Source organism: Vibrio splendidus, assembly GCF_001557875.1.
In the GTDB taxonomy this organism is placed as follows: domain Bacteria; phylum Pseudomonadota; class Gammaproteobacteria; order Enterobacterales; family Vibrionaceae; genus Vibrio; species Vibrio splendidus_F.
Genome location: NZ_LNRF01000002.1, coordinates 57,672 through 115,342 on the forward strand (window position 1 = coordinate 57,672; position 57,671 = coordinate 115,342).

The 57,671-nt window shown below is 44.2% G+C and carries 43 protein-coding genes (2 of these 43 cut by a window edge); 15 read left to right on the top strand and 28 right to left on the bottom strand.

The genetic code is table 11. From position 1 onward, the window contains the following. Positions 1 to 2,915, bottom strand: the 5' portion of a protein-coding gene (locus ATB74_RS07950) for a response regulator (protein ID WP_061017840.1). The gene continues 781 nt to the left of window position 1, outside the view; only the first 2,915 of its 3,696 coding nucleotides appear in the window; the start codon lies at positions 2,913 to 2,915; its stop codon lies off the left edge, out of view. Positions 2,916 to 2,947: 32 nt separating this feature from the next. Next, complete coding sequence (locus tag ATB74_RS07955; RefSeq protein ID WP_061017843.1) at positions 2,948 to 3,991, bottom strand: response regulator; 1,044 nt, start codon at positions 3,989 to 3,991, stop codon at positions 2,948 to 2,950. A gap of 321 nt (positions 3,992 to 4,312) precedes the next feature. Between ATB74_RS07955 and ATB74_RS07960 the strand changes: the two genes are divergently transcribed. Further along, on the top strand, positions 4,313 to 5,542 hold the full coding sequence (locus ATB74_RS07960) for a hypothetical protein (RefSeq protein WP_060982132.1): 1,230 nt from the start codon (positions 4,313 to 4,315) through the stop codon (positions 5,540 to 5,542). 138 nt (positions 5,543 to 5,680) lie between these two features. Here ATB74_RS07960 and ATB74_RS07965 read toward each other — a convergent pair whose 3' ends face one another. From ATB74_RS07965 to ATB74_RS08065, 21 genes are all read right to left on the bottom strand, one after another. Beyond that, complete coding sequence (locus ATB74_RS07965; protein WP_060982131.1) at positions 5,681 to 6,316, bottom strand: protein kinase domain-containing protein; 636 nt, start codon at positions 6,314 to 6,316, stop codon at positions 5,681 to 5,683. Positions 6,317 to 6,398: 82 nt separating this feature from the next. Then, the gene (tssM, locus tag ATB74_RS07970) at positions 6,399 to 9,791 is read right to left on the bottom strand and encodes a type VI secretion system membrane subunit TssM (protein ID WP_061017845.1); all 3,393 of its coding nucleotides are present in this window, start codon (positions 9,789 to 9,791) and stop codon (positions 6,399 to 6,401) included. A gap of 2 nt (positions 9,792 to 9,793) precedes the next feature. Continuing rightward, on the bottom strand, positions 9,794 to 10,990 hold the full coding sequence (icmH, locus tag ATB74_RS07975; protein ID WP_061018246.1) for a type IVB secretion system protein IcmH/DotU: 1,197 nt from the start codon (positions 10,988 to 10,990) through the stop codon (positions 9,794 to 9,796). A 5-nt stretch (positions 10,991 to 10,995) separates the two neighbouring features. After that, on the bottom strand, positions 10,996 to 12,327 hold the full coding sequence (gene tssK / locus ATB74_RS07980) for a type VI secretion system baseplate subunit TssK (protein WP_061017847.1): 1,332 nt from the start codon (positions 12,325 to 12,327) through the stop codon (positions 10,996 to 10,998). 41 nt (positions 12,328 to 12,368) lie between these two features. After that, positions 12,369 to 12,857: a type VI secretion system lipoprotein TssJ gene (gene tssJ / locus ATB74_RS07985; protein ID WP_059020392.1), complete on the bottom strand. Its 489-nt coding sequence runs from the start codon at positions 12,855 to 12,857 to the stop codon at positions 12,369 to 12,371. Further along, complete coding sequence (locus ATB74_RS07990; RefSeq protein ID WP_060982128.1) at positions 12,854 to 13,804, bottom strand: FHA domain-containing protein; 951 nt, start codon at positions 13,802 to 13,804, stop codon at positions 12,854 to 12,856. Before ATB74_RS07990 ends, tssJ begins: the two co-directional genes overlap by 4 nt. A 3-nt stretch (positions 13,805 to 13,807) precedes the next feature. Then, on the bottom strand, positions 13,808 to 14,536 hold the full coding sequence (locus tag ATB74_RS07995) for a transporter substrate-binding domain-containing protein (protein WP_060982127.1): 729 nt from the start codon (positions 14,534 to 14,536) through the stop codon (positions 13,808 to 13,810). Continuing rightward, the gene (locus tag ATB74_RS08000; RefSeq protein ID WP_061017849.1) at positions 14,523 to 15,521 is read right to left on the bottom strand and encodes an ABC transporter substrate-binding protein; all 999 of its coding nucleotides are present in this window, start codon (positions 15,519 to 15,521) and stop codon (positions 14,523 to 14,525) included. Before ATB74_RS08000 ends, ATB74_RS07995 begins: the two co-directional genes overlap by 14 nt. Beyond that, positions 15,518 to 18,085 (bottom strand): MFS transporter, encoded by a 2,568-nt coding sequence (locus tag ATB74_RS08005; protein ID WP_061017851.1) that lies wholly within the window; start codon positions 18,083 to 18,085, stop codon positions 15,518 to 15,520. Before ATB74_RS08005 ends, ATB74_RS08000 begins: the two co-directional genes overlap by 4 nt. A gap of 10 nt (positions 18,086 to 18,095) precedes the next feature. Continuing rightward, complete coding sequence (gene tssH, locus ATB74_RS08010) at positions 18,096 to 20,708, bottom strand: type VI secretion system ATPase TssH (RefSeq protein ID WP_060982124.1); 2,613 nt, start codon at positions 20,706 to 20,708, stop codon at positions 18,096 to 18,098. A 46-nt stretch (positions 20,709 to 20,754) separates the two neighbouring features. Further along, positions 20,755 to 21,687, bottom strand: a complete 933-nt coding sequence (locus ATB74_RS08015) for a type VI secretion system baseplate subunit TssG (protein WP_060982123.1) — start codon at positions 21,685 to 21,687, stop codon at positions 20,755 to 20,757. Positions 21,688 to 21,751: 64 nt separating this feature from the next. After that, positions 21,752 to 23,503 (bottom strand): type VI secretion system baseplate subunit TssF, encoded by a 1,752-nt coding sequence (gene tssF, locus ATB74_RS08020; RefSeq protein WP_060982122.1) that lies wholly within the window; start codon positions 23,501 to 23,503, stop codon positions 21,752 to 21,754. Continuing rightward, on the bottom strand, positions 23,496 to 23,918 hold the full coding sequence (tssE, locus tag ATB74_RS08025; protein ID WP_048606902.1) for a type VI secretion system baseplate subunit TssE: 423 nt from the start codon (positions 23,916 to 23,918) through the stop codon (positions 23,496 to 23,498). Before tssE ends, tssF begins: the two co-directional genes overlap by 8 nt. Beyond that, positions 23,918 to 25,312: a type VI secretion system contractile sheath domain-containing protein gene (locus tag ATB74_RS08030; protein WP_060982120.1), complete on the bottom strand. Its 1,395-nt coding sequence runs from the start codon at positions 25,310 to 25,312 to the stop codon at positions 23,918 to 23,920. Before ATB74_RS08030 ends, tssE begins: the two co-directional genes overlap by 1 nt. A 38-nt stretch (positions 25,313 to 25,350) precedes the next feature. Further along, the gene (gene tssC, locus ATB74_RS08035; RefSeq protein WP_060982119.1) at positions 25,351 to 26,829 is read right to left on the bottom strand and encodes a type VI secretion system contractile sheath large subunit; all 1,479 of its coding nucleotides are present in this window, start codon (positions 26,827 to 26,829) and stop codon (positions 25,351 to 25,353) included. Continuing rightward, on the bottom strand, positions 26,829 to 27,332 hold the full coding sequence (gene tssB / locus ATB74_RS08040) for a type VI secretion system contractile sheath small subunit (RefSeq protein ID WP_009846607.1): 504 nt from the start codon (positions 27,330 to 27,332) through the stop codon (positions 26,829 to 26,831). The genes tssC and tssB overlap by 1 nt, the downstream gene beginning before the upstream one ends. A 19-nt stretch (positions 27,333 to 27,351) precedes the next feature. After that, the gene (locus ATB74_RS08045) at positions 27,352 to 27,873 is read right to left on the bottom strand and encodes a type VI secretion system tube protein Hcp (RefSeq protein ID WP_017110736.1); all 522 of its coding nucleotides are present in this window, start codon (positions 27,871 to 27,873) and stop codon (positions 27,352 to 27,354) included. A 32-nt stretch (positions 27,874 to 27,905) separates the two neighbouring features. Beyond that, positions 27,906 to 29,372 (bottom strand): ImpA family type VI secretion system protein, encoded by a 1,467-nt coding sequence (locus tag ATB74_RS08050; RefSeq protein ID WP_061017852.1) that lies wholly within the window; start codon positions 29,370 to 29,372, stop codon positions 27,906 to 27,908. A 219-nt stretch (positions 29,373 to 29,591) separates the two neighbouring features. Next, positions 29,592 to 29,891, bottom strand: coding sequence for a PAAR domain-containing protein (locus tag ATB74_RS08055; protein WP_017110734.1), 300 nt, complete (start codon positions 29,889 to 29,891; stop codon positions 29,592 to 29,594). A gap of 9 nt (positions 29,892 to 29,900) precedes the next feature. Then, positions 29,901 to 30,461 (bottom strand): DUF6931 family protein, encoded by a 561-nt coding sequence (locus ATB74_RS08060; RefSeq protein WP_060982117.1) that lies wholly within the window; start codon positions 30,459 to 30,461, stop codon positions 29,901 to 29,903. A gap of 60 nt (positions 30,462 to 30,521) precedes the next feature. Then, positions 30,522 to 32,504 (bottom strand): type VI secretion system Vgr family protein, encoded by a 1,983-nt coding sequence (locus tag ATB74_RS08065; protein ID WP_061017854.1) that lies wholly within the window; start codon positions 32,502 to 32,504, stop codon positions 30,522 to 30,524. Positions 32,505 to 32,877: 373 nt separating this feature from the next. Between ATB74_RS08065 and ATB74_RS08070 the strand changes: the two genes are divergently transcribed. The 11 genes from ATB74_RS08070 (at position 32,878) to ATB74_RS08120 (ending at position 48,865) form a co-directional block, all read left to right on the top strand. Then, positions 32,878 to 36,051: an HD domain-containing phosphohydrolase gene (locus tag ATB74_RS08070; RefSeq protein WP_061017856.1), complete on the top strand. Its 3,174-nt coding sequence runs from the start codon at positions 32,878 to 32,880 to the stop codon at positions 36,049 to 36,051. Between the two features lie 392 nt (positions 36,052 to 36,443). Continuing rightward, a complete protein-coding gene (locus ATB74_RS08075; protein WP_061018248.1) occupies positions 36,444 to 37,163 on the top strand; it encodes a GntR family transcriptional regulator in 720 nt (239 codons plus the stop codon). 100 nt (positions 37,164 to 37,263) lie between these two features. Continuing rightward, complete coding sequence (gene prpB / locus ATB74_RS08080) at positions 37,264 to 38,160, top strand: methylisocitrate lyase (protein WP_061017857.1); 897 nt, start codon at positions 37,264 to 37,266, stop codon at positions 38,158 to 38,160. A gap of 146 nt (positions 38,161 to 38,306) precedes the next feature. Next, positions 38,307 to 39,521: a bifunctional 2-methylcitrate synthase/citrate synthase gene (gene prpC, locus ATB74_RS08085; RefSeq protein WP_061017859.1), complete on the top strand. Its 1,215-nt coding sequence runs from the start codon at positions 38,307 to 38,309 to the stop codon at positions 39,519 to 39,521. A gap of 101 nt (positions 39,522 to 39,622) precedes the next feature. Next, on the top strand, positions 39,623 to 42,259 hold the full coding sequence (gene acnD, locus ATB74_RS08090; RefSeq protein WP_061017861.1) for a Fe/S-dependent 2-methylisocitrate dehydratase AcnD: 2,637 nt from the start codon (positions 39,623 to 39,625) through the stop codon (positions 42,257 to 42,259). Positions 42,260 to 42,268: 9 nt separating this feature from the next. Next, positions 42,269 to 43,441, top strand: coding sequence for a 2-methylaconitate cis-trans isomerase PrpF (prpF, locus tag ATB74_RS08095; RefSeq protein ID WP_061017862.1), 1,173 nt, complete (start codon positions 42,269 to 42,271; stop codon positions 43,439 to 43,441). 118 nt (positions 43,442 to 43,559) lie between these two features. Next, positions 43,560 to 45,464 (top strand): propionyl-CoA synthetase, encoded by a 1,905-nt coding sequence (locus ATB74_RS08100; protein ID WP_061017863.1) that lies wholly within the window; start codon positions 43,560 to 43,562, stop codon positions 45,462 to 45,464. A 147-nt stretch (positions 45,465 to 45,611) separates the two neighbouring features. After that, complete coding sequence (locus tag ATB74_RS08105) at positions 45,612 to 46,058, top strand: hypothetical protein (protein WP_061017865.1); 447 nt, start codon at positions 45,612 to 45,614, stop codon at positions 46,056 to 46,058. A gap of 237 nt (positions 46,059 to 46,295) precedes the next feature. Continuing rightward, on the top strand, positions 46,296 to 46,697 hold the full coding sequence (locus ATB74_RS08110) for a hypothetical protein (RefSeq protein ID WP_061017866.1): 402 nt from the start codon (positions 46,296 to 46,298) through the stop codon (positions 46,695 to 46,697). Positions 46,698 to 46,900: 203 nt separating this feature from the next. Continuing rightward, positions 46,901 to 47,380, top strand: a complete 480-nt coding sequence (locus ATB74_RS08115) for a GNAT family N-acetyltransferase (RefSeq protein WP_009846623.1) — start codon at positions 46,901 to 46,903, stop codon at positions 47,378 to 47,380. 72 nt (positions 47,381 to 47,452) lie between these two features. Further along, positions 47,453 to 48,865: a bifunctional NUDIX hydrolase/phosphatase PAP2 family protein gene (locus ATB74_RS08120; RefSeq protein ID WP_061017868.1), complete on the top strand. Its 1,413-nt coding sequence runs from the start codon at positions 47,453 to 47,455 to the stop codon at positions 48,863 to 48,865. A gap of 100 nt (positions 48,866 to 48,965) precedes the next feature. Here the strand turns inward: ATB74_RS08120 and ATB74_RS08125 are convergent, their stop codons facing one another. Next, positions 48,966 to 49,775 carry a Cof-type HAD-IIB family hydrolase gene (locus tag ATB74_RS08125; protein ID WP_061017870.1) on the bottom strand — a complete coding sequence of 270 codons (810 nt, stop codon included), beginning with the start codon at positions 49,773 to 49,775 and terminating at the stop codon, positions 48,966 to 48,968. A 185-nt stretch (positions 49,776 to 49,960) separates the two neighbouring features. Here ATB74_RS08125 and queE point away from each other — a divergent pair, with 185 nt between their 5' ends. Together queE and queC are read left to right on the top strand one after the other, a co-directional pair. Further along, the gene (queE, locus tag ATB74_RS08130; RefSeq protein WP_347876246.1) at positions 49,961 to 50,629 is read left to right on the top strand and encodes a 7-carboxy-7-deazaguanine synthase QueE; all 669 of its coding nucleotides are present in this window, start codon (positions 49,961 to 49,963) and stop codon (positions 50,627 to 50,629) included. 58 nt (positions 50,630 to 50,687) lie between these two features. Continuing rightward, positions 50,688 to 51,383, top strand: coding sequence for a 7-cyano-7-deazaguanine synthase QueC (queC, locus tag ATB74_RS08135; RefSeq protein ID WP_017063822.1), 696 nt, complete (start codon positions 50,688 to 50,690; stop codon positions 51,381 to 51,383). On the opposite strand, the gene ATB74_RS08140 is transcribed toward queC, so the two are convergent. The 4 genes from ATB74_RS08140 to ATB74_RS08155 all read right to left on the bottom strand — a co-directional run bounded on the left by ATB74_RS08140 (position 51,343) and on the right by ATB74_RS08155 (position 55,944). Further along, the gene (locus tag ATB74_RS08140) at positions 51,343 to 53,370 is read right to left on the bottom strand and encodes a tetratricopeptide repeat-containing diguanylate cyclase (RefSeq protein ID WP_061017874.1); all 2,028 of its coding nucleotides are present in this window, start codon (positions 53,368 to 53,370) and stop codon (positions 51,343 to 51,345) included. The genes queC and ATB74_RS08140 overlap by 41 nt on opposite strands. A 162-nt stretch (positions 53,371 to 53,532) precedes the next feature. After that, complete coding sequence (locus ATB74_RS08145) at positions 53,533 to 53,883, bottom strand: DUF2750 domain-containing protein (protein ID WP_017062305.1); 351 nt, start codon at positions 53,881 to 53,883, stop codon at positions 53,533 to 53,535. A 136-nt stretch (positions 53,884 to 54,019) separates the two neighbouring features. Beyond that, positions 54,020 to 54,637 carry an OmpA family protein gene (locus ATB74_RS08150; protein ID WP_060982103.1) on the bottom strand — a complete coding sequence of 206 codons (618 nt, stop codon included), beginning with the start codon at positions 54,635 to 54,637 and terminating at the stop codon, positions 54,020 to 54,022. Further along, positions 54,637 to 55,944 carry a TolC family outer membrane protein gene (locus ATB74_RS08155; RefSeq protein ID WP_060982102.1) on the bottom strand — a complete coding sequence of 436 codons (1,308 nt, stop codon included), beginning with the start codon at positions 55,942 to 55,944 and terminating at the stop codon, positions 54,637 to 54,639. Before ATB74_RS08155 ends, ATB74_RS08150 begins: the two co-directional genes overlap by 1 nt. Positions 55,945 to 56,347: 403 nt before the next feature. Here ATB74_RS08155 and ATB74_RS08160 point away from each other — a divergent pair, with 403 nt between their 5' ends. Next, positions 56,348 to 57,671 carry the 5' end (the start) of an Ig-like domain-containing protein gene (locus tag ATB74_RS08160; RefSeq protein ID WP_061017876.1) on the top strand. The gene runs 3,986 nt beyond the window's last position, so only the first 1,324 of its 5,310 coding nucleotides appear in the window; its start codon is at positions 56,348 to 56,350; its stop codon lies off the right edge, out of view.

A 57,671-nucleotide genomic window follows, 5' to 3' on the forward strand; every position in this document is an offset into this window, starting at 1 on the left:
TTTTCCTTGTCTCGCTCCATGACATTAGCTGTCATCGCGATGATAGGTATATCTTGATCGTTGATCTGCTGACGAATGTACTCTGTTGCTTCATAACCGTCCATTACTGGCATTTGGCAATCCATCAAAATACCATCGAACGGTTGTCCGTCTGCAATGGCTTGTTGGTAAAGCTCGATCGCTAGTTTGCCATTTTCAGCTACCGAAACCTGAATTTGTTGTCCTTCTAATAGCTCAGTCGCGAGTTCTTGGTTGATCTCATTGTCTTCAACTAAGAGTAATTTGGCTCCTGCTAGTTGCTGGACGTTGGCTAACTGAGTTTGTTGTTCAAGTTCACTGCGTGAGACACGGTCTGAATCGAGCCCATAGAGTGAGACAATTGAGTCATAAAGGTGAGATGAGGTGATTGGTTTGTCAAGAATACTCGGTATGTTAAAGCCTCTTTTTTCAATCGCTTCAGCAAGCTCTTCTCGGTCGTAAGCGGTTAACATCATGATCTTAGGCGTTGTGTTTAGATGCTGCCCATTGTTGAGCTCTGCGAGTAAGTCTACGCCGTCTCTCTTAGGCATCTTCCAGTCGGAGATAACCAAATCAAATGGTTTGTTCTGAGCGTCAGCGTTATGTAACTCAACAAGAGCGTCATCGACTGATGAACTTAGTGTTGGTGTTAGCTTCAACGACTCTAGAATATCACCCATGATCAAGCGTGCGCTGGAGTTGTCATCGACGACCAACACTTTCAAGTCGTTAATTGATGCAGGCACCACCACGCGATGCTGCTGGATAGAATGACTAACGCGAGTGGCAATCGTAAATGAAAAGGTCGAGCCTTTACCAAGCTCTGTTGAGACATGAATATCACCGCCCATCAGTTGGCTTAGTTCTTTACTGATGGCGAGGCCTAAGCCTGTCCCACCGTATTTTCGTGTGGTTGAGCTATCGGCTTGAGTGAACTTGTTGAATAATTTGGCGGCTTGCTCTTGCGTCATACCAATACCACTGTCTGAGACGGCAAAGTTCAACTTTATGTCATCGCCTTGTCTTTCAGCAACTGAGATAGAGATCTTTACTTCGCCTTTCTCTGTGAATTTGACAGCATTGTTACTTAGGTTAATCAGTATTTGCCCAATTCTTAACGGATCCCCAATCAGGTTAGTCGGCACGTCTCTATCGACTTGAATGAGCAGCTCTAGGTCGCGTTCTGAGGCTCGTAAGCCAACCAAGTTAGTAATATTGTCGAGTACATTTTCAAGTTGGAAGTCCACTTTCTCAATGTCGAGTTTTCCAGCTTCAATTTTCGAGAAATCGAGAATGTCATTGATTAGGCCGAGTAGGGTATCGGAAGAGAGCTTAACTTTGTGAATGTAGTTACGCTGCGCCTTGGTTAAATCGGTTTTTAATGCTAGATAACTCATGCCGATGATGGCATTCATTGGTGTACGAATTTCGTGGCTCATGTTGGCGAGGAAGTCAGATTTGGCTTGGTTGGCGGCATCGGCTTCATCTCTTGCTGCGGCTAGACTGTGTGCGAAAGTTTCTAAAGCAGAATGCGCTTTGTTAGCGAGCAAGCCCATCAACAAAATAATCACAAAGAAAATCACACCACCGATAGCTAAATGGAGCGTTACGCTAGAAGAGTCTTTTACATTGACGCTTTCTGAAAGGTGACGTTGGGATACGAAGTCTCGAAATTCTAAGAAACTCTCGTCCATCGCCGTGAGTAGTTGGTGACCTCGCATCTGTGAACTGACTAACTCCATAAATTGCGACTCATAAACGCTGATATGCTCGTCAAAGGCAGTAATTCTTACGTTTGGTGCATACAAAGTAATAAGTCGTTGCGCGTTGCTAGATTTGGATTGCATCTCATTAATCACATGTGACACTTTGTCGGCGATGAGCTTCTGCTCCTTTGAATTTGCGAGCAGAAAATCTCGGTTGAATCGATTTGAACGGCTTAGTAGCGTGCGAATCGCCAATAGGTCTTGCCCTATGAGCAATTGGGAAGAGAGTTCTGCTTGAGATTGAGAAACGAGATGACTCAGTTCCGCGACTTGGCTCTGCTTGGCTTGATAGAGTAACCCAACCGAACGCGAAAATTCAGAACCACTTAGGGTGACTTGATTGATAAGGGATGCTCTTAACTTTTTCGAAGACGCTGGTATTCCTTGTAGCTGAACTAAGTTGGTGTAATAGCGATTTTTTGCCTTATCTACAATCTCTAAAAGTTGTTGTCCTTTGTCATCCAAAATCTGCTCTTGCAACTCCGAAATGAGCTGTGAAGCCTTTTGCATCTCAAGTTTGACCAACGAGTGAGTCTTTAGGTCGCCGTCGAGTAAATACTCTTTTTCAAGGTTTTGTATGTTAACGGCGAGAGTGGCAAGTTGACTGGTTTTTAGTGCGACGTTGGTCAGTTCTTCGTTGTTTAGTCGTAGACCGCGAATTTTCTGATTGTTTTGATTGATCGCTTGATTGTGTAGATCCCTCATCTCTCGCAATAACTCTGTCGCGGCATTGGAGCGCTCGTCCATAAGCGTTCGAGTTGATTGGTTCAACTTAACAATGTCGACATATTGCTTGAATTGAACCAAATATTCCGTGAGTAAATTTATAGGAAGGGACGCTGCATATTGGTCGGCATAATCATTAGTTAGACCCACGGTTTGTTCTGCTTCTTGATCAAAGCTAGAGATGACTTGTTCGTTGTAGTCGTTACTGAAAGATAACTCATAAACGCGGAGCTTATCGAGTGAAGTCAATAAGCGAGTACTGGAAGCGTATTGTTCGACGCCGATGAAGCGATCGTTGAGATTGATCCAAGCGCCTACCGCGACAGAAAACACAACGATGGCTGCGATCAGAAAAGAGGTTAAGATTAATTTTGAATCAGTAGCAAATCTTGAAACAGTATTCATAAAGTGCCTGTATTGATAAAGTACCAGCGAACTTAGTGTTCTTGTTCATCAGTAAAAGAGTCTTTGATAGTGAGCATTTCATCGAGCTTATTAATGAAAATAGGAACCAAGTTAGGATCAAAGTGATGGCCAGCTTGTTCTTGTATTAATTCAATTGCTTTTTCAATTGACCAAGCTTTCTTGTATGGGCGCTCGCTGGTGAGGGCATCGAATACATCTGCTATTGCAACAATACGTGCACTTAGAGGGATGTCTTCGCCTGATAGCTTATGAGGGTAGCCGCTGCCATCCCATTTCTCATGGTGATAAAGAGCGATCTCTTGGGCGAGTTTTAGCAATTTGGAGTCGTTGTCTCCGATAATATCCCCGCCAATCGTTACGTGTGTTTGCATGATTGCCCATTCATCTGCATCAAGCTTGCCAGGTTTACCTAATATGCAGTCAGGAATACCGATTTTGCCGATATCGTGCATCGGAGCTGCTTGGAATAACAACTCCACCCACTCTTCACTGACGTCTAACTGCTGAGCCAGAATCTTTGAGTAGTAACTCATTCTTACAACGTGCATTCCGGTTTCATTATCCTTGTATTCAGCGGCGCGGCCGAGCTTGCGGATTATCTCCAATCGACTCATGGCGAGAGCTTCCGTTCGCTGTCTTACCTTGCGAGACAGTGCCAAGTTTTGGTCATAGAGAGAGATATGCGTGATAACGCGAGCCTTCACAATAGGGGGGCTGACTGGTTTAGTGATGTAATCAACAGCGCCGAGTTCAAAGCCTTTCTGTTCGTCGACCACATCCGTCTTAGCTGTCACAAAGATAACGGGGATGTCAGAAGTGACAGGGTTGCTTTTAAGTCGACGACATACTTCATAACCATCCATCATTGGCATCATGATATCGAGAAGAATGAGATGAGGCTTTGGGTGAGTAGAAGCAATTTTTAGTGCTTTTTCTCCGGATGTCGCAGCCTTAATTTTAAAGTCGTCGTTCAGGATTCCTGAGAGGGTATGAATGTTGTCCGGGATGTCATCAACAACCAGAATGATCGGTTTATCTGTCGTAATTTGATTCATTTTTCGTCCCTAAAAAATTTAATCAGATTGCTATTTTTTATATTGATAAAGCGTAGTGGAATTTGGCGGAAATGCATGATTTCAAGAGGGTTAATTGTTGGTTTTGGAATCTAAAAGGAAATAATGGTGAACCTTTCTATGAATAGATATTTTATATGTTAACCTTTATTTAACAAAGAATAACTGCATGGATTGTGTAGTAGTGCGATCAAGGTTGAATAGTTCAGGTTTCAGTTAGCTAAGACCGAATGATTCTGAGGTACTTAGTCGTTCAAGTAACTTTTCAAATCTATCGTGGACTTGTTACAGGGAGAACGTACGATGCCGAATACAGGGCTGACCCTCATTCAGAAAGACATGCTATCGCTGTTTGCTAATGCTGATTTGGTGGGTGTGACTAAAGTAGATAAAGTTAAGATTGCAGTTGCCGCTGCAACAGAAGTAGACAGTTTAACCGGTACCATAACGGAGGGAGTGACAGGGAGTGGAACTAGCCTCGCTGGGATGATTGAAAATATTACCGAGCAGATCAAAGAGAAATTCTTAGATTATGCAAAGAGCATCACCAGTATCGCTATGGATGATATCAAAGCTCAAATACTGAGTATGATTCCTAGCTTGGTTAAGAAGATCTTTGCAGATTTAGCACCTGCTATTGATGATATCAAAGAGGCGGCCAGCCGAATTTACTCCGCTTTAGGTAAAGCGGTAAACAATCATAAAACTCGTCACTTGAGCTCGATGACAACCACTCGCGTGGGCGCTGATGTGATAGACAAAATCCGTGGCGAGATCCGCGCTGTTGCTATCCAAGATTCAATGATTGCACTCGCGCATGGTGGTGTGATCGCGATTAACCTAGCGAGCTCAGGTATTGGCGCAACGGTGACCAGTATTGTTAAAGCCGTACTTTCTATCTTCAATTTTTTCCGCGGCTTATACGACAAGTGGGTAATGGAACGTAAGTTTCGCAAGTTTAAGCAAGAGTGTGTGATGCTTAATCAAAAGCGAGACGTTATTGGCGCGAACTTCTTCCGTGACTGGTTCAAAATGAAGATGGAAGAGATCCCAGTGATTGCTTCCTACATGGTTTGCATGCCGTGTTACAGTTCGCCATATAACTTCTTATCTATCACAGACATTACGCCACCACCTCCGAATATGAAGACTCGTTTAACGCGAAGAATTAAGCGAAAGTTTGGTTGTAAAGTGAACACAGATCCTTCTGTTATCAAGTTGTCTTTCCAGAAGTCGACATTGAGTGCTTATGCTACGCTACAAGAAGAAGCTAAGGCGTTTATTGCTAATAGTGAAATCGCGCTAGAAAGTAATAAGCCCGGAGTGAAGCAGGTGTTGAACGCAGCGCGCGGTGAGCCTAACTTTATACCGGGAACGGATGAAAAAGCGTTCACCAAGGCAGTAAGAAAGCAGCAGGTTAAGAATTTCTTCAATGGCACAACTATCAAAGAGAGTGTAAAAGAGAGCCTTGCACCTAAAGCACTCGCAGCGACTGTTGCTGGTGGGTTGGAATCACTTTTAGTTCCCGAATAACTCTTAGTGTCCGAATACCTCTTAGTGCCCCAAAAACTTAGCCACTAAGGCTGAAAGTAAGGCTTAACGTGTTTAAAAAGAATGCAAAAAGCGGATGATTGGTCATCCGCTTTTTTCTTGTCTGCAGATATGGTCGGTTTATCTATGCTGTTTCAGTAGAACCTGATATCGACTTGGTAGTGACGCATTATCTAATAGTTCTTCTAATATGACGGCAAGTGCGAACCAATCATCAACCTTGCTTGTAACGGATTGATGCCTTGAGTATCGAGGCGTGTAGCTGTCAAAGCGAAGTACAGAGCGTTCAGTTCCTATTTTAGTGACAGAGCCAAAGTCTATGAGTTGAGCTTGCCCTTGTTCACTGATGACTACATTGGACGGCTTGAGATCACCATGAACGAATCCAAGTCTATGGACTTTGCTTATAGTGGTTTCTAGCGAGTTAATGAATTGAAAAGATGAATGATCAGTCATCTTTGAGTCGTTTAGTACCTCTAGTAGTGTTTGACCGCTGATGTGGCAAAGTACGAGAAAGTCCTGTTGGTAGTTAGAGAAGTAGTCGAGATATTTGGGCGTGATGCAGTGCACATCGGTTCTGGAATAAAGAAACTCCGCCTCTTGTTTTAGAAAGTGACGATGCTTTAGCTCTTGAGCGTATTTAATGGTCACCAGTCCCCAATTTGAGTGCTGGGCTCTGAACACTCGTGAACTTAAACGAATGAGGTCAGTGTAACCATGATCTTGGAGTACTTGCTGAAGTTGTTCATCGTTCAAATTCCTCTCATTAGAAGAGGCAAGGTCTTCGGAGAGTTGAGCTCGCCTCGATAGAGAGGCCGAGCTATTAGACGGATCGCTATTAAATTCCACTTGGCAGAGAGAACCCTGAGAAGAACCCTGGGACAAATGGGTTTGATTGCCCTTGGGTTTTGATGGTGAGCTTCACCTTGCTGTCGCCATAAACAAACTCAACTTGGGTGTCTTGTGCAGAGGTAAAGTTCACGTTTGGTTCGAATAAGCGGAACCAGCTCCATGTACCTTTCACTGTATCTTGACCTATGGTTGAGTCTTGAGCATTGAGTTGAACACCGAGTTTTTCGATAAATTTCGCGTCACCTTGCCACGACTGTTGGCTCCACAATGTTGGGCCGTGTCGGTAAGTAAAGATAGGCTTATCTGAAATGATGGAAAACTCCGTGATGTTCGGTGTCATATCGACGGCTTTTAATTGGAAATTGATCAACACATTGGACGGATCGGCCAAGAACAGGGCACTTTTGATATCGGCCGCTTTATCCATCATTGTCCAAACGTCAGGTGTGATCGACAAGCCCGTACCTGGAAGCAGTCCCGGTAAATAAGGCGCTTCGTCGCTGTCCTTTACGAATCCATTCAGGCGAGTTTGAGAGAACTTGTCGACTATGCCATTCGTAACGAAGAAGGCTTTGACATCCGCCACACTGACATCCGATTTGGACTTTCGATTGAACGGATAGAATGAAGCCAAACGCTGTTGATAAGGCAGATAAATTTCGTTCGACCACGCTGTGTTTAAGTAGTCGTGAGCCAGTGACATTACCGTTTCATTACTTTGGTGTACCACCTTGTTAACCAGCTCTTCAGCGACCGCTAAATGGCTGTCGGATAGGCTCGATAGGGACGCAATAGGGTTACCGGCTTGCAACGTGACAGACAGCGTATCAAAGGCAACTTTTTGTGGCTCTTTGGTTTCGTAAAATTTGTCTCCCCACTTTTTAGCATTGATAAACGCAGTAAGCAGGTTATCGATTGGCTTCTTACCTTGGTCGTTAGGCGATACCTGCTTTTTGTAAGCTTGGAAGCTGAGTGATATCTGACGAGCGGATTCTTTTTTATCAGGATCTTGAATCGGCATACTCGCAGGATCTTGTTTCTTGTCACCCTCTGCAGGGATTTCAAGCTCAACATAGGTGTATTTAGCGATCGTCGAGTACAAGCTGACTAATGGGTTATTGCTCGCTTCTGACAGGCTCGTTAATGCACTTTTTAGTTGCGTAGGATTAGCCACTTCTTTGACTTCGACATTACGAACTAAATCACGCCAATAGGCGATGTAATCATTCTGGTAAGTTTGCTTTAACTCACGACTGATTCGATGCAATTCCAGTGCGCTAGGGTAAGCTCCAGCGACGCCTTCATAAGACTGCAAAGCGGATTTCAGAGTCGGGGAATTCACCGATAAATCGAGTTCGTTAAAACCTGTCGGTGTATAGATATACGGAACCAAGTAGCCAGCGTAACTCGGTGAAAACTGAAGCACCGAGCCGAAGTTGTCACCTAACTCACCGCGAATATCGACGCGCTTAGCATAGGCTGTAGAGCTTTGGATGTGTTCGTATAGCAGGGTTTCAATGCCCGTTTGCGTGATGACTTTCTTCGCTAGACTTTCTAAATCATGATTCGATTTTACAGGCGTCAGGTTACGAGCAAAGATGTCATTGAGCAGCACGTCAAGCTGAGCAATGTTGACGCTATCTGCTTCACCTTGGTCTTGGAGCGTACGAATGTAGTAGTTCTTGAGTTCTTGGACGTTGGTTCTGTCTTTGCTAAACAACAGACGATAGTTGTTTAATAGAGAAAGCGTCTGAGATTGATCCTCAAGGTTTACGTACACAAACAGGTCTTTCTCTAGCGTATTCTCCATGGAAGGAATCAGGACTTGTTGTAGCTCGGTGAAATAGGCTTCTTCGACTTCTTCCTTGATGCTCGGATTTGGCATAAACGGCAGGCTGTACCAAGGCTCTGGTTGCTTGTAGAGGTTATAGATACGCTGCAGTGAGAATAGGTTGGGGATATTGTCCGCCATGTTTTCGATGTCATAAGGCGATGCCGAGATGGCTTCTTTATAACGTTCCAACATCACATCTGCTCTGGTCTCACGTTGGTTCTGGAAGTCAAAGTCGAACTTAATCACCAGCAATACCGCGGCAAGTAAACCAATCCAAGAGAGTGTGAACAGCACTTGATTGACGAGTAAGGTGTTCTCTTTGCGTTTGTTTACGCCGACCAGTTCGTGCTCAGATAGGATCACGTGAGTCATCAGGTATTGGGCAAACAACGTCTGGTTTACCGGGATTTGCTCGTTTTGTTGATAATGCTCGTGACCTACTGAGTAAGAGACAGCGCTCGCCAATAAATCTGACTGCGCTGAACTTTGTCCATCATGAGTGAAGTAAAAGCCCCGGAATTGCAGAGCATCACTAAGCTGTTCTCCTCGGTATAACCGGTTGAGGAATAACCAAAGATTCTGTTTTAATAAGCCAAACTGGAAAGGGGCACTGGCTATCGAGTTGCGATAATCTTGATTGAGTTGCCCGGCAAGCGCATTGCTCATATTCGCAATCAGTTCGCTGATTAAGTGATCATACTCATCGTTAAACCAGTCTGCATCGATCCCACCGTGTTTAGAGTAAGGAGCGGTAGCACCAAACACTTCGTCTCTTTTGGATTCATCAAACGCTGAGAAGAACTGACAAAAGTCGCTGATGCTACCCATATTCGAGATCACATTATAAATCGGTAAGCTGACCCCAAATGCTTGATTAAAAGTCTTAATGGTCGATTTAAGCTCGTCAGCTTGCTGTGTGATTTGCTCATTGTTTTCTAATAACGAGGAAACATCGGTGGTAAGCAATAAGCCATTGGCGGCTTGTCTTGGTCGCCACGCAGTTAACGACTGACATAGCGTTTTCAGATACTCAGGGTGTTGGTCTTCACCCATACTGATAGAAACCAAAATCGAGTGCTCGCTGACCCAAAATAGGATTGGGAATTCAATGTCATTGCCGAAGTCATCGAGCTTATACGCTTCATAGCCCATTTGGGTGATGATGCTTTTGTCTTTATTCGGATTCTGACTTAGTAATAGATAGATTGGCTGGTCGTAACGGCTGGTTAAGCGAGTTTTACGTTTTTGCCCACTGATCATTCGCTTGAAATGACTGGCTAGCTGCTTTTGTCGCTTCTGAATCAATTCTTTATCTAATGACTCTTCTTGTGATTTTGCGCTGCGCTTGATGAGCACCCAGTAACAAATGAAGCCGATAAGCGTGGACATAATGGCGATAGTGGTCAGCGCCCACACTAAATAAGCGTTGAGAGGTGTTAGCAGAATGACGCTAGAAGCGACGGTAAAAAAGGCGACAGTGGCTAGGGCAGAAATGCCTACTGTTTTTTTTACATTGCCTGACTTGTTTGATTTGGCATCCGGCATAATCAGTTAGACTCTTCCTTGTTTAACTCGTGTGCAGAAGTGCGAACGATAATGGCGTTTATTTGATCGTTTTCGACATACCACGCCTTGGTGCTTCTCGCTTCTTCTGAGGTGCTTGTTCTTAGTATCACTCGGTAGTACTTCTTGTAAGGAGAGATAATCGGCTCATAAGCCGAAGGTGATAGGTTCTTGATGAAAGCTTCGGCGTTTTTCTTACTTGAGAAGGTGGCGAGTTGAACCAACCAATTTGCTGTACTTGGCGTAAAGTCGTTGGTTTGTGATGCTTCTATTGCGTCCGCTTTACTGGCGTGACGAGGTGGGTTTACCAAGTCTTTATCATCGCTGATGAATACGATGTCTTTGATTTCGCCCGATAAGACGTAACGTTCGCTAAAGCTTGGCAAGAATGTGAAATCACGCGCTCTTTGCTCGTGGGTCTTGGTGTACCAAAACTCAGTTAAGCCAATGCTGGTGGTGATTAAACAGAAGAAAAACAGGCTAGTGATGAAGTAACGTTTACGCCTAGTCGGTTTCCTTACCTCTGGAAGTTTTACTTTAGTACGACAATGTACACCGCTAGCTGAGCGATATTGGCTGATGGTTTGTTCTAGCTGATGAACAAACGTTTTTAACTGTTCAGCGCCACCTTCACGATATTGGCCTTTGAATCCAATATTGATAAATAGGTAGATGATCTCTAAAAGGTCTATCAGCTTGTGGGGTTGTCTGGCGGCTTTTTCTGCAACAGAGAAGAACAGTTCGCCACCATTACGCATACCAAATAGTTCACTCAGTAGGGTTTTATTTTCCCAGCCTCGTTTCTCTCCCCATTCTGTGTAGATGATGAACTCATCAATCACCACGGCATACAAAAAGCAGAGCTTGTCGATAACCGCTATAGGGTAGGTAAGCTCAGTCGCTTGAGCCTTTATGTCGTTGATGCCTTGAATAAACTGTTCTCGGAAAATGGTTAAATCTTCTGGCTCAGACAGTGTGGATATTTTGAGTGTTTTAGTCAGCAAATCACTACTGATGTTGATCAGTAGATTCTCTGCCTTATCAAAGTGACGCAGAAACTCTTCTTGGGTGCTGGAGGAGTGTACAGCCACCAATTTAGAAAAAGCCTGGTCAGACTCTGTATTCGCAGAGCCTTTTGATGCTTTATCGATGACCAGTGTTTCTTCGTCTAAATAATCCATAGCCATTATCTCAACGCGTATAGAACGACTTCGAGAGCAGGAATGCGAGCATCAACGTGCAACGCAATCGCATCACGTGTATCTAGCATATCTAACCAATTTCTGTCTTTTGTATCGACTTCGAAATAAGCGACACCTTGCATCGGCTTAAGCTCACTTGGCGCGATAGGAAGCGGTGTTAATGAGATACCAGACAGCGAGCTTCGAACCAGCTCTACAATCTTGTTGTTACTGCTGAGCTTAGCGGAAATAGGGAACAGCTCATTAAGCTCTATGCTGCTGATGTCGGATTTAACACTCAGAACGAAACGACGGTTATAAACGCTACTTGGATCTTTAATTAACGTGCGCAGCAAACGGCGTTTCTCAAACAGTGAAGTATCCCATTTGAATTCGATTACTGAATCTTGTTGAACCAGCGTGAGTAGGTTTCGTAGGCTCGAAAACAGTGGGTTAAAGTTGTCATAGAGTTTGTCATATTTTAGAGGCTGACACTCACCTGGAATCGCTGGTGTTAACGCCATGATTTGAGCTTCAAATTGTTTTAGTTTTGAATACAGCTCATGGGTAGGGTATTTGGTGTTGCTGATGGTCAACTCAAACCATGGTAGCCAGGTGTTGAGAGTTTGCAGCCACAGAAAATCTTGCATCATAGATTGAGGGCTTTTTTGACCTTGGCCAGCTTCAATGCGTTTTAAAAGGTTTTGAGCTCGGTTGCTTACCAGCGCGTGAATCTCTTTGACTCGCTCGCTGAGTAGGGTCGAAGCGCCGTAATGCAAGCAAGCAGGGATGAAAGCTCTATCAAGCATGACTTCGTCTGAGTCGCTGATTTCTAAAATCTTAGCCACTGGAATTAGGGTAAAGCCAGAGGTGTCTTCTCCTGCGAATTTGAGCCCGATATTCAGCTGAGCTACGTCGACTTCGACACTGGCGTTTTCGGAGGTAGAAGTATCGAATACATTGATTGAACGTGTGATGTAACGACTCTGTTCTTGGCCATCTTCGCTGTAGTCATTATTGCCTTGCAAAGAGATTGGCAGGGCAAGATAGACGATGGTTTCAATGGTGCCTTGTGGAATATCGACAACAATCTCTTGCTTGAGGTTGAATTGGGTTCCATCGGGGAACACACCTGAACAGCTCGGTATAGACAGCTTACCGATCTTTAAGAGATCGTGGTTAAGCACTAGCTCGGTGATGCCAAAGAAAGGGGCAAAACCAGCCAGTGTTTCAATGTTCTGACGAATGTAGTTTTGCACATAGCGATCTTGCTGCTGAAAGTGCTGAGGGGCAATAAACATCCCTTCTTGCCACACTACTTTTTTGAAAGCGTCCACGTAAAATCCTTTTCTATTATTTTTATATATTGGCTTTTTTATTAAAAGATTTGCCACCAGCTGGAGTCAGGCTGTATCACGGCTAACTCTGCTTTCTTCCCTGTAATCGTTAACTCTAAAGTTTGCTCTGGATCCGAAGGCATCATCAAAACGGTCTTGGTTGTGCCATTCTGGTAATCCGCGAATTCGACCAGAGCTGCAATGTATTGCGTGTTTTTGTTGATATCTAACGTCAGCTTTTGCTCTGAGTTAGGTAATACAATCGGTAATACCTGTTTTGAAACTAAGTTAGCTGCCAGTAACTGCAAGTCATTGTTGTATAAGTCAATAAATGGCAGCTGTTTGAACAGCTGTTGATCCGTGAGTTGGTAAAGCCTAACCACAACTGGGTTCGCTTGGTCGTCATTGTATTGGTTGACGGTCGCATCCGCTTTTACGGTCAACGAATACTGTGTGACAACGGGAGCTGGGTCCGATGAAGAACATGCTGTGATCAGTAAACAAAGCGATAAGAGTATGAGGCGTTTCATTCTCTTTCCTCACTTTGCTTTTGCATGTTCTCCATAAACAACGCTTTGAATTGGCGTCTGAAATCCCCGTTGTCTTGACGGTGTTGAAAATGCTTTCGGTAAATCTTCCAATACTTTTTATCTTTGTTGGTAAAAATGCCGCTACTGACATACTCACTAAATTGGCTCTCAAGCTGCTCTGGTGCGAACTCATTTAAGAACTGATCAACGGTTTGTTCTAGGGCGTCGAACAGCGCTTTTTGTTGAAGCTGAGGATTCTGTAAGTATTGTTGGTTCTTTTCGGTCAGCGTGATGAGCTTGTCGATTGACTCTTCAATGCGAGTATTGTTCTCAACATTGACTGGCAGATATTCTAACTCTGCAGAAGAGAGAGTGTTGTTATCGGCGTGAGAGATTTCGTCTACTTCAATGTTCGGTATGACTTTGTCATCGTCCAAATCTTCAAATGGATCAGATGAGAAGGGGTCGTCACTCAGAACATTCTTAGAAGAGAAATTCGAGGTATTCTGAACGGTAGCAACTTCTGGTGAGTCATCTAAAAAGTCGGTATCGCTGTCATCAAGCTTTAAGTTAAAAGGTTCTATAAAAGTTTCATCCTGTGTGGTGTTATTGGTCGCGTTGACTTTTGGGTCACTCAATAAGCTAACCAGCAGTGTATAGCCACCAAGTTTGATGATGTCGCCGTCGGTAATGACGTACTCTTTCTCTTTTGCCAGAGACTTGTCGTTTAGCGATACGCCGTTGTTACTGATGTCTTTAATCACGTAACCACGCTCTGTCGGGTAGAGCTGACAGTGAGTTCTAGAGACCCATTTTGATTGATCTGGCAGCGCAATATCACATGACGGAGAACGACCTAAGCTTCCGCCACTTTCGGGCAGATACGTAACTCTAGAGGAAACAACCTCTTCAGCAGGTACAGAAATCATGTGGACACTGATGGACAATGGCTACTCCTTGCACTTGGATATGGCTGAATTAAAACTGTCTAAGAAACCCGAATAGGTTTTAAGGAATCGATTCGAAAAATAGACCCCCATATCCTTGGTATCTAAATTCGTCGAATTGAAGTAATCGAGTGGTAAAGAGGCTTTATTTAATTCTCTTTTAAAGACCAACTCATCTTCTAAAACAACATCAATTTCCCTTTGTTTTAAAAGTCTTAGTAATACTTTAGCATCTCGTGGCTGCTTAACGACGTTAAATCCATTACGTTTTAGCCAAAACCATTTGTTTGAGCCAAATTTGGCAGAAAAGTTAAGGTTTAACTTTGACAATTCATCAACCTTCGGCTCCACTCCTGGACCAAAATACCAATTCAAAGTCTGTTTCGCGATAGGCGCAGAGAGCGTAGCGTATTCATCACGTTCAGAGGTTTTTGTGGCGACGAAAAATCCGTGTTGGCTACCGCTATGCACGCGCAGTTGTGCGTCCGACCAAGTTGTCATAGTGAGTTGGTAAGGCTGTCCCATCATACCTAAGGCACATTTAACCTTGTCCAAAGCAATTCCTTGCATTGTCGCGTTTTCGTAGCTTTGGTAAGGCGGCCAATCTTGTGTGGTCAGCATTAGGCGAGATGGCCCAATTTTGACTTGAGCAGAAGCACTCACCGACCAAAACGTCGAGGTGAGTAGGGTGATTAACGATAATCTGATGGTAGAGGCTCTAGTTAACGTCATTAGAGTGTCCTATCACTTCAGAAATCTTCAAAATAGACACTGGCGGGTAATAGTCGAGCTTGTGTGCAGCCTCGATATTAACAATATATGAATATTGGCTTAGTGATTCTATTGGAATGTCTGAAGCTTTTTGAGTTCCTTTCAATATGTTTTTCGCTTTGTATCCAGCGAATTGACCAACATTGTAGTAACGGCTGACAATGCCAAACAGGGCCTTATGTTTTCTTATCGGGCTCTCGGTGGCCGAGAATGTGGGGATACCTTTCGAATGTAGCCCTGATACGACTTCCCCTCCTTGGGTGATGATGTATGAATCAGGTGGTAAATAAGCCATATCGACACCATCACGTTTCATATTGTTTATCGTGAGGTTAATTAAGTCGCTGTTTGACTTACTTTTATCAATGTTTAATGGGTACAACATAACACGCTTGTTATAAATTTCCGATAACTCCATCATTTTATTTGCGGTGATAATCGAATTATTTTCGTCAGCGTTATATATAACCCCAAGGCTAGAAATGTTATTGAGCTTTTCTATCGCTTTAAATTGTATTTCATGGGGTACGATATGCGATACACCAGTAAAGTTTCTGTCTGTTGAAGATAAATCAGCGATTAACTTAGAACCCACAGGGTCGGTAACAATACTGAATACAACAGGCGTCGAGTTATTCAGTATAAATTCGCTAGGATCTGTGTAAGTCCCTAATAAATTCAAGGTGATAGTGGTACCGAATGAATAAATGAGGTCGGCATCTTTATATTCTAGATCTCTAATATGTTGTTTGAGTTGTGCTTTATCTCTATTTGCATCAAGAATCGTAAATCTTACATCGACGTGTTGGGATAAATAATCCATGAAGCCTTGTTCGGCATCCGTTACTCCTCGCCATAATAAAAGAATGACGTGTTTTTCATCGTTTTTGGCGAACGAAAGTGGAGTCATTAAAATAAAGCTAAGAACGAACACTATAAATTTCATGATTGAACCCCTAGCTTCTGTTTATCTGACTTCAGAAATATTGAGAAAAACACAATTAAGCTAAAGGAACTCGCGAGTAGCGACGCGCCAAATATAAGAATGGTTTGGTCGTAACCAAAGATGCTCAAACACACCCCAGCTAACATTGGTCCTGCGATATTACCGATACGCTCAGTAAGTCTGAAAATACCGATGATTTTTCCCTTCTCGATTCCTTGACCAGAAAGCAGATCGATAACCAAAGGTATTTGTGGAGAAACACAGATACCGTGTGCAATACCAATGATAATAACGATCAGAAGTAACCCCAATGTCCCTTGGAAGAAATAAAAGTTGAGTAGGGCGAGTGCAGACAGCAGCCCACCAATGAAGATAAAGGCCATTTTGTTTTTAAGCTTGTCGACCAAAATGGCACTCAATGGTGAAATGAGAATAATCGCGAGGCCGTAAGCCATAATCACACGTCCAGAAACAGAGCTGCTTTCGCCAAGGAATTGCAGGTAAACAGGGCAGATGTAGTAAAGGAAACCTGTGAGGACGATCTTCGCTGGGATAGCACTGAAGATTGTTATTAACGCGAAGTACTTGTTGCTCAACAGTAGTTTGAAGTCTTGTAACTTAACGGGCTTACTTGAATTACTGGTGTTCGATTTCTCGAAAAATACATAAACGAGTAACACGCTAAGTGTTGCCAATAACCCTGCAAGCATAAACGTTTCGGAATAGCCCAGCTTCTCCGCGAGAATCCCACCAATCGCGGCGCCACATAAAGAGCCAGAAAAGAAGGCTGACAAGAAAGTCGCCATGCCTTTGGTGCGGTTAGTGTCGTTTGTGGTATCGGACACATAGCCTTGTGCTGAAATGAATACGATACCGTAGCCAACAGCGGTAAAAGCGCGAGCAACGAGTAACAGTTCTAGAGATTGAATGAAAGCAGTCGCGATTAAGCCGACACAGGTGATGAGACCACCTGTCATTAGCGAATGTCTTCTGCCTACTTTGTCTGACCAATAGCCCGCGAATGGCAGTGAGATCGCCCAACACAGCATGAATAGAGAAATAGGTAAACTGGTCACAAGGTTTTCAGGTATCCAGCCTGTGGTATTTTCTAATGAAGAGACAAACGTTGGAAAAAATGCCAGCGAAGAGGCTTCAGAGAACACCAATAAAAACAGCGGCAAGCGAATGAATCGAAAGTCTTGTTTGTCGATATCTTGCGATGGTTGACTTGGCTTGAGCTTAGTGACCGCTTGGTTAGTGAGGTTCAGCAGTTTGCCAATTTCATCGCGAGTAGAGATCTTTGCCAAGTGATTCACAATGTCTCGATTCACCAGCATGAACACTTTCTTTACTTGGTTCCATGGTGAAATAATCATGAAGTTACACATGAATAGAATGATTTCTGCAACAACTAGGCAAGAGGCAACCAACACGGTAATCATATCCATCACGCTCTCTTTGAGCAGGTTGATGATCAGGTTGTTATCGGTAGTGACGTTCAATTGAATCGTGTGGCTATTGTTGAGTGAGAATGTCGATTTTCGGATAGACGGGTGCTCAACTTGTTCTACAGGGTAACGATAGGAAGTGCCAGATTGTCCTTGAAAGTTAATTGATAGAATTTCGCTATGATGATCAACGAAGAACGCAAATTCGTCTTCTAGGCCATGTAGCTTATCGGCAGGAACACCTTTATCGAGTAGCTCTTTAATCATTTGATTTAAAGAGTCGCCAATCAAGTTGGACTTCTGTTCGAGTTTAACCTCGTAAATCTGTGAAAATTTGTCTAAAGATTGATATGAAACTCCTAGGTTAGCAATGATCGTCAGCAGGATCGCAAGAGAGATAATAAACACTGGAAAGTGTTTGTTTTTCAACTTCTCAAACTTAGACAATGATCTTGGCGATTGCAGTGCCTTGTGAGCTTGAGTAATCGTTGGCAGCAATTCATCCGAATCAGTAGCGGATTCAAATATTGCAGTAGCGCCTTTTACTCGGCCAACAATGCCCTCCAATAGGTACTTCAAGGCGACAAAGGCAAATAGGCAAGAGAGTAGTATCCAAATTGCCGAATAGAGGAACTGGATCTTGAGCAAGAAGGTTTTTTGTTGATCTAACAGAGTTGTGGAGTAGTAGAGCTTTACTTGTCCTTCTACTAATCCAAAAGCGTTGGTGATATCGAGCGATAGCTGACGGTCATTTTCATGGTTTTGTTCTCCGGTACCAAATAGTTGTTCACCCGAAGTCGAGACGACAACCAAGGCGGTAATACCATCGACGATTTTTAAACGGCGGTCCAACATGCCTTGTATGTTTGATATTGCTGATAGAGGCAAGCCTAAACTGATGGCTTGGTTGATATCGTTATGTGTTTCTTCCAATACAATTTCATAGATAGAGTCGGAGGTGACAGTGAGCCTGTTCTCGAAATTGAAATAGTTTAATGTTGCATTTAAGGTGATGGAAAACAGCAAAACCGCCATGATGGCTAACATCAATTTAACCCTAAGTGACAGGTTAATTAATGAAGGTTTGGTCAATATTTGGCTGGCTTTGCTGCTCATTGGTTAAGACCTATTTAATCGACAAATCGAAGTCGGCACTGTTGTTCGTCGCGCTAACAGCAACTTGAGTAATCGGTTCGCTACGGCTTAGGCGCCCGATACACTCTTCTGCCAATCTTGGCATTAGAGAACGGTTAATGATTTGCTCGACTGCACGGCCACCTGTCGTTGGATCGGTATTACGGTCGACTACGAATTGAATGAAATCTGCGTCCCAAGTAAAGGAAGCTTGATACTGTTCAGCCAGCTTTTTCTTGATTCGATTTAGCGAGATCTCAGTGATTTTCGCTAACTCTTCATCGTTAAGCGGGTAGTAAGGGACAATGGTGGTTCGTCCTAAGAAAGCAGGTTTGAAGTATTGCTGTAAGTCCGGACGAATCGATTCAAGTAGCTCGTCGTTGTCGATACGTTCTGTTGTCTTCGCGCATACATCACAGATAGCTTGGTCAGCTGCGTTCGACGTCATGATAATGATGGTGTTTTTGAAATCGACAGTTCGCCCTTCACTGTCTTTGATATGGCCTTTATCGAAGATTTGGTAGAATAAGTCATGCACGCCAGGGTGTGCTTTTTCCATTTCGTCTAACAGCAGCACTGAGTATGGGTTGCGTCGGATGGCTTCTGTTAACACACCACCTTCACCAAAGCCGACGTAGCCGGCTGGTGAGCCGAGTAGCATTGAAATTTTATGCTCCTCTTTAAACTCGGTCATGTTGATCACGGTGAGGTCGTTGCTACCTCCGTACAGTTGTTCCGCAAGTGCCATGGCGGTTTCGGTTTTACCCACGCCACTAGGACCACACATTAGGAATACACCAATCGGTTTACGGTTATCGGTTAACCCCGCGCGTGATATGCGAATCGCTTTTGCGAGCTCGTTCTTCGCAACATCCTGACCAATAACTCGGGTATTAAGTTCATCTTCTAGAGTAAGTAGTTTAGCGATTTCATCACTCATCATGTTGCCAACTGGGATACCTGTCCAATTGGCAATCACTTGTGCGATGGTGTTGTCGTCAACCATGGCGTAAACAAGTGGTTCTTCACCTTGCAACTCTGCTAGCTCGGTACGCAGGGTATCGAGCTGTTTTTGCTTGCTCGAGTCAATAGCATCTTGTTCCTGTTCTTCGGTGATATCTTGCTGAACAGCTTTTATTTGATCTACTAGCTCGATCTCTTTTTCCCAACGCGTGTAATAAGCAGCCAATGCTTGTTGGTTTTCTTCGATTGATTGTGTGAGCTCTTTTATCAATTCAGCGCTATTTGAGAACAATGCATCTTCTTTTTCTAACGCCGACTTTTCGTTTTCTTGGTAACGAATGGTTTGCTCTAGCGTTTCCAATACTTCTGGTTTCGCGCCTTGTGTCAGTGCGATTCGCGCACTCGCAGTATCAAGCAGGCTAATGGCTTTGTCTGGCAGTTGGCGACTTGGCAGGTAACGAATCGACAAGTTGACCGCCGCTTCAATCGCGGATTCAGCAATAAAAGCGCCATGGTGAGCTTGCAATGAAGCGGCTACACCACGAAGCATTTGCATCGCATCTTCTGCGTTAGGCTCTTCAATGGTCACGACTTGGAATCGACGTGTCAGGGCGGGGTCTTTTTCGAAGTACTTTTTGTATTCCGCCCATGTTGTCGCAGCGATGGTTTTGAATTCACCACGTGCTAATGCTGGTTTGAGAAGGTTAGCAGCATCGTTTTGTCCGGCAGCGCCGCCTGCACCAATAAGGGTATGAGCTTCATCGATAAATACGATGATGGGTACTTCAGAGCTTTTGACTTCGTTGATGACGTCTTTTAAGCGGTTTTCAAACTCACCTTTAACGCTCGCGCCTGCTTGAAGCAAGCCGAGGTCTAAAGAGTGAATTTGCACGCCTTGCAGAGCACTTGGGACTTCGTCGGCTGCGATTCTTAACGCCAAACCTTCAACAACAGCGGTTTTACCTACGCCGGGTTCACCGACCATAATTGGGTTGTTTTGGCGTTTACGACACAAGATATCAATCGCTTTTCTTACTTCGGCATTACGGCCAGAAATAGGATCGATATTGCCGTCAATCGCTTGTTGAGTCAGATTAACCGTGTACTTGCTCAGTGCGTCGTTACCTGCTGGGGTGGTATCGACAGAGCCACCGGCTGAAGGCGTTGCAGAATTACGTGCAATAGGGGTTTTCTTGATCAAGCCTTGCAGAGATTCGAGTGAAACACTGCTTAATGTTTCAAGTTGCAGGGTATTTACACCCAATACATTTTGCTGCATCAGCGCTTGAATAAGATGCAAGCTGACGATTTCGCCATGACCATAGTTTACAGATGCAATCATCCAAGCATCTTTGATTAATTCAGTTAAGCCATGGCTTAGTGTCGGTTGACCTTCGTTGCCTTTTGGAAGCATAGATATTTTTTTGGAAAGCTCATTCACTAAGGCGTCTAATGACAGCTTTTGAGATTCGCACAACGCCATTAGCTTGGGATCTTTTTGGGAAATAAGCTGAAGGATCCAGTGTTCTGTTTCTATCGCTCCAACACCTTGGTTCATCGCCGCGCCAGCAGACGCTTCCAGCGCTTGCTTGAGTTCGGGAGAAAGTTTTCCTACTAAGTTAGTGAGAGTTACTTGTGTCATAGTCAATTCCTTGTATCTCTATAATCTATACATTCCGTATTACGAACTACAAAAGCAAAATCTTTACGGTTTCATTCGGGTTACGTTCAGGCGCTAGGTAGTCAATCTCACCCAAACGAGCAGCCATCGATACCTTGCTTGATAAACGGGGTCTGGTTAAATATGAACGCTTAACGTTCAGGTAAATGGCAACGGGCGTGCTGTCTTTTAAGTAATGCTGCGTCAAAGACAATACGGCTTTAGCAAATTGGTCATCTTGTTGGATCTCGAGGAACTCATTTCTGTTCTTTGGAGTAACAAAAATACTCAAGTTGTTGAAATGAGCTAGGCAAGTTTTGCCGACCAAAAAACCTTGCCCTAAGCGACTATTAAAATCACGATCTGTACCGATTCGAGTCAATGAATCTGAAGGTAGAAGGCGTCGTTCAAAGGCTTTACATTCAACCTCAATCGAGTATGGGAAATAGTCATTAAGGATCTTCCTCAACGTGGTCAGACTGCGGCTTTGCTGGCTCAAAAGAAGCGAGTATTGCAGATACTCTTTGTGCTCTTTTCCAAGCGCTGCAAAGTGGCTTAACAAGGCAGTCTTTTTTGGGTTTTGCTCGCTTTCTACCAGTAACCAACGCCGTGCATTGGTTCGATAGGTAATCTCATAGTGTCTTTGATTGAACACGTCCAGAAAATCTTGCAGAGAATGATCTTCATTGTGTATTGCCGCTAACAACTCTTCGTAAATGTAATTCGGTATCACACCTTTAACGCCAGAGAGCGCTTGTTTCGCTAGTCTGAGTTTGGCTTTATTTCCCTTTAACGAGAAATATTGAATCTCCTGAGGGTTACCCGTCGGCATCGCCTCTGACTTCAATTGAATCTGTAACGGCGTGGTACTTTGGGACTGAAGTTGTTCTAATAATCTCATCGCCTGAGAGAAGTCGTACTTTTCAGGCTGAGCGGCTAGGTCTTTGATGAAAGGCTTCATATATCCCCCTTACAGCCTAAGCGCTGGTTATTTTCAGTTCGCAGGGTTGCCGATATTCGCTGAGTTATAAGCACAACTGACTACCGTGAATCTTAGGATATTTTTTAACGACACCATCTCGTCCGTAGATTCGGATCTTGAGTTGGATATATCGATCAAAGCTACAAAACTGTTGGAAGAAGCGATTCAACACATCGGCAAATGCCAAGTAGGGCGAGGTTGCATCGAGTGTGAGTTCAATCTCGGTTCCTGGAGAAAATACATTTTTGCCCAGAACGCGAATCGCAGACACTTGAGAGTTAAATGTGATCGAATGAATCATTTGAATTTCAGCGCTCGATACTTGCTCTCGACTGCACAAACTCAACATATGCTTGAGGTCAGCAACCGGATTACTAGACTGCACCAGTGATGAAAAGTTGGTGTTTAGTAAGCTAATGAACTCCCAATGGATATTTTGGTCGACTTCCTTTGTTATGGGTGCCGAAGGTGGATAAATAGGTGAAAAATCGCCGGGCAAATCAATACTCTCTAGGCATTCCAGAGTACCGCTTACGCCACACGCTTGCTTGCCATTTGTACACAACAAGTGAGTACCAAGTAGCTTACTAAATTCAGCTTCTGGCGCTTCAGATAGCGAGATTGCGATGCTCATTTCACCAAAGTGATTGTGTTTACTTTGCCAGTAGTCATATTGCTGATTGTGGGTGTATTTCTCTTTAAAAAGAGGAACTAACGGTATTTCACCGTTAGGCGTGATTTCGTAGACCTTCTGAATTTCGATGATTTCAATATTGTTGTCGCTGTGCGCGTCGGCATTGATGGGAACTGAAAGGGTTCGATGGTCGTAAGAAATAGGTTCACCAGTTTGCTCAAATAGATTAACCGCAGGCATAACGTTTAGCTTGATAACATCTTTATTGAACAAGCGGATGAATTCAGACGGCAGTGAAGACATAAATAAGTTGATCACGATTTCCGACTCATCAAACTGGCTCGCGTATTTCGCGAAGTTCTTGAGCCTAAAGAACTGACGCTTCTCTTTGAAAAAGAAGAATTCGTTGATCAGTTGGTAGCCAGTGAACTGATTGCCGTGCTCGGGTAGGAATTTAAATTCTAGGTCGCTGATTCGATTCTTTAGCTGGTGGCTATCAAGGGTGACGTGTTGAGCGCATTCACTATCAGAGATTGAAATCGACAAGGTGTTGTTGAGTAGCAATTCTACGAGAGAGTCTGCGTTGTTCTCAAAGCCTTTGACGAAGAAGTCGAGGTCATTCAGCTCTAAGTGGCTGAAATGTACTTCGGGGTCGCCAGTGTTCAGTGAGATCTGAACGACCGCTGAGCTTTGATTAGCCGATTTGGGTCTATTGAAGCTAAACGGGGCGCTTAGCGCTTTGATATTGCCTAAGCTAAATGGTGCTATTTTGAGTTCATCAACCGTTCTAAATAGACATTCGTTTTTGGTGTTTGTGCTTGAGAAAAGCGAACCCTTTGGCAAAGTACTCGATTCAATCGGGCCTTCTTCTGCGAGTAATTCAAGATAAGCAACGCTAGGAACGGTTTGTATATAAGACGGGTAGAGCACTCCTAATATACCTTCGATGACCTCAGGCAACTGCTCTGATAGTTTTTTTTCTACCTTAGCATTCAATAGTGCGACGCCATCTAATAGACGAGCCATGCTAGGGTCTTCAATCTTACCTTGATGAATATTGAGCTTCTCAGCGTGCGTCGGGTATTCTTGACCGAACTGACCTAACGAACGGCGGACAAAAGCCAGTTCTTGCTCGAAGTAACGCATAATAGGTTCAGTCATAGTTATCTTCTTCTAATGAGGTGGTTAGGTCACTTAATGCGATTTTGGAGTCAAAGATAAGGTCTTGTTCGCCATGACTTGTCTTAACCTTGGCGATGATGTTGAACGACAGTGAGTTGTCACCCTCTTTGCGCTCTCCAAGCTCTACCGAGATGTCATGGAGTCGAGGTTCAAAGCTTTTAATCCACGTTTCAATACGCAGAGTCAGCTGTGTTTTTTCTAGAGTGGCACTCAGTAATTGAATATCTTCGATACCAAACTTTAAGTTAGAGCGGTTGACTTCTATCAGTCTGTTATCAATATCTGTCAATGATGCCTCTGCTTCAAGGAGCTTGGTGAGATGGAACTTAATGTCTTCAATCTCCGCATCCTGATAGGGCTTTGAATCACTGATGAAGGTCTTCCAAAAGCTCATTACGCCACCTCATTTAGGTCGGTGGTCAGCACAACTTCACCACTGAAGTAATCAAATTGGTATTGGGGAACAATGCGCAGAGTACAAGCGAAGCTGCCTGCTTGAGAACTCGATTCCGTCACGCTCACTTTGGCGAAGCTGAGTGGGTATTTGGATAATGTCTCCTCATTAGCAAATGAAACGTTACTCGAGAACTTTTCGATCCAATGGGTCAAAAACAGCTCACACTCGGTAGCGTTGTTGAAGCTGCCGATCATCTCTCTGACTTGAACTTTTAGGTAATGAGCAATTCTGCAAGACATCAGTGTGGTTTGAATCTGCGTGAGCACTTTGTCATTGTCGTTTTGTCCGCACTGCCAAATTGAGTTGTTACCATTGAAGTAAAACTTATCGGTTAACGGACTCTTCGCTAATGGGATAAAGCCGCTTTGAGCGTAGAAATTCGACAGTTGGCCGAACAAGCTTATATCCGTCACCGGTTTTTGCAGGTGACTGTCGAAATAGTGATTGGTTGGTAGGTTAACGACGGCGCCTTGCAGCTTGTCGTTCCAACGGGACTTGAGGAAGCCAAACCAGTTCACGCGGTGAAACTCTCGCATGATAGTGGTAGCCAGTACCATATTGGCTAATCCCCAAGCACCTTGACCTTGCTCGTTGTAAATGAAGCCAGCTCGTCGATTCTTGTATGCGTCTCTCAGGCGGACTTGTGGTAGAGCCATGCCAATAAAGCGAGAGCTCGGCTTACTGCGTAAATCCTGCCACGCTTTAAAGTCGGGGCCGGAAAGGATCTTATTGATACGTTCGATATCAGACAACCAATCGGCACCGCTTTCACCAAAGAAGGTTGATACGGGAGAGAACAACATAGGGCAGAGTGTCGCTTCACCTAGTTTTCCTAACAGTTCTACGGTAAACAGATCGTCGTAGTCGGCATCAAAATCGATGTCCATCGAGATAGGGTGGCTAAAGGTGATGCAACCAAAAGGGTGACCACCTAAGGTATTCAGTTCGTTATTGCCGATCTTGTTATACAAGTCACTGGATTTGGTTGAATAGGCTTGATTGACGTCACTGGAGATCTCCGCCCAGTTCATATCGAGCAGTTTTACATGCGCTCTTTGGTAACTGACGGGTAGGGAAACAAGCTGCTGAAGGCTTAACCAGTTGCGTTCCAGTTTTTGAAACTCGGGTTCATGCAGGAGCTCATCAAGCTGTAAACTGAGTTTGGAATCGATTGTTGATATAAGTGTTGATATCAATGAAATTAGTGAGGATTTAGATCTTAAGGAGTGTTTGTCTAGCTCAGATAACAGAGATAAAGCCTCTTTCATAAAGGTATTATCTGTGTCATCTAATTGATTGAATCTGTTTTGCCATTCTGTATTTAACTTCATACAAAATTTTTGGCCGGATTGCTCCGGCCAAATCCATATTAGCCTGGAATCTTAGCAACCATTCGAACTGAGGTCGTCAATTCTTCAAGTTGTAACCAAGGTCTTAGATGAGCGACAGCGGAGTATGCGCCTGGCTTACCAGGTTGCTCGACCACTTCAATGCGAGATTCACAAAGCGGGGTTTTCGCACGTTGCTCATTACCAATGGCACCCGCGTTGGTGTATTGGTCGATCCATAGTTGTAGCTCTCGTTTGATATCCGGAGCTTCAAGATTCGAGCCTAACTTGTCGCGACCCATTACTTTCAGGTAGTGGGCGATACGGCTACTTGCCATGATGTAAGGCAGGCGAGCTGAAATTGCCGCGTTTGCTGTTGCATCTGGGTCAGTGAAAGTTTTAGGCTTCTGAGTTGTTTGACCACCGATGAACACAGCGTAGTTAGAGCTTTTGTAGTGAACCAAAGGAAGGAAACCAAGGTCTGAAAGCTCTTTCTCGCGCTCATCTGTTAGGTTAACTTCTGTTGGACACTGCTGAAGTAGGTCGCCCGCTTCAGACTTGTACGTTAGGTTTGGAAGGTTCTCGACCTTACCACCGTTATCCAGACCACGAATAGACGTACACCAACCTGAAGCCGTGTAAGCTTGAGTCATTTTAAGACCCAGATCATACGCTGCATTAGACCAAACTAATTGATCATTGCTGGTTGGCTTAGGATTACCATCCATATCAATACCAAGCTCTTCATAAGCGAAGACATCCGTACTCAAACCTTTGTCACCATAAGGCAGGCGAGCAAGAGTGCGTGGCAGTGTTAGGGTTACGTAGCGAGCATCATCACTCTCACGGAATGAATTCCACGCAGCGTAAGCCGGAGAGTCGAAACCTGCAGCAACAGGCTTGCCTTCAGAGAATGTTTGGAAGTCATTAAACTCGAACATCTCAGCATTCGCAGCGGCAACGAATGGTGCGTGACACGCTGCAGCAACTTCACCCATGTAGCGAAGTAGAGCAACATCTTCATCTTTCGCGCTGAACTCGTAATCACCGATGAATGTGCCGTAAGGTTCACCACCCGCGGTACCAAACTCACCTTGGTAAACCGCATTGAATAACGGGCTACGGTCAATCGCTGGTGCATCTTCAAATTGATCAAGCAGCTCTTCTTGAGTGTAATCGACCATTTTGATCTTTAGATCACGACCAAGTTCGCTCTCTTTAACGAGTTTTTGTAGACCACGCCAAGAGCCTTCAAGCTTCTGTAAGTCTTTCTGTTGCATGACTTCAGATAACTGTTGAGATAGCTTTTTATCTATTTCTGAGATTGCGTTTTCAATTGTTTTTGTAACGTTCTTATCCCACGTCACGGTGCCAGAAAGAGCTTGCTCTGTAAGTACAGAAAACAGTTCTTTTGTCGTGTCTGCAGGAGTTTGAGTGGTTGCTTCAATCGCGCGGTCTAGGAAGCTCAGTGAGCCTTCCGCTACTTCCGGTTGCGCTTGATTCTCAGTTTCAGTACTCATTACTCAGCTCCTTCTTCTTTAATGCCAAGCTCATCAGAAAGAGCATTAATCGTATCTGCACTTTGTAGAACTTCTTTAAGCAGCTTTTCTAGATCGCGGGAACGATCGGCTTTAGAAAGAAGTACCTTCAGTTGATTACGGGTTTCGACGAGTTTTTTAAGCGGTTCAACCTGTTCGATAATTGCTTCAGGTTCGAAATCTTTCATCGAGTCAAACTTAAGGCTCGCTTCAAACTGGCTATCATCACCGGCAAGTACATTGTCTACTTTTAGCGATAATTCAGGGCCAACGCGCTTCATTACAGTGTCGAAGTTATCTTTATCAACGTTATAGAAGGTACGATCTTCCACTTCTTCTTTGTCTTGCTTATGGCCTGAGTAGTCACCAATAACCCCAACAACAAAAGGGAGCTCTTTGGTTTCTACAGCGCCATTAGTCTCAACGTCATAGGTAATACTTACGCGGTTCTTACTTACGCGTTTATGTTGGGAATTTAGTGCCACGGTAACTCTCCTTGTTTAATTACTTAGCAGTTGAAGTAACTTTAGCTGTAGTCGCATCGAAGCCAACCTCAGGACCTTTCTCGATCTTACCGCCGTCTGCTTCAATGTAGTAAGCCTTAGAAATTTCTGTGTAGGTTAGGCTGAAAGATTCGCTTGGAAGTGAACCGTCTGTGCCAGACATGTTGTAGCTAGACATACGAGCCATCTTAAGCGTTAGAATCAGATAGGGATCAGCACCAGAACCTTCACGGTTTGGTTTTGTCATAACGATTTCAACAGTGCGACCTTCTGGACCCGGCGCATATAAGAAAGTGGTTAGATGAGGTGTTGCACCATCACAGCCACGAGTCATGTTGACTTCACCAAGAGCAACCATACCTTGGTCCGCATTGTTTGCATTACCTACATCGATACCAACACCACGTACTGCACTCCAAGAAACGCTATCAAGTGCAAAGAATCCATCTTTACCCCCGATCTTTTCTACCGTTGCTGCACCTTTTGGTGTCGTACCATCAATTCTCATAAAAATAGAAGCCATTACTTTCTCCTTGCTCAACGCATTAATGTGCTTTACCACTCAAAATCTTGCAGGCTGCTCGATGATGAGTTGGAAGTCGATTCAGATGTTTGGTTTGTATCTGTCGTACTATTTGAACTATCAGGAACTGGCGATACTGCCGCTGGCTCTTCAATAGTTGGTGTTGCTACCGGAGTTCTATCCGGAGCGGAAGTCATTACTGGTACGGACTTTCCTGACAAATCGGTCTTGTCTAGGTTGTCCATTCCTGTCATTTGATTGATTTGGGCGATGACACTTTCATTGCCAACCATTTCTTGGAGTAACTCTGGGAAGCTCATGTAGCCCCAACGAATTGAACGCTCGAGTAAGAATGCAATAGGGCTATGAGGTTCTGTTTCTTTAAAGTACTCAGCGATTTTTCTAATTTCTTGAAACGCATGATCGCGATTAACAATGCCGTTGATGCTAGAGACATTTTGAACAATCGTTTGAGTATGGTTTTGGGAGGCAAGGCTGTTTAGTGCTTGAGCTTGCCCGTCACTAGCCATACTTCCGTTGCCTTGGTTTACCGGGTTAGTTAGCCCTGAATTTTGGCTTGTTTCAGTGGCTAGACTCGAGTTATCCAGGGGGGCACTAGCTTGCATAGGTGCCGAGTGTATCGAATCGTCTTGTTGAGGTGCTTCTGCGGAATTTTGGATAATGTGGAAGTTGTCATCCAACGGCCAAGGAGCGAATTTTTCTCCAACAAGGAAATGTATCGCTTTAATTAAGTCACATACGTTTGTCTTAATGAAGTTGAAGCTGATTACTGTCGCACCAACAGCTTGGCATTTTTCAGCTAAGTTTTTTTCAGCAATCTCTAATTCACTAAAAATACTCGCAAGTAGATAGAGTGTTTCTGAAACACTTCCATCAAACGAGCTTAATGCTGTTTCTTTTAGCTCTGCGATATTGCCTTTACGCTCTTCAGTGAGGTAATCACCAAAAGTAATGCCTGCGCAAAAATCAAGCATTTGAAAAGGAATATAAACGGAACTTGAATCAACAGATTCACCAACGAGCTGAAGTAGGGGTTTAGTTTTAAATTCAGTGATTTCCTTTGCTTTCCCTACGTCGTCAGAAGCTTTAAGTTTAGCTTCCGGAAGCATGGGGTTTAGCGTATCCCAAAATTGGTCGATGAAAAGGTTTAAAGCCGGGATTGCATTAGCAAGGTTATTAAATGGTTGAGAAGTAAAAAGTTGACTCGTGATGTACCAACCTAATATCTCTAAGTCTTTAGACTGTGAAGTCAGCGTTTCCTCTGAAATCTTTCTTAATTCAGCCCAGTTGTCTGTATTGGCATCCACGATTGTGGGGTCTGAGGATGCATCAGGCGTTTCAACCAACTGTCGAAATGAGGATTGAGCGCTATTGTAAACGTTTCTTAAACTACGATAGGCACTTCGATCTAACTTCAAATAAGAGCCTGAAGGCTCTTCATCCGAGATCGGAACAAGTAGGTGAGCGATTTCTGTCATATACATCCTGTAAAAATCTATTGTTATCCTGATCGCACTAAAGTGTCACGTTTGATACATAATCCTTATGTTTCGTAAACACTTGTTAACATTTATTAATTCTAGAGCTTTTTCGTGAAAAGTCTCATGCAAAATAGATATTTACTTAAAACTTTGAACTTCATCCAAGAAAGTGGACCGATGTCACGGTTTTTTGAAACCCCATGAAAAGTAAGGTGTTTAGCCGCCAATCATCACAGTTGGCATACCTAGAACAATCGTACCGCCGTGGCTGGTTGTATCTCCCATGCGTGCCGCTGGTTTACTCATTATGAGCACAGTGGCACTTCCTTTGATGATACTATCTGGAGGCCCGACACAAACGCACATGTCCCCGAGTGTTGCCGCGGGCATATTACCAATCAAAACGGTCGGAACACCGGGACCACTGATTGGCCCACCTACGTGGGGAATCGGCGGAACAGCGGGTGTCTGCATTGGGCAAACGTGCATGTCAGTTAATCGTGCAGCTAACGTCATCAGTAACTCCTATGCCTTACTGCCTTTGGCAAGCTCAAGAGCAATACCAATAGATTTCTTATAGTACTCGTCGGTTTTATCCCAATTGGGCAGTGCTGCGGAGTGGTTTATCGCGCCTGCTACCGCTTTCGAATACAGAAAAGGGTCTGGGAGTACATTGGGTAAATCAGGTGCCACAATGCTGCCAGAACCATTCCAAAATACCGCTTGAGCTAACCAAGAAGGCCCGCAATTTAATTTGAGCTTATTAGAGAATAGTTCACTCTTGCGCCTTTGCTCCTCTGATGGCGATTTGACCCAAGCTTTAGCTGTGGAAATACATTGCTTTTGCATTGCAGACCAGACGTCATTTCTCGCATCGAGCGTGTGCGCGCCCCACCAAATGGCTTCTCGAACCGGTAGTCCGTGAGCCAGAAACTGAACCAAATCGAAATAGAGCTCGTTTTCCAACAACGCTTCAATGGAGTCGTCAATATTGAGTTCTTCATCGATCAGAGATTGAGCTTCATCAGAGCTTGAGAATCTATCGAGCAATTGTCGGCCTGTCTGATACGGAATCTTTTTATACATGTTTTCGTTCTACCTAAATTTGTACTGCGGCGTGGTTTAAGTGTTGGCGATTTAAATTCGCTAATTCACCTTAACAATCGCACCTTTTAACTCACCCATTACGCCACCATCGAAAGTGCCTTTTAGGCCAGATTTAAACTCGGCACTTAGTGAACCTTCAGCTGAGAGGGTGGTATCGGCTTTAATCGCGACACTGAGTCCTTTAATGCTGTTGGAGCTTGTTGCTTCCAGAGCTGTCGTTACACCGGAGATCTTGTTGGCGGAAGTCGCCTTGCTGGTCACGTTCATCGCTTCGAGGTTGAGTGCACTGCTGGCTTTGATATCAATGTTGCTGGCTTCGATACTGATTGAAGATGAAGACATGGTGATCTTGCTTGAACCAACGGTCAGCTCTATCTTGTCATCGGCTTCAAGTGAAATGGATTTGCCTTTCTCACTGATCGCTTTATCCGAACTAAGTGTGTAGTTATCTTCTGTTGAGACGGTCACTTGCTTGGTGATTTTCTGAAGCAACTCACCTTTGATGGTTTCAGTCAGATTGTTCTCGACTTCTTTGGTGAAGTCTTTGGTCGCATGCATGTACAACAGCTCATTGTCTTTCTTATCATCGAAATAGAGCTCATTGGCTAAGCCACTTAATTTGGTGCTAATGCCTGTTTTTGTGGCGTTCGCCTCTTTATAAGGTGGTGGGTTTTTACTGTTATAAACGCTTCCTGTGATAATCGGTTGGTCAGGGTCGCCATCAATGAAGCTGACTAATACCTCTTGTCCGACTCTCGGAATAAACTGAGCACCGTAACCACTGCCTGCCATCATCTGAGCAACACGCACATAACAACTCGTTTTGTCGCCAGAGGCTTCGGTATCCCAATGAAACTGGATTCGAACTCGACCTCGGTCATCTTGGTTAATCTCACCAGCGGTGCTGCCTGCAACTACCGCACTTTGTAATCCGTGTATTTGGGCTTTGTCTTTCGGTGTCGGGTAATTCGGAATTGAAGTGTCGAGTAGGGTAAGTTTGGTCTCACAGTGATTATCTGTGTTGTATCGAATGTGAAGTTCTGTGACCAGATAATCGCCGAGTTGAGACTTGTCTAAATGGGAAGATAATGAGAACCAAGTTCCTAATTCAAATGAATCGTGTTGAGCTTCGGCTTCAACGGTTTGATAACTTTGTTCGAGCTGCTCTATTCGTCTTTTGACTAGGTTGCTAGCGAGATCTTCCATGCCACCAGTGATACCAAGGTTAGGGTAAAACTGTTTGGTCAATTTGGTATTGTTCGCGATCTGATGGCTGGATTTTTTCTCTTTGCTGCTCACCAATTTGGTTTGTGAGTAGTCGTAGCTGGTTAGCTCAATGCTAGCACCATGAAACTGCCCCTGTGGCATCCATTTGTTGATTAATGGATTGCTGCCTGATGGGACCTCAATCATGTCGAGTTTGCTAGCATCCGATTTTTGAAAGGGGCTCTGCGCATCTTGCAGCATCATTAGATGGTCGGAATCGCTGTGTTGGAAAAAGTAGTGAACGCCTTCCTCAGCCAGCAATCGGGTTACGAAATCAAAGTCGCTTTCATCGTATTGAACACAATATTCGCGTTTAGACGAAGGCATGGTACCCGCCTTATAAGAGCCACTGAAGCCAGCTTGGGTCAATACGTCTGAAACGATGTCTTTCGTTGATTGGTTTTGGTAAACGCGAAAAGAGTGGGTGTGCTTCAATAACCAAAACCACGGCCGCAGGATGACGCGGTAACTAGAGTACTGCAGATTACTGTCCATACCCAGTAATTGAACCTGCGTAACAATACCGTTGAATACTCGCGTAGCGGTCAAATTATCGGTGTCATTAACGAAGCGGGTAATAGAGAGCTTTTGCCCCAATTGATCATCGATGACAAAGTTTTTTGAGATGATGGTTAGTTCGATTTTAAAAGGCTTCGATAAGTACTCAGAAATAGCAAAATCGCTGACTGTATGCTCGTTGCTTTTAGAATCTTTTGCCACAATAGTGCTGGCAGAAGGGGAGAAATTATCCGTCATAGGCTCGCCTGATAATGCTCGAAGATGTTCTGACATAAGGTTATGTCGATACTAACGAACTGACTTAATGTTAAAATTTTATATCTAAATTTATAGCATAAAGTAAATAATATAATAAGCCTGACAACAAAGGCGTGAGGTGTTTCCATTTTATGAAAATAAATACAATTAAATTAATTATGGTAATTGGCCGCTGATTTATATTGTTAAATATCATTTAAATACAGAGATAGTGCGACGCAGAAGGTGATATAGGGAGATTGTAAATATATATATAGAATAATGTGTTGCTAGAGGTGTCATGACATAGTAATAATATGAATATTGCTAGCATGTTACATTTCTGAGCTAGTGGTTATTCAAGGATAGAATAATGCCAAACACAAAAATCTCGTTGCGGGTGACCGTCGGAGGGATGTTTCTACTTGCGACGGTTCTAACGGCAATCGTGGCGGTTTCACTTCAATACTATTTCAGTAAAAAAATGGCGACTGAACATACCTTGTCGAAGTTGACGATGGTATCTCAGGATTTAAGCGACTATATCGGCAACGTTGATTCAGACGCGATAAATACCGCTCGTTTACTCTCTTCAGTACATCGCTCTATTAGCCACCAGATCTCTCGGGAAGAGTCGCGTGGGATCCTCTCTGAAGCGATAAAAGACAATCCTCTGTTTTACAGTATTTATATAGGCTCTTCTAACGAGCGCTTTTTCCAAATTATAAATCTGGAATCTTCCCCTTTTGTTAGAGAAAAAATTGGTGCCGATCGCTCAGACCGTTGGGTGGTGATCGAGATAAGCGACAGAGAAGCCGGCCGTATCCGCACGACTAAGTATTACGACCTTGAGTTTAACCTCAGAGACTCAAAGACTGAGCCGAGCAATTACTTTCCTACGACACGGCCTTGGTATGTTTCCGCGAATACGGAGACTGTTGAAAAAACGCAGCCTTATCTTTTCCAGCACCTTCAGATCACAGGACAAACTTATTCCTTAGCTTTTGAATCAAAGGCCGTTGGTGACACGCAACATGTAATAGGCATTGATATCGTGTTGTCTTCGTTAGCGAGTAAGTTATCTGCGAGTGCGTTAGGTTTAGATAAAGACAGTCAGGTTGAGTCCTTTTTGTATTCCAAATCGGGCAATATTATTGCGTCTAATCGAGATACAGAAACGATACATACACTCCCTCAGACAAATAAAATCGATTGGTCTACTCAGCAACAAGCCGTAATTGAGAACACGCCTCCTTTGTTACTCTCTAACCAAAGCGATTGGGGGCCAATGGATTTCGCGGTATCCGGACAACCACACGGTTATGCGATTGATCTTCTGAAAATGATCAGTGAAATGAGTGGCGTTAAGTTCGAGTTTGTTAATGGCTTTTCGTGGGCCGAGTTAACGGGCAAATTTCATGACGGAAGCATCGATGGTTTGCACTCTATTCAGAATTACGAAAGCAACGGAGTAAAAGGCTTATATACGGATGCTATCTATGAGCTGCCTTTCTCTGTTGTAACGCGAGAAAACGCACAGACCGTCTCAAACTATGGAGCTCTCAGTGGAAAAAAGGTGGCGATTTTATCTGGGTGGTCGGTTATCCCTCAACTCAGAAAAGATTTCCCAAATATTGAGCTTGTTGAGTTTCCTAATATGGAATTGGCATTTGATGCTGTTGAACGTGGTGAGAGCTTTGCAGTACTCGATGCTAAGCCTGTATTGGAATTCTCATTGGATAAGTTTTTCCATACAAGGCTGAAAGTTAATGAAGTGCTGTTGGATCTCAAAGCCAATTACCCAAACCAATTCCACATTGTGTTACAGAACAAACATCAGCAGCTATTACCAATCCTAAATCAAGCCATTCGCGCACTCACTGATGAACAAAAAGCAGTGTTGTCACAAAGATGGTTCCATCATCATGCTCTCAATACAGGCACAACCATTCCTTACACTGAGCTTTATGAACGTACTGCAACGGCCACTACCCAAGGCGAAATGATTAAGATTATGCTCAATGGAGAACCTAAGCGTCTTTATCTGAAAAAGATTGAAACGGGCGAGCACTACTCTGAATATTTTGCCGTTGCGATACCGGAAGCGGAAATCTACAGTGCGGTAAACAAACGAGTTGCGACGTCTATTGGTGTGACGGTGCTTCTTATGAGTCTAACCTTGCCAGTGGCTTGGATCTTTGGTGCGCCTATTGTTCGACCGATCCGTCAACTGAAAGCCGAAACGCAAAAAATTAGGCAGCGTGATTACGACAATGTGTCTGTGCTTAATACGCGAATCAAAGAGGTATGGGAACTGTCTGTGGCGGTTAAAGACATGGCTGCTGAAATAAAGCAGCACGAACAAACGCAGGAAGCCTTCGTCGAATCCTTTATTAAACTTATCGCGCAAGCCATCGATGATAAATCCGCTTATACGGCTGGGCACTGTAACCGTGTACCAGAACTCGGCTTGATGTTGGCTGACGCAGCTGAGAAATCACAAAGTGATCATTTCAAAGATTTTGAGTTTAAAAATGATGATGAACGCCGAGAATTTAGAATTGCTGCGTGGCTGCATGATTGCGGTAAGATCACGACACCTGAACATATCGTCGATAAAGGTACGAAGCTAGAAGCTAATTACAACCGAATTCACGAGGTGAGAACTCGATTTGAAGTACTTTGGCGTGATGCGGAAATCACCGCATTGAGAAAGCAACTTGAAGGTACGCTATCAACGCAGCAAATTGCCGATGAGCTTGCGGCAACCAAACAACAGTTGCAAGATGACTTTGCTTTTATCGCGACATCAAACGTTGGTGGTGAATTCATGAGTGATGACAAAGTCGCTCGTATTCGCTCGATAGCTGAGACCACTTGGACGCGTAACTTTGATGATCAACTTGGTTTATCACCGATAGAGGTGTTGAATCGAGAACCGAGTTCAAGCTTGCCAGCGACAGAGCCACTGTTAAGTGATAAACCAGAACATATAGTGAAAAGAGATAGGCCGATAGAGTTTGACCCGAAACATCAAATTAAAATGGATGTGCCTGAGCACTTATACAACCTAGGCGAAGTCTACAATCTGAGTATTGCACGCGGAACGTTGACTGCCGAAGACAGATTCAAGATAAACGAGCACATGCTTGGCACGATTAAGATGCTTGAGAATCTGCCATTTCCGAAAGAGCTAAGCCGTGTTCCTCGCTATGCTTCGACGCACCATGAAACACTCAAAGGTACGGGATATCCAAGGAAGCTGACTGGTGATGACCTTTCAATCCCAGAACGTATTCTGGTGATCTCTGACATTTTTGAGGCGTTAACCGCTGCGGATAGGCCTTATAAGAAGGCGAAGCCAATCAGTGTTGCTGTGGACATCATGTATAAAATGGCATTGGACGAGCATCTCGATATCGAACTGTTTAGATTGTTCTTAACCAGTGGTACGCATGTTCGTTATGCTGAAGAGTATCTCAAACCGGAACAGATTGATTTTGTTGATATCAACAAATACCTCGAAGTCACTCGTCAGATTGCTTGACCAAAGGTTGGCTTGTTAGAACGAGTTCGATGAATGAAAGGCGCACATGAGTGCGCCTTTTTTATATCTGTTTATCGGTGAGCTGCTGGATAGACACAAAGGGAGCTACGTTTGACAAGCTTGGCTATAAGTTGTCGACACATGGATTTTAAATAATTTTAGAACAGGTAAGGGCTTAGTGGGTCTTGATCTAGTTAAATCGATAAATAACAGACAGTTAAATTATTTATAGTGTCCTTTTGAGTAAGTTTCCATCGCCTATTAAAAATACTACCTTAGTCTAAATTGTCGACAATTAACTTGATTGTCGACAATTTAATCGTGTATTTTATGTTCATGTTATGGAATTGTTGACAATTAAGGTTCAGCAATCAGAAGTGAGCAGCGTGAATATGAATACTGCAATAAAAGATCTCAGCTTAAGTGCAAACACGAAAACACGTGTGAGCGATAAAGAGAACACTAAATCAGAAAACCTCACTGAGTATCTCGTTGAGGCGATTGTTAACGGTGAATTAGCACCGGGCAGTAAGATCTCCGAGCCTGAACTGGCTAAACGCTTTGAGGTAAGTCGAGGGCCATTACGTGAAGCGATTATGCGAGTTGAAGGGCTTGGCCTGATCGAACGTATTCCTCATGTTGGCGCGCGAGTTATTACCTTTTCGGCAGACAAACTACTCGAGCTGTACGCGGTGCGAGAGGCATTGGAAGGCATGGCGGCTCGCTTAGCAGCGCGACATATAACACAAGAAGAGCTTGTCAGGCTTGAAGGATTATTGTCGACACACTCAAAGCACATCGATGAAGTCGAAGGTTCTTCTTATTTTCATCAACATGGGGATTTCGATTTCCATTACCGCATTATTAAAGCCAGTCGTAACAGCAAACTCATTTCGTTGTTGTGTGACGAGCTTTACCACTTATTACGCATGTATCGTTATCAATCTCCTAGGGCTCAGTCTCGACCAAAAGAGGCGCTCGATGAACACAAATACATCCTACAAGCAATTCGCAACCGTGATGAAGAGCTAGCAGAAATGCTAATGCGACGACACATCTCGGGTAGCCGATTGCTTATAGAGCAACAAATTCAATCCAAAGATCTTGATTAAGCGGCCATTGGAATCTGTCAGCGGATCAGTGCTGGCGATAACCAAAAGCCGTAAGTCTTAAAGATTAGCTAGAAATTAACAATTAACAGGGAGCGTCATTATGAAGTTATCAGCAGGAGCTAAGTTCCGACAAGCTGTGCAAGACAACGACCCATTGCAGATCGTTGGTACGGTGAATCCGTATTGCGCGATGATGGCAAAGAACTTGGGGCATCAGGCGATCTATTTGTCTGGTGGAGGCATCGCCAATGCGTCTTATGGTTTGCCTGATTTAGGTATTACGACATTGAACGATGTGCTAGTGGATGTTGAACGTATTACCAACGCGTGTGATTTACCTTTGCTGGTGGATATTGATACAGGATTTGGTGGCGCATTCAATATTGCACGCACGATTCGCGCCATGGAGAAGGCAGGCGCAGCTGCAATTCACATGGAAGATCAAGTGGCTCAGAAACGCTGTGGTCATCGACCAAATAAAGCGATTGTGAGCCAACAAGAGATGGTCGATAGAGTCAAAGCGGCAACAGATGCGAGAAGCGATGACAGCTTCGTGATTATGGCGCGTACCGATGCATTGGCGGTTGAAGGCATTGATAGCGCGATTGAACGAGCGATTGCGTGTGTTGAAGCGGGCGCAGACATGATTTTCCCTGAGGCGATGAATCAACTCGACCAATACGTGAAGTTCTCGGCGGCGCTGAAATCAGCAACTGGTAAGCATGTGCCTATCTTGGCCAACATCACTGAATTTGGGCAAACGCCACTCTACAACTGTAACGAGTTAGCCCAATCAAGTGTCGATATGGTGCTTTATCCATTGAGTGCATTCCGCGCGATGAACAAAGCGGCGGAGAATGTTTACAAACACTTGTTAGTTGAAGGCAATCAAGAAGCTCTGTTGGATTCAATGCAAACCCGTAAAGAGCTTTACGAGCACCTGAATTACCACGACTACGAGAACAAGCTTGATCAGTTGTTTTCAAGTGAAGGGTAAACCAGTTTCAATTAATCAAAAATCAACTTAATCCAATAACGTGAAATGGTTAGTCGCCATATCCAGTACCGATGATAAAGATCATCGGACACATAAACAGGCAGCACCAAAGAGTGCAGGCGGCTAACACAGAAAAGGAGTTCACCATGTCTGTATCTTTGAGTGATAAAGCAGCTGTCGATAAGGCTTCAACAGAAAACCTACAACAAAGCGAAAAAACAGCAAGTAAATCAGCCAGCGCACCTGCCATCGGTGGTGCTGGTCTGCGTGGCCAGAGTGCGGGAACCACGGCGCTATGTACGGTCGGAAAATCAGGAACCGGGTTAACCTACCGTGGTTATGATATTACCGATCTTGCTAATCATGCTCAGTTCGAAGAAGTGGCGCATCTGTTACTAAGAGGTCATTTACCCAATGAAAAAGAGCTAGACGATTACAAAACATTGTTGATTGGTTTGCGCGGCTTGCCTCAACCTTTGAAAGCAGCACTAGAGCTTATCCCTGCAGACGCTCATCCAATGGATGTGATGAGAACGGGTTGTTCAATGTTGGGTAACTTAGAACAAGAGTCTGATTTTTCAGAGCAATTGCCTGTGACCGAACGAATGCTCGCGCTTTTCCCTGCGATTATTTGTTATTGGTACCGCTTTAGCCATGATGGCGTACGCATTGATACTGAAGATCAAAGCGAAGCATGTCTGGGTGGTTACTTCTTGAAGATGCTAACGGACAAAGCATCGAGTGAACTGCATAAGAAGGTGATGCACTGTTCGCTAACGCTTTATGCCGAGCATGAATTTAATGCCTCTACTTTTGCTGCTCGGGTTTGTGCATCAACGCTGTCGGATATTCATTCGTGCGTTACAGCAGCAATTGGCACACTAAGAGGCCCGCTGCATGGTGGTGCGAATGAAGCGGCAATGGAAATGATCCAAGATTGGAAAACCGCTGATGAAGCAGAAACTAACATCATGCAGATGCTTGCTAACAAAGACAAAATCATGGGCTTCGGTCATGCGATTTATCGCGAAAGCGACCCACGAAATGCTCTAATCAAGCGCTGGTCAAAAGAGCTAGCTCAAGAGGTGGGAGATGAACAGCTTTACGCCGTTTCTGAGCGTGTTGAAGCGGTAATGAAGCGCGAGAAAGGACTGTTCTGTAATGCGGACTTTTTCCACGCCTCTGCCTATCACTTCATGGACATTCCAACCAAATTGTTTACTCCGATCTTCGTGATGAGCCGACTTACAGGTTGGACTGCACACGTGTTCGAGCAAAGAGAAAACAATCGCATCATTCGTCCAAGTGCAGACTACACCGGGCCAGAGCATCAAGACTGGTTACCTATTCATCTACGTTAGCCCTCTATAACGAGCCGACTTATGTCTTGAGGTGACTTCCGTCTTCATACGACAAGGCCTCGAGAACCAACGAATAGAATTTAACAGATAATGGTGGATGTATGTCTGATGTAAAACTTGAACGGACCCAGAACCTTGAACGAAATCAGTACCGTAAGCCTTTACCCGGTACTCATTTAGAGTATTTCGACGCTTGCGAAGCGATAGAAGCGATATCCCCGGGGGCTTACAAAACTTTGCCTTATACGTCGCGAGTGTTGGCGGAACAATTGGTAAGACGCTGTGATCCTGAAACCCTTGAAGACAGCTTAAAACAGATCATTGAGCGTAAGAGCGATTTAGACTTTCCTTGGTATCCGGCGCGTGTCGTGTGTCATGACATTCTAGGTCAAACTGCTTTAGTTGATTTAGCGGGCTTACGAGATGCGATTGCCGACCAAGGTGGAGACCCTTCCAAGGTTAACCCTGTGGTCGAAACTCAACTGATTGTTGACCACTCTTTAGCCGTGGAACATGCCGGGTTTGATAGCGAGGCGTTTGATAAAAACCGCGCAATTGAAGAGCGTCGAAACGAAGACCGTTTTCATTTTATTGAATGGTGTAAAACGGCGTTTAAAAATGTCAGTGTGATTCCCGCGGGTAACGGGATCATGCACCAGATTAACTTGGAAAAAATGTCTCCGGTCATTCAATCTAAAGAAGGCATCGCGTTTCCTGATACTTGTGTCGGTACCGACAGCCATACACCGCACGTTGACGCTCTAGGCGTTATTGCAATTGGTGTCGGTGGTTTGGAAGCTGAGACGGTCATGCTCGGTCGTCCGTCAATGATGCGTTTGCCTGATATTGTAGGCGTTAAACTGACGGGTCAACGACAAGAAGGGATAACCGCAACGGATATTGTGCTTGCGATTACTGAGTTCCTTCGCAATCAGAGAGTGGTTTCAAGCTATTTGGAATTCTTCGGTGAAGGCGCGCGTGCACTGACCATTGGTGACCGTGCGACTATATCAAACATGACGCCAGAATATGGTGCGACAGCGGGTATGTTTTACATCGATGAGCAGACCATTCAATACCTTAAACTCACTGGTCGTGAACCTGAGCAGGTTGAACTAGTTGAACGCTATGCCAAGCAAACCGGACTTTGGGCTGATGACTTAGATTCCGCTAAATACGAACGTGTGCTTGAGTTTGATTTGTCTAAAGTTGAGCGTAACCTTGCGGGGCCTTCAAATCCTCATCGCCGTTTGCCAACCAGAGAGCTGGCTCAGCAAGGCATCAGTCAAACATCTTGGAAAGAGCTGCATGCTAAGCAATACGATGATGAACAGATGCCCGATGGTGCCGTAATCATTGCGGCAATTACCTCTTGTACCAACACCAGTAACCCAAGAAACGTGGTCGCCGCGGCATTGGTTGCTAAGAAAGCCAATCAACTTGGATTAGCTCGTAAGCCGTGGGTGAAAACGTCATTTGCGCCGGGTTCAAAAGTTGCCAAGCTTTACCTCGAATCGGCAGGTTTGCTTCCTGAGCTTGAACAATTGGGTTTTGGTATCGTCGGTTATGCGTGTACTACCTGTAATGGAATGAGTGGGGCGTTGGACCCTAAAATCCAGCAAGAGATTATCGACCGTGACCTGTACTCAACCGCTGTGTTGTCGGGCAACCGAAATTTCGATGGTCGAATCCATCCTTATGCTAAACAAGCGTTTTTAGCCTCACCGCCATTGGTGGTTGCTTATGCCTTGGCGGGTACGATTCGCTTTGATATCGAAAAAGACAGCCTAGGAACAGACAATAACGGCAATCCAATCTATTTAAATGATTTGTGGCCAAGTGATGCTGAGATCGATGCGGTTGTCGGTGAGCATGTTAAGCCTCAGCAATTCCAACAAATTTACGTGAAAATGTTCCAGCCAGACGAGGAGCTGGTGACTACTGAACCACTTTATGACTGGCGACCTCAAAGTACCTATATTCGCAGACCACCTTATTGGGAAGGGGCTCTTGCGGGAGAACGAAGCCTATCTGGTATGAGGCCTTTGGCTATTCTGGGGGACAACATCACCACCGATCATCTATCACCATCAAATGCGATTCTCGCTTCGAGCGCTGCGGGGGAATACCTCACCAAAATGGACGTTCCAGAAGAGGACTTTAACTCGTATGCGACTCACCGAGGCGATCATTTAACTGCACAAAGAGCTACCTTTGCTAACCCGAAACTGTTCAATGAAATGGTCACAGAGTCAGGAACTGTTGTGCAAGGTTCACTAGCAAGAGTGGAGCCAGAGGGGCAAGTTACTCGAATGTGGGAAGCGATAGAAACCTACATGAACCGCAAACAACCCTTGATTGTTGTTGCTGGTGCCGATTATGGACAAGGTTCATCACGTGACTGGGCAGCTAAAGGGGTACGCTTAGCGGGTGTTGAAGTGATTGTGGCTGAAGGTTTTGAACGCATTCACAGAACCAACTTGGTTGGCATGGGCGTGCTGCCTCTGCAATTTAAAGAGGGGACGGATCGTAACACCTTAGAACTCGATGGTACTGAACTTTACGATGTGTATGGCGACATTGAAGCAGGCTCTGATTTGGCTCTAGTCATCACTCGTAAAAACGGTGAAAAACTTGATGTTCCCGTGACCTGCCGACTAGACACGGCAGACGAAGTGAATGTGTACAGCGCTGGTGGTGTGTTGCAACGTTTCGCCAAAGACTTTCTTGCAAATTAGGAGCTGGGTATGAACATCAAACAGATTAAAGTACCTGCTACCTACATGCGGGGCGGAACAAGCAAAGGTGTCTTTTTCAACTTAAGTGACTTACCTGAAGCTGCGCAAGTTGCGGGACAAGCGAGGGATGAGTTCCTATTACGTGTGATTGGTAGTCCTGATCCTTATGGTAAGCAAACCGATGGTATGGGCGGTGCGACATCTAGCACCAGTAAGACCGTTATCGTGTCGAAGAGTGATAAAACCGATCACGATGTTGACTACCTCTTTGGTCAAGTGGCAATAAACAAGCCATTTGTTGATTGGAGCGGTAACTGTGGGAACTTGTCTGCGGCGATTGGTCCATTTGCCATTCATACTGGATTAGTTGATTCAAGCCGTATTCCTGAAAACGGTGTGGTCGAAGTGCGAGTATGGCAAGTGAACATAGAGAAAACCATCATTGTTCATGTACCTATCATTGATGGTGAAGTTCAAGAGTTAGGTGACTTTGAACTCGATGGTGTCACTTTCCCTGCCGCGGAGATCCAAGTTGATTTTCTGGACCCGGCAGGCGCGAGTGGATCGATGTTTCCGACGGGAAATGTGGTCGACTTTTTAGATGTTCCGGAGTTAGGTTGCATTAAAGCGACTTACATCAATGCGGGGATACCAACCATTTTTGTTAATGCTGATTCGGTTGGATATCAAGGCACTGAACTTCAATCGGATATTAATAGTGATACCAAAGCCTTGGCACTGTTTGAATCCATCCGAGCACATGGCGCGGTTGCGATGGGGCTTATCGATTCATTAGAACAAGCGGAATCACGGCAGCACACACCAAAAGTTGCCTTTGTTGCTAAGCCTCAAGCGTATCTAGCCTCCAGTGGTAAATCGGTTGCTGCCAAAGATACTGATCTTCTAGTACGTGCTTTGTCTATGGGACAGCTTCATCACGCCATGATGGGTACGGCTGCGGTCGCCATTGCTTCGGCGGCAAGTGTTCCGGGTACGTTAGTCAATTTGGCAGCAGGTGGCGGAAGTCGTGATTTCGTGACCTTTGGACACCCTTCAGGAACCTTAAAGGTCGGAGCTAAAGCTTTGCAGACCGAAAGTGGTTGGAAAATAGAAAGGGCGATAATGAGTCGTAGTGCCCGAGTGATCATGGAAGGTGCCATTCGTGCGCCTTTTCCCGAGTAAAGCGATTGTGGTGAACGGTTAAATGTTCACGAATACAACGCTGAGAAAAGAGTGCACCCAAGTGACACTGCTAAAAGCTGGGCGCTTGGACTAATGGATAAATCATGGAGGAGGCACTATGTCTGCTACGAATCGAATGAATAGAAAAACCGACTATATCACCGAGTATCAATGGGCGAGGGAAGACCCAAATTCGTTCTGGGAAACACAATCACAAGCCATTGATTGGTTTGAGTCACCCAAAACGATATTACAAACTGACGATAACGGTATTGAGCGTTGGTTTCCTGATGGGGTGATGAACACTTCCTGGCTCGCGCTTGATTATCATTGTGAAAATGGACGAGGTGACAATACCGCGCTGATTTACGACTCTCCAGTTACAGGAACTCAATCCTCGTACACTTACAATCAATTGCGTGACCAAGTGGCAAAAGTCGCAGGTATGTTAGCGACGCAAGGCGTTACCAAAGGCGATCGTGTGGTGATCTACATGCCAATGATTCCTGAAGCGGCGATGGCAATGTTGGCTTGTGCACGACTAGGCGCGGTGCATTCGGTGGTGTTTGGCGGGTTCGCCCCTCATGAGCTTGCCGTTCGTATCGAAGATGCAGAACCGAAGGTGTTGATTACTGCCTCCTGTGGTGTCGAGATCAACAAAGTCTTGCCATATAAGCCAATGGTCGATCGAGCGATCATGGACAGTCGCTGGAAACCTGAGAAAGTGGTGGTATTCCAAAGAGAGCAGTCTCTAGCCGAATTGAACCATGAACGCGATGTACTTTGGCAGCAAGCAGTTAACGATGCTTTGCCTCACGTATGCGTGCCTGTTCTAGCGACTGACCCACTATACATATTGTATACATCAGGGACGACGGGTAAACCAAAAGGCGTGGTGCGTGACAATGGTGGTCATGCGGTTGCAATGAAATACTCAATGAGCACTATCTACGACATGCCGCAAGACGGCGTATTTTGGGCTGCTTCTGATGTCGGCTGGGTAGTGGGGCATTCCTACATTGTGTATGCGCCATTGATTCATGGTTGTACGACCATTTTATTTGAAGGCAAGCCTGTCAGAACGCCAGATCCCGGCGCATTCTGGCGAGTGTGTGAAGAGTACAAAGTCGATGTGTTATTTTCTGCTCCAACCGCATTTAGAGCCATTAAGAAAGAGGATCCCGAAGGCGAGTTACTTACCAAGTATGACTTATCATCACTCAAGTCGATTTTCATGGCTGGCGAGCGTTTAGACCCTCCAACATTGGATTGGGTTGAATCTCATACCAATAAGCCGGTTATCGATCACTGGTGGCAAACAGAAACGGGTTGGGCTATTTCTGCCAATCCAACCGGGCTGGAATCTTTGCCAGTGAAAGCGGGTTCTTCCACTAAACCTGTTCCGGGTTACCAAGTGGAGATTCTCAATGAACTCGGTGAAATAGCTCAGCCTAATCAACAAGGGTTTGTGGCTCTTAAACGCCCGTTGCCACCCGGCTGTCTACCAACGGTTTGGCGTAATCATGATCGATTTGAATCTGGCTATTTGAGTCAGTTCCCTGGTTATTACGTTTCTGGGGATGGTGGTTATCTCGATGACGATGGGTATCTGTTTATCATGGGCCGTATTGATGATGTGATAAACGTGGCGGGGCACCGTCTGTCGACGGGAGAAATGGAAGAGATCGTTGGAGGTCACCCAGCTATTGCAGAATGCGCGGTAGTCGGTATTCACGATGACTTAAAAGGGCAGCTACCTCTTGGTTTAGTTGTGCTGAAAGATGGCGTAAAAGTCGATAGCACTGAGTTACAAGCGGAGTTGGTTGGCAAGGTTCGTAATGAGATTGGCGCGGTAGCCTGCTTTAAGCAAGCCTTGGTTGTTGAGAGACTACCTAAGACACGCTCAGGTAAGATCTTACGTAGAACTATCCGACAGATCGCAGAAGGTGAACAGTATGTGGTGCCTTCGACGATTGACGATCCTACCAGCTTAACGGAAATTGCTGAAAAGCTCGGTAAATAAGTTTTATTGTTTAGGTAATCTGACCTTCGGCTTGTTGATTTATACATAAGCCAGCGTGATGGTTTACCTAAACGCTACTTTATTCATCCGCTTATCCATTGCGTTTACTATGACCTCATTATGAACCCCACATATTGAGGTCTTTTTATGCGAGCTTACTTTTTGTTGATTGCTTTATTGGTTAGTGGTGCTGCTAGTGCCAGTATTTCAAAGGATGAAGTGAGTAGAGCGTTGTTAGAGCCTTTGAGTCATCCCAAGGTATTTAAATGTGTGTCCAAAACTGGCGTCGATCTCTATCAAGCGGTTTTTGATATTGGCGTGGGGTATGAAGCCGACCCGATCAACTCGAAGATGATCGTTAATTCAAGGAAAGGCCGCTACGAATATCAAATCTTAGGCGCGGTAAGGTCTGAAAGAGCCGGTGAAATTGTCGTGTTGACTCGCCATGTGGGAGACGGGGTAAAAGTGGCTGCTATGATTGATGACGAAAATGGCAAGATACTGGGGATCGGTGATAAAAATCATTATCGAGATTGTGATGTTAGGCCACCGCCTAGCGCAGAAAACATGCAAAACTTTTGGTCCAAAGGCTAAGAGCGACATCAGAGATACAAGAATTATTGAGAAAAGAGCGATTGAGGCGACCTTATTGGTCGCCTTTTTTGTTGGTGAGGATAAAGCGAGCTCAAAGATATATCATTAAGTAGTTATGCGCTTGCTGAATAATACATAGCTGAACATGATGTATCGTCTAAACGTCGCTTTATTTATCTCATTAACAGTTCTGCTTAAGATGGCTTTACTCCAAACGAAGAACTAAGCGAGACTCCTATGAAATTCACTAAACCTTTTCTTTTAGCGACACTGATTGTGACTCTTTCTGGTTGCGCATCACCAGCAATGGATAACGAAAATGAGAATGCTGCACGTAATCGTGGTGCTGTAGGTGGTGCTTTATTAGGAGCAACAGCAGGCGCTCTAACTGGAGATGCGAGTTTAGCCGTGAAGGGTGCTGCATTAGGCGGTGTGACCGGTGGTGTTGCTGGTTCAATAAAAGATACGGACGATGCAAGAAACGCACAACGAAACCAAGTAACTGCCGATGGTCTAGCGCAAGACAATCGCACCGATGCAGAAAAGCGAGTAGCTGAAGTTGAGGCTGAAATTAAGCTTATTGAACTAGAACAACAGCTTGCTGATCTCAAAGAAGAGAAAGAAGATAACGGTGCATAAAGCTGAAGCTACAACTAAAGCCAAAGACACGATATTCGTTTAATTCAAAATTATTCAAACAGAATGGCCACGTAATGTGGCCGTTTTTGTATCTAAAATACGCACTTCAAACAATGAATTAATTCAATAACTTGTATAGATACTCACGGCAAGTAAACTAGACTCAGTTTAGATATTAATTTGGTTTGAGAAGCACAATAGTCATGAATGTCACCTTAAGGGCCGCAAAGCACGCGGATTTGGAACAACTTAACGAGTTAATGTTCGATCTCCATCATCACCACCACCTTGCTAGCCCAGAACACTTTAAAACGGCAGAAGAGATTGAGCAGGAAAAAAGCATTGCACGATACTTGGATGATCCTGAATGTTTGGTTTATGTGGCATTAAAAGGTGAGCTCATTGTTGGCTTTATCTCTGGGCATTTTTGTGAGCTTATCTCAACGGTGAGTAAACCAGTGCCGATGGGGAGTGTTGATGAGCTGTTTGTCTTGCCTGATTATCGAAAAGAATCAATTGCTGAAAAGCTGTTTAACAAAGTTGAAAGTACTTTTGATGATTATGGGGTTGAACAAGTTTTTGTAGAGGTTTGGGACTTTAATTCACCTGCCAAGGACTTCTATCAAAAAATGGGGTTCACACCTCACATTCAATGGATGAGGAAGGCTTTGCACAAAACGTAGACAGCGATTTTGTACGTGTTTGATTACACTAGAGCAGTCTTAAATTTCTTCTATTATTTTTAGGTAAACTCGTTGGTTATTCGATATTTATTAGTTTTCATACTGTCTCTTTTGAGTACTACTTCCGCTTGGGCAAACAACACTTTGCCCGATCATATCGCGGGCGCTTTGTGTGTAGTACGTGCTGATAACCAAATCGTGTTGGTTGATGAGTTGATCACAGGTCAATTGTCTCTACCGGGAGGCACTGTTGTTTCAGGTGAGCCGCCAGCCGTCGCGGCGCAACGTGAAACTTGGGAAGAGGCAGGGCTGTCTGTAACGGTTGGCGATGTGCTGGGGTATACCGACAGCGCCGTTGTGTTTGATTGTATCTCTGACTCTGAAGTGATCAGCTACAAGGCTCGAAATGAGTTAGGTGGCTTTGAGCTGCCGATTTGGTTTGCGCCTCATTACGGCGTGGAAGTCAGCCGAGCGATGTTACTTCCTCCTACTGATTTGCAAGATCACCAATACCGCTATCCAGAACAGTGGTCAGAGATTAACGAACTGTTTTTATCCGCGACAGATCAACCGGTGACGTATGTGACTGAGCTAGTGGGTGCGGCGCCGAAAGTCCATCAAGTTGAATTGAGCTGGATTGTTTCACTTCAAAATGTGTTTGATAGAATGCCGAGCGTGTTCGCGAATACTGTGCTTTTGACTGACTTGTTGGCGAAGCCATGGGTTTTTATCGTTATATTGCCGCTAATTGCTTGGTACTTTGGCCGTAATTTCGCGTTGAAGTTTGGTTTCACTCTGATCTCGGTGACTTTGCTCACTTTAATCGCACACCAAGGTTTTGGTTTTCCTCGCCCGCATGCCTACCTGCCAACATTGAAGCTAGTGATGAGCAGTGGGTATAGCTTCCCAAGCCTGTTGGCTGCCTTATGGGTCAGTTTAACCTTGTTAGTTTTTTGGAAACTAAAGCGCCTCTTGGAGCAAAAATCGATTCTGATAGTACTCGCTGGCCTGCTTTGGATCATGCTATTTAAGTCTTATTCAGGCAGTGCATTTTTTAGCGATGTATTAATGGGTGGCGTATTAGGCGCGTTAACGACGTGGCATATCGTGAGATTAGATGCGAAACCTGATGTGGATATTAGTGTTTTACTGAGTTCTAAAGGCGTTTGGTGGGGCCTATGTCTTCTATCGATTGTTCTTACGGTTATCTGGCCACTGCCAACGTTCTCTTTCTGGGTAGCCATTTTGATGACAATTGCATGCTTAGTGACGTTAACGGATTCGAAACCTTTGATCGGTCAATTCTCATTCAAGATCGTGGTTGGCGTTATGGTGATGTTGTTAGCGGGGAATCTGCTGATTAGCTGGGTAGGAGGTTTTGTCTCTTTCAGTGGTATTGCTTCATTTATTATTGAAACATTACGCTTCCCAATATTGATTCTGTTTGGTGTGGTGGCATTTCGTCTGCCATGGAAAAGAGAGTAAGCGACTCGACTAACACAAAATCAAAAAGGCTGTGCAGTGCACAGCCTTTGTCATTTCTACAACAAGCAAAAAGTAATTATTATTAGAACCTGTTCAGCGTTTATGAGTTGAAGATAAATTTCTCAATCGCGACCGCTACACCATGGTCGTCGTTGCTCGCTGTGATGTGATCCGCCAATTTCTTGGTTTCTTCCATTGCGTTGTCCATTGCAATGCCAAGGCCAGCGTATTCAAGCATATGGTGATCGTTTTCAGCGTCACCCATGCAGATTACCTCTTCCGCTTTAATGCCTAGGTGTTTCGCTATCGCTTCAATACCTACACCCTTGTTTGAATTTGGGTTTAGGAACTCTAAGAAGAATGGTGCACTTTGCACGATAGTGAACTGAGTCTTAAGCTCTGGTGGTAACTTGCTGATAATTTCAGTCAGCTTGCTTGGTTCAGCGACAATCATAGTCTTGATGATTTCGTGGTCATCTTCTAGCTGAGAAAAGTCGAACTCGGTAATATCTAAGCCGTTAATACGCGCTTCAATACCAGTGTATTCATTATTTTCAGGTGTGATTAAGCCGTGAACCTTGCTGAAAGCATGAACATAACCACCAAGCTGCTCAGCGAGGGTCGCGATCTCTTTTGCGGCTTTACCGTTGCTGATCTCACTGTGAATGATCTCTTTTGTAGATACGTTTTGAACCATAGAGCCGTTGTAGAAGAGTACAAAGTCATCTTCGCCGTTAATTGAAAGTTCATCTAATTTGCTTTGCATGCCTTCTAAAGGGCGGCCTGAAGCGAGAACTACTTTCACACCTACAGCTCGTGCTTTGGCGATCGCGTCTTTGTTCTCTTGAGAAATCACTTTTTCACTGTTGAGTAATGTGCCATCCATATCAAGAGCAATCAGTTTGTACATGTTGTTCCTTACTAAAAAATTAAAAGCTAACGAAATCTAATGGGCGAAAGGATAAGGGAACTTGAAACTTCAGGCTAGGGCTTTGATCAACTCATTTATCAGTACTCATTTGTTTGACCAAAAGGGGGAAGTGCTTTAAGGTCTGCGGTTGATTAATTTCATCCAATGATTGAGCTGAGGGAAAGTTGTACAAGATTAATGAAATGTTTGAAACCATTCAGGGTGAGGGCGTGTTTACTGGCGTTCCCGCTGTTTTTGTTCGTCTGCAAATTTGCCCAGTGGGCTGTTCTTGGTGTGATACCAAACAGACCTGGGAAGCGTTGCCAGAAGATGAGACCAGCCTTGGCGATATTATGGTTAAGACAGAAGATTCACCAACTTGGTCAGTAATCGATGCTCAAGGAATCGTGAATGAATATATCAAGCAAGGTTACACTGCGAAGCACATTGTGATTACTGGTGGTGAGCCATGCATTTATGATCTTGTTCCTCTTACTGAAGCATTTGAGCAGCACGGTTGTCGCTGTCAGATTGAGACTAGCGGAACATCAGAAGTAAAAGCCACACCTGATACTTGGGTTACGGTGTCACCTAAGGTGTCAATGAAAGCGAAACTGGAAATCTTAGATAGCGCCTTACAACGTGCTAACGAAATTAAGCATCCAGTTGGCACAAGCAAAGACATCGAACAACTTGACGGTTTATTGAAGCGAGCTGCGGTTCCTAGCGACACTGTTATCGCTCTGCAGCCAATCAGCCAAAAAGACCGCGCAACTCAGCTTTGTATTGATACTTGCATTGAGCGCAATTGGCGCTTATCAATACAAACTCACAAATATTTGAGCATTGCATAGGTTGTATTTTTACTGGGCAAGATAAGTCGCTAGTAGAAGGTTCTCGTAAGGATTTAAGATGAAAAAAGCAGTGGTAGTATTCAGTGGTGGTCAAGACTCAACAACGTGTCTTGTTCAGGCATTAAAAGAGTATGATGAAGTTCATGCGATTACGTTTGATTATGGTCAACGCCATAGACTCGAGATTGAAGTTGCGGAGTCATTGTCGAAAGAGCTTGGTGTGAAAGCGCACAAAGTGATGGATGTGACTCTGTTGAATGAACTGGCTATCAGCTCTCTGACTCGTGACGATATTCCTGTGTCTCATGAACTGCAAGAAAATGGGCTGCCGAATTCATTCGTTCCTGGTCGTAATATTCTATTTCTAACTCTAGCGGGCATTTACGCGTACCAAATCGGTGCTGAAACCGTGATTACAGGTGTGTGTGAAACAGACTTTTCTGGTTACCCTGATTGCCGTAATGACTTTGTGAAGGCGATGAACTCTGCACTTGTACAAGGTATGGATAAGCAGCTTGATATCAAAACACCGCTAATGTGGTTAAACAAGGCTGAGACATGGGCGTTAGCAGACCAGTACTCAGCACTTGAGCTTGTTAGAAACAAAACACTGACTTGTTACAACGGCATTGTTGGTGATGGATGTGGCGATTGCCCGGCATGTGAACTACGTAAAGTTGGCCTTAACGATTACCTAGGTGATCGCGAAAGCATTATGGCTGAGTTGGTTCGCAAACAGGCTGAGAATAAATAATCTCAGGTAAATCAATCGGTTCGTTATATGCATCAATAATACAGTTTCGACCGTTGCTTTTGGCTTGATAGAGCGCTTGGTCAAGCACTGAATACAAGTCATCAAAGTCACTTAATGCGTTTGAGGTTGCTAGATAAGCAAAACTCGCGGTCACATTAAGTGACTTTTTGCTTTCTGATAAGAAGACAGTGCTTGAAATAGCGTAGTGTAACTCTTCAACGCGTTCTCGTACCTCTGCTGGTGTGGTATCGGTTAGCATGATGACAAATTCTTCTCCCCCTAAGCGACCAAACAATTCACCATTCACTAAGTGTTTTCTAATTTTCTCACTAATACGGATCAGTGCTCGATCACCAGTAGGGTGCCCATGCTCATCATTAATCTTCTTAAACTTATCGAGATCGAGCAGCACGAGCACATGCTGTTTGTCCGCCCCTTTACAGCGTTTCACTCTTTTGATTCTTCGAATTATCTCAGTTCGGCTATATGCTTTCGTTAAGCCATCAATGGCTGCTTTTGCGCGAACCGTTTTGTTGACCAATACCGTAAAGCTTGCAGCACAAAGCAACAGAATAACAACGATGTTGTACATCCATCTTTGATGTTCCATTTTTTCAATTTGAACGCGGTCGAGTTTCGCCTGATGTGTCAGGAAAGAGCTTTCAAGTTCCTGCTCATATTTGGCGTGCGTTAAGCCGAGCGCTTCGAGTGCGAGTCGATTGTCGATGTCTCTAGCTTCCATTTGTATTGATGAGTATCGTTGGTAGAAATAGAAAGCTTGTTGGTAATCGCTCAATGATTGATGAATATCAGAAAGCTGCAGAAGTGACTGAGTGATGTATTTATGCCTTGTAACTTGTTCTGCTAATTCTAGCGCTTGCTGGGCATAGTTTAGCGCTTCCGTTGGCAATTTCTGTTCTTCGAACATATCGCTGATCGCCAAGTAAGCATTGATGCGAATAACATCATTACTCAGTTCGCTCGAAGCTGATAGAGATTCGATTAAGTAGGTTCTCGCCACATCATAGTCTTTAATTTGAGTATACGCTTTTCCTAAGCCAAGATTTGTTAGTGCGATACCGTAGCTATGTGACGATGAGGTCAACAGGGTTCTTGCTGTCTGAAAGTGGTGAATTGCTAGGCCACTTTGCTCTTGGTTGAGGTAGAGATCCGCAAGGCTGTGATGCACTTGTGCTTTCATTAAATCTGAAGCGTTTGTTCTGAGAGTGAGAGCTTTCTCTAGATATTTCGCCGATTTTTTATATTGCTTTAATTCTTTGAGCAAGTTACCCACATCGTTGTAAACCCCGGAAATATCATGCCCTTGTGGAAACACGTTTATCAGTGATAGGTAGGTATCTAGAGCAGATTGATAGTCACTGCGGAAATGGTGATTGTTAGCAATGACTCGATAAGTCCCAAATTTTGGTAATACAGGATCAGCGATGTCATGTAAATCTGACTGAAGCGCAGAGCAATAATAGTTCGCTTGATGGTATTTAGCTTGCTCGTTAAGCGAACGGCACATCTGGTATCTTAATAGAGCTTTTCCAGTTAAATCACTGTGTGATTGCATTTTTGCCAATAGTGTAAGAAAGCCTTGTTGTGCTTCCTCATATTGGCCTTGGCCATCTTTAATCAGAGCAGAAATAAATGCTGTTTCTATCGCTTGGTAGTCGCTGTCGTTTGAAGCGATTCCGTAGAACGGCTGATCTCTGTGGCTCATGTATTGATACAGAAGAGACGCAAGGTAAAGCTTATCTCCGTAAACCGTTGACCCGATGTAGCGTGTTTGCAGCATGTTTAATGCGCGTTCAGGAGAGTGATTTAAAGTAGAGAGATAAAGTGCGTTCCAATCAGCATTTGGAGTAGGGCTTAAATGGGAAGTATAGACTGGTGAATTTTGGTCACGATCTGACGTTGATACTTGGCTATAAGAACAAAAGCTAATGAATAGCAGAAAGGTAACAAAAGCGGAGTGAATCACAAGAGGCTATCAATCAGATAAAGAACGATATTCTATTATTAGTTTGATATTGCTTCAAATTTTGAATGCTATAGCTATAAGGTTATGCGAGGTAGGTCTCTAATTTATTGATACTAATCAGAGATATATCGGTCGCACGATTCGCGCGACCGATATTGGAAATTAGATGTATAATTTCGCTAGGTCAGAAGGCTCAAGTTCTTTGCCTTCTAATGTTGCATTCCAGTTAGTACCAACAAGAACGCCGTCTTCAGCAAGAGTCAGTAACCAATCTTCTACAAAGATATCTAGTGGAATTTCTAATACTTCGAAGTCAGCCCACTCTTCAACATTGTGAGTCTGAGCATCTTCTTTTGAAGACCAGAAAGGCATCACTTCGCTATTTTCGAATTCACTTGAGTCACATGCTAGCCAACCTTCTTCGTTGCGAAGGCCCCATACCAGTTTAGTTTCCTGTGTTTCAGAAACGAAAAGTTCTAGATTTGCTTGAGTATCAGCTGTTAGTTTGCTCATGGATTAATTCTCTATGTTGATAACGGGGCAAGATTAACATTATAGACGGCTTAGGTATATGCTATTCAAGGAATTATCACCATACTGAAACGCTAACTTAAGATAAGGTTTCAGTATGGTGGAAGAAGGGTAGATCCTACTTCTTTATTTTGGTGAAGATATGCCACTCTTCTTTAATATTGCCCTTAAACCCAACAACCGAAGCTACGACTTTTCGATGTAGTGCGTGATTGATTTCTGTGTCATCACTGCTGAATTCAGAGTCGCCATGACCTACTATATTAACTCTAGATGGCTGAATACCATTGCTTATCAGTGCACGCCTTACATGTAACGCGCGCTCTTTTGAGAGCTTTAAATTGTGTTCGGAATTGCCCACTTTACTAGCATAACCTTGCAATTCAATACTCGTACTCTCGTAACGCTTCAAAAACGCTGCCATCTGGCGTATCTGCCCTAGAAAGACAGGGTTTATTTCCGTGGAATTATTGGCAAAAAGTATATGCAGCTCTTTCTTTTCCGATGACTCGAAATATGAGCCACAACCGTCATTATCGATCTCAGCACCAATTTGCGTATCGGGACATAGATCTCGCGCGTTGATTACTCCATCATTATCATCATCTTCGAGATCATAAATTTGTGTGATCTCAGGAAGAGCTCGATATTCAAATTCTTCATCGCTTGTTTCAGCTAAAACATTGGCAGAGACAACCATGATACAAAGCGGAAGTACAGTCTTTATCAGCTTCATTAGTATTCTACCTTTTCATTCCATTCTTGAGGGGTTTCAACGCGTAGTCCGGTCAACAGGTTTCCTGTTGCGTTCATTACTCTGTATTTTGCGTATTGTTCGTCGTACTTGGCATCCAAATACCCTTTACGGGCTTCGAATAGTTCATTCTCGGTATTAAGCAAATCGAGAAGGGTACGCTTGCCGATACGGTACTGTTTCTCATACGAGATAACGGTGTCTGATGCTGAATCTACATGGTCTGATAAGAATTCTTTTTGTTGGACGGTCAGATCAAGAGCGCTCCACGAAAGACGTAGACTCTCTTCTACATTGCGGTAAGTACTTTCGCGAAGATCTTTGGCTTTGTTTAGTTGGTAAGCTGCACTCTCTGCACGGTCTTGATCCGAACCACCATTGTAAAGGTTGTACCTTAAACGAACCATGGCAGAAAACTCATCGCTGCTTCCTTCTGTACCACCGGCGTCATCGCGCCAAGTTTGAGCGGCTTCAAAAGAAACAGTTGGGTAGTTGGTACTCTTAGATTGTTTGTATTGAAATTTCGCTGAGTCTACATCGGCTTGTGCAATCTTAATTACTGGGTGCTGATTAAACGCTTTTGCTAATGCGCCATCAACCGTGTAAGGGATAGCGCCTGCATCTGCGCGAGGAAAGGTTAACCCTAACGGAGATTGACCGACAAGCCTTTTGAATTGTGTATGAGTGTCAAAAAGGTTGTTTTGCGCTGCAAGCAAATTACCGTGTGCTTTAGCGATACGTGCCTCTACCTGTGACATATCTGCCGTTGATCCAATGCCTGATTCAACACGTTTGCGGATATCACTGTATATTTTTTTGTGTGTCGCGAGGTTGTTTTCAGAGAGTGAAAGCACTTCATAGGCTTTTACCGCATCGAGATAAACTTTGGTCACTTCTAATGCGATATCTTGAGCATTAGATATCAATTGATAACGCACTGATTCCGCATCAGCAGCGGTACGGTCAATATCATTCGATGTATTAGCCCCATCCCAGATAAGCTGAGTTAGCGTAATTGTCGCTTCTTTCCGAGTCAGATCGGTCGTGCTTGAGTTAGTTGCTAGATCGGTATGCTCGTAACCAATCCCACCATCTAAGTCTATACTTGGTCGATAAGCACCACCAGAAGCATCATTAATATATCGTTTACTGACATATTCATTATAAGCGCTTTTGATTTCAGGGTTACTTTCTAAAGTAAACGCAACGGCTTGCTCTAAGGTTTGTGCTGTCGTCGGTAAGCCAATACTTATAGCGAACCCTAATGTTGTTATTTGAAGCCTATTCAATTTGCATCTCCCTAAAATCAGCTGGCATCTAAGTCGTGAATTTATGCTGTTATATACAAAATTTAGATGAACCGCCAAAAAAACCACGATCGCTAAGCTGGCGTTCGCAAATGGTTGTAAAAATGTTAACCGATCAGCGTGCGTTTTATGATGTTTTTGTACACGTCAATCTTTCGTTTTTTAGTCTATTATTTGCCGTAAACACAATAACTTATATTGCTGTTGTCGGCACTAAGATTGTTGTGTGATGTGATCACCGTCATTACCTTGTCACTTGGGTTGTTAAATACTAGATTCATAACTAGGAATTATATGACGATAGGTGTTATATTTTAAGTAATATTATAAATATAATGTCACTATTTTGACGTTAATGACAAGAAATGCTTTTTTAGGGGTTTATATGGACATGACAACATTGAATTTGGGTGGTGCATTAGCACTTGGCCAGCGCATTGTTATCTCGGTAGATGGTACGATTAAAGTCTTGGAAGAAGGCCAACCACTACAAACAGGGGATGTCATTCTTGAATCCCAGGACGGAACCAATGAACCTCAGGTATCTATCAAGCGCTTCTCATCTGAAGATGGTGAAGTTGAACTAGACCAAGATATCGCAAATATCTTTGCTGCATTAGAAGAAGGCCAAGATCCAACCGAACTCGGTGAAGAGTTTGCTACCGCTGCAGGCCAGAATGGTTCTAGTTTAGGGAACAGCGGAACTATCAAGCGTGATGGTGAAGAAACCATCCCTGGTACAGAGTTCGTTACTACGGGTTTCGAATCATTGGGCTTATCTCGTACTCAAAGCTTGAGCTTACTTGACGCTTATCGTTCACTCATTGAACCTGCCGTAGCTCAACCAAACACTAACCCACTGTTTGTTGATTCAAATAATGACGCTATTGGTGACACAGTATCTTTTATAACAGATGAAGATACGCCAGTAAGTGGAACCTTGTCGGCTTCAGACGAAGATGGTGATTCTCTGTCATTCAGTAAATCGACAGAACCTTCAAACGGTACTGTCGTTATCGATGAAAATGGTGATTGGACTTATACCCCCAACGAAAACTACAACGGTAATGACAGCTTTACGGTAGAAGTCTCTGACGGCCAAGGCGGCATAGATACAATAACCGTTAATATCGGTGTTACTCCAATTAATGACCTACCTGTCGGTGAAGATGTTTCTGTAACTACAGATGAAGATACCCCAGTCAACGGTTCCCTAAATGCAACAGACACAGATAATGATCAGTTAACGTTCAGTAAAGGTACAGAACCATCTAATGGCTCTGTAGTCGTCGATGAAAATGGTAACTGGACATACACGCCAGACGAAAATTACAACGGCAGCGATAGCTTTACAGTTGTTGTTGATGATGGCCAAGGTGGTACAGATACCATCACAGTAGATGTTGGGGTTGTTTCATCCAACGACGCGCCGGATGTGGACAGCAACAGCATTACGGTAGCGGAAGAGAGCACAAATACGAGCCTTGGCTTGAGTGCGCCGACGGATGCGGATGGCGACAGCCTGACGATCACCGTGACGGGTCTGCCAAGCTTAGGCACCGTGACGCTGGCCGATGGCACAGCGTTGACCAACGGAATGACGTTGACCACGACCGAGTTAGAAGGTCTGGAATACGACGCGCCAGCGGACTACAACGGCACCGATGCGGTGGGCAGCTTCACGTACAGCGTGGATGACGGACAAGGCG

Coding starts and splice junctions, on each gene's coding strand:
- ATB74_RS07955 (WP_061017843.1), bottom strand. CDS start 3,991: ATGAATCAAATTACGACAGATAAACCGATCATTCTGGTTGTTGATGAC.
- ATB74_RS07960 (WP_060982132.1), top strand. CDS start 4,313: ATGCCGAATACAGGGCTGACCCTCATTCAGAAAGACATGCTATCGCTG.
- tssM (WP_061017845.1), bottom strand. CDS start 9,791: ATGCCGGATGCCAAATCAAACAAGTCAGGCAATGTAAAAAAAACAGTA.
- icmH (WP_061018246.1), bottom strand. CDS start 10,990: ATGGATTATTTAGACGAAGAAACACTGGTCATCGATAAAGCATCAAAA.
- tssJ (WP_059020392.1), bottom strand. CDS start 12,857: ATGAAACGCCTCATACTCTTATCGCTTTGTTTACTGATCACAGCATGT.
- ATB74_RS07995 (WP_060982127.1), bottom strand. CDS start 14,536: ATGACGTTAACTAGAGCCTCTACCATCAGATTATCGTTAATCACCCTA.
- ATB74_RS08000 (WP_061017849.1), bottom strand. CDS start 15,521: ATGAAATTTATAGTGTTCGTTCTTAGCTTTATTTTAATGACTCCACTT.
- ATB74_RS08005 (WP_061017851.1), bottom strand. CDS start 18,085: ATGAGCAGCAAAGCCAGCCAAATATTGACCAAACCTTCATTAATTAAC.
- tssH (WP_060982124.1), bottom strand. CDS start 20,708: ATGACACAAGTAACTCTCACTAACTTAGTAGGAAAACTTTCTCCCGAA.
- ATB74_RS08015 (WP_060982123.1), bottom strand. CDS start 21,687: ATGAAGCCTTTCATCAAAGACCTAGCCGCTCAGCCTGAAAAGTACGAC.
- tssF (WP_060982122.1), bottom strand. CDS start 23,503: ATGACTGAACCTATTATGCGTTACTTCGAGCAAGAACTGGCTTTTGTC.
- tssE (WP_048606902.1), bottom strand. CDS start 23,918: ATGAGCTTTTGGAAGACCTTCATCAGTGATTCAAAGCCCTATCAGGAT.
- ATB74_RS08030 (WP_060982120.1), bottom strand. CDS start 25,312: ATGAAGTTAAATACAGAATGGCAAAACAGATTCAATCAATTAGATGAC.
- tssC (WP_060982119.1), bottom strand. CDS start 26,829: ATGAGTACTGAAACTGAGAATCAAGCGCAACCGGAAGTAGCGGAAGGC.
- ATB74_RS08045 (WP_017110736.1), bottom strand. CDS start 27,873: ATGGCTTCTATTTTTATGAGAATTGATGGTACGACACCAAAAGGTGCA.
- ATB74_RS08050 (WP_061017852.1), bottom strand. CDS start 29,372: ATGACAGAAATCGCTCACCTACTTGTTCCGATCTCGGATGAAGAGCCT.
- ATB74_RS08055 (WP_017110734.1), bottom strand. CDS start 29,891: ATGACGTTAGCTGCACGATTAACTGACATGCACGTTTGCCCAATGCAG.
- ATB74_RS08060 (WP_060982117.1), bottom strand. CDS start 30,461: ATGTATAAAAAGATTCCGTATCAGACAGGCCGACAATTGCTCGATAGA.
- ATB74_RS08065 (WP_061017854.1), bottom strand. CDS start 32,504: ATGACGGATAATTTCTCCCCTTCTGCCAGCACTATTGTGGCAAAAGAT.
- ATB74_RS08070 (WP_061017856.1), top strand. CDS start 32,878: ATGCCAAACACAAAAATCTCGTTGCGGGTGACCGTCGGAGGGATGTTT.
- ATB74_RS08075 (WP_061018248.1), top strand. CDS start 36,444: ATGAATACTGCAATAAAAGATCTCAGCTTAAGTGCAAACACGAAAACA.
- prpB (WP_061017857.1), top strand. CDS start 37,264: ATGAAGTTATCAGCAGGAGCTAAGTTCCGACAAGCTGTGCAAGACAAC.
- prpC (WP_061017859.1), top strand. CDS start 38,307: ATGTCTGTATCTTTGAGTGATAAAGCAGCTGTCGATAAGGCTTCAACA.
- acnD (WP_061017861.1), top strand. CDS start 39,623: ATGTCTGATGTAAAACTTGAACGGACCCAGAACCTTGAACGAAATCAG.
- prpF (WP_061017862.1), top strand. CDS start 42,269: ATGAACATCAAACAGATTAAAGTACCTGCTACCTACATGCGGGGCGGA.
- ATB74_RS08100 (WP_061017863.1), top strand. CDS start 43,560: ATGTCTGCTACGAATCGAATGAATAGAAAAACCGACTATATCACCGAG.
- ATB74_RS08105 (WP_061017865.1), top strand. CDS start 45,612: ATGCGAGCTTACTTTTTGTTGATTGCTTTATTGGTTAGTGGTGCTGCT.
- ATB74_RS08110 (WP_061017866.1), top strand. CDS start 46,296: ATGAAATTCACTAAACCTTTTCTTTTAGCGACACTGATTGTGACTCTT.
- ATB74_RS08115 (WP_009846623.1), top strand. CDS start 46,901: ATGAATGTCACCTTAAGGGCCGCAAAGCACGCGGATTTGGAACAACTT.
- ATB74_RS08125 (WP_061017870.1), bottom strand. CDS start 49,775: ATGTACAAACTGATTGCTCTTGATATGGATGGCACATTACTCAACAGT.
- queC (WP_017063822.1), top strand. CDS start 50,688: ATGAAAAAAGCAGTGGTAGTATTCAGTGGTGGTCAAGACTCAACAACG.
- ATB74_RS08145 (WP_017062305.1), bottom strand. CDS start 53,883: ATGAGCAAACTAACAGCTGATACTCAAGCAAATCTAGAACTTTTCGTT.
- ATB74_RS08150 (WP_060982103.1), bottom strand. CDS start 54,637: ATGAAGCTGATAAAGACTGTACTTCCGCTTTGTATCATGGTTGTCTCT.